At 58.6% G+C, this 57,671-nt stretch carries 48 protein-coding genes and 1 tRNA gene (1 of these 49 only partly in view); 17 read left to right on the top strand and 32 right to left on the bottom strand.

The features are described 5' to 3' along the window. Together B0G71_RS00510 and B0G71_RS00505 are read left to right on the top strand one after the other, a co-directional pair. Nucleotides 1–513, top strand: the 3' portion of a protein-coding gene (locus B0G71_RS00510) for an RNA pyrophosphohydrolase (RefSeq protein WP_116118326.1). 228 nt of this gene lie to the left of the window's left edge; the window shows 513 of its 741 coding nt (coding positions 229–741); its start codon lies off the left edge, out of view; the stop codon is at nucleotides 511–513. Between the two features lie 77 nt (nucleotides 514–590). Beyond that, nucleotides 591–1,148: a CNP1-like family protein gene (locus B0G71_RS00505; protein ID WP_106285182.1), complete on the top strand. Its 558-nt coding sequence runs from the start codon at nucleotides 591–593 to the stop codon at nucleotides 1,146–1,148. Nucleotides 1,149–1,256: 108 nt separating this feature from the next. Here the strand turns inward: B0G71_RS00505 and proB are convergent, their stop codons facing one another. The 4 genes from proB to rplU form a co-directional block, all read right to left on the bottom strand. Then, nucleotides 1,257–2,375: a glutamate 5-kinase gene (gene proB, locus B0G71_RS00500; RefSeq protein ID WP_106285181.1), complete on the bottom strand. Its 1,119-nt coding sequence runs from the start codon at nucleotides 2,373–2,375 to the stop codon at nucleotides 1,257–1,259. Between the two features lie 70 nt (nucleotides 2,376–2,445). Continuing rightward, nucleotides 2,446–3,567, bottom strand: coding sequence for an Obg family GTPase CgtA (cgtA, locus tag B0G71_RS00495; protein WP_116139045.1), 1,122 nt, complete (start codon nucleotides 3,565–3,567; stop codon nucleotides 2,446–2,448). 233 nt (nucleotides 3,568–3,800) lie between these two features. Then, a complete protein-coding gene (rpmA, locus tag B0G71_RS00490; RefSeq protein ID WP_007180330.1) occupies nucleotides 3,801–4,064 on the bottom strand; it encodes a 50S ribosomal protein L27 in 264 nt (87 codons plus the stop codon). A 25-nt stretch (nucleotides 4,065–4,089) separates the two neighbouring features. Continuing rightward, entirely contained in the window at nucleotides 4,090–4,401 is a 312-nt protein-coding gene (rplU, locus tag B0G71_RS00485) for a 50S ribosomal protein L21 (RefSeq protein ID WP_006051835.1), read from the bottom strand. A 239-nt stretch (nucleotides 4,402–4,640) separates the two neighbouring features. Between rplU and B0G71_RS00475 the strand changes: the two genes are divergently transcribed. The 3 genes from B0G71_RS00475 to B0G71_RS41785 all read left to right on the top strand — a co-directional run bounded on the left by B0G71_RS00475 (nucleotide 4,641) and on the right by B0G71_RS41785 (nucleotide 7,511). Continuing rightward, nucleotides 4,641–5,633, top strand: coding sequence for a polyprenyl synthetase family protein (locus B0G71_RS00475; RefSeq protein WP_106285179.1), 993 nt, complete (start codon nucleotides 4,641–4,643; stop codon nucleotides 5,631–5,633). A 48-nt stretch (nucleotides 5,634–5,681) separates the two neighbouring features. Beyond that, nucleotides 5,682–5,758, top strand: a tRNA-Pro gene (locus B0G71_RS00470). Between the two features lie 166 nt (nucleotides 5,759–5,924). After that, nucleotides 5,925–7,511, top strand: a complete 1,587-nt coding sequence (locus tag B0G71_RS41785; protein ID WP_258875468.1) for a site-specific integrase — start codon at nucleotides 5,925–5,927, stop codon at nucleotides 7,509–7,511. A 464-nt stretch (nucleotides 7,512–7,975) separates the two neighbouring features. Here B0G71_RS41785 and B0G71_RS00460 read toward each other — a convergent pair whose 3' ends face one another. Together B0G71_RS00460 and B0G71_RS00455 are read right to left on the bottom strand one after the other, a co-directional pair. Further along, a complete protein-coding gene (locus B0G71_RS00460; protein ID WP_116139043.1) occupies nucleotides 7,976–9,142 on the bottom strand; it encodes a DGQHR domain-containing protein in 1,167 nt (388 codons plus the stop codon). A 5-nt stretch (nucleotides 9,143–9,147) separates the two neighbouring features. Next, entirely contained in the window at nucleotides 9,148–10,002 is an 855-nt protein-coding gene (locus B0G71_RS00455) for an HNH endonuclease (RefSeq protein WP_181916697.1), read from the bottom strand. Nucleotides 10,003–10,573: 571 nt separating this feature from the next. Here B0G71_RS00455 and B0G71_RS00450 point away from each other — a divergent pair. The 6 genes from B0G71_RS00450 (at nucleotide 10,574) to B0G71_RS00425 (ending at nucleotide 16,012) form a co-directional block, all read left to right on the top strand. Then, on the top strand, nucleotides 10,574–11,311 hold the full coding sequence (locus tag B0G71_RS00450; RefSeq protein ID WP_147308639.1) for a hypothetical protein: 738 nt from the start codon (nucleotides 10,574–10,576) through the stop codon (nucleotides 11,309–11,311). Further along, nucleotides 11,311–12,435 (top strand): DGQHR domain-containing protein DpdB, encoded by a 1,125-nt coding sequence (dbpB, locus tag B0G71_RS00445; protein WP_116139037.1) that lies wholly within the window; start codon nucleotides 11,311–11,313, stop codon nucleotides 12,433–12,435. Before B0G71_RS00450 ends, dbpB (B0G71_RS00445) begins: the two co-directional genes overlap by 1 nt. Then, nucleotides 12,432–13,727, top strand: coding sequence for a tRNA-guanine transglycosylase DpdA (gene dpdA / locus B0G71_RS00440; protein WP_116139035.1), 1,296 nt, complete (start codon nucleotides 12,432–12,434; stop codon nucleotides 13,725–13,727). The genes dbpB (B0G71_RS00445) and dpdA overlap by 4 nt, the downstream gene beginning before the upstream one ends. Next, the gene (gene dbpB, locus B0G71_RS00435; RefSeq protein WP_116139033.1) at nucleotides 13,724–14,800 is read left to right on the top strand and encodes a DGQHR domain-containing protein DpdB; all 1,077 of its coding nucleotides are present in this window, start codon (nucleotides 13,724–13,726) and stop codon (nucleotides 14,798–14,800) included. The genes dpdA and dbpB (B0G71_RS00435) overlap by 4 nt, the downstream gene beginning before the upstream one ends. A gap of 15 nt (nucleotides 14,801–14,815) precedes the next feature. Beyond that, the gene (gene queC / locus B0G71_RS00430) at nucleotides 14,816–15,517 is read left to right on the top strand and encodes a 7-cyano-7-deazaguanine synthase QueC (protein ID WP_116139031.1); all 702 of its coding nucleotides are present in this window, start codon (nucleotides 14,816–14,818) and stop codon (nucleotides 15,515–15,517) included. A gap of 126 nt (nucleotides 15,518–15,643) precedes the next feature. Further along, the gene (locus B0G71_RS00425) at nucleotides 15,644–16,012 is read left to right on the top strand and encodes a 6-carboxytetrahydropterin synthase (RefSeq protein WP_116139029.1); all 369 of its coding nucleotides are present in this window, start codon (nucleotides 15,644–15,646) and stop codon (nucleotides 16,010–16,012) included. A gap of 52 nt (nucleotides 16,013–16,064) precedes the next feature. Here B0G71_RS00425 and dpdD read toward each other — a convergent pair whose 3' ends face one another. The 15 genes from dpdD to B0G71_RS00350 form a co-directional block, all read right to left on the bottom strand. Next, a complete protein-coding gene (gene dpdD / locus B0G71_RS00420; protein WP_147308638.1) occupies nucleotides 16,065–18,350 on the bottom strand; it encodes a protein DpdD in 2,286 nt (761 codons plus the stop codon). An 8-nt stretch (nucleotides 18,351–18,358) separates the two neighbouring features. Beyond that, nucleotides 18,359–18,886 carry a phospholipase D-like domain-containing protein DpdK gene (gene dpdK, locus B0G71_RS00415; RefSeq protein ID WP_116139025.1) on the bottom strand — a complete coding sequence of 176 codons (528 nt, stop codon included), beginning with the start codon at nucleotides 18,884–18,886 and terminating at the stop codon, nucleotides 18,359–18,361. Continuing rightward, the gene (gene dpdJ / locus B0G71_RS00410) at nucleotides 18,886–23,400 is read right to left on the bottom strand and encodes a protein DpdJ (RefSeq protein WP_116139023.1); all 4,515 of its coding nucleotides are present in this window, start codon (nucleotides 23,398–23,400) and stop codon (nucleotides 18,886–18,888) included. Before dpdJ ends, dpdK begins: the two co-directional genes overlap by 1 nt. Nucleotides 23,401–23,403: 3 nt before the next feature. Further along, on the bottom strand, nucleotides 23,404–24,126 hold the full coding sequence (locus tag B0G71_RS00405; protein ID WP_116139021.1) for a hypothetical protein: 723 nt from the start codon (nucleotides 24,124–24,126) through the stop codon (nucleotides 23,404–23,406). Beyond that, nucleotides 24,123–27,275 carry a protein DpdH gene (gene dpdH / locus B0G71_RS00400; protein WP_147308637.1) on the bottom strand — a complete coding sequence of 1,051 codons (3,153 nt, stop codon included), beginning with the start codon at nucleotides 27,273–27,275 and terminating at the stop codon, nucleotides 24,123–24,125. The genes B0G71_RS00405 and dpdH overlap by 4 nt, the downstream gene beginning before the upstream one ends. Then, the gene (gene dpdG, locus B0G71_RS00395; RefSeq protein WP_116139017.1) at nucleotides 27,272–28,159 is read right to left on the bottom strand and encodes a protein DpdG; all 888 of its coding nucleotides are present in this window, start codon (nucleotides 28,157–28,159) and stop codon (nucleotides 27,272–27,274) included. Before dpdG ends, dpdH begins: the two co-directional genes overlap by 4 nt. A 93-nt stretch (nucleotides 28,160–28,252) precedes the next feature. Further along, a complete protein-coding gene (gene dpdF / locus B0G71_RS00390; protein WP_116139015.1) occupies nucleotides 28,253–30,826 on the bottom strand; it encodes a protein DpdF in 2,574 nt (857 codons plus the stop codon). Further along, nucleotides 30,823–34,140, bottom strand: coding sequence for a protein DpdE (gene dpdE / locus B0G71_RS00385; protein WP_116139013.1), 3,318 nt, complete (start codon nucleotides 34,138–34,140; stop codon nucleotides 30,823–30,825). Before dpdE ends, dpdF begins: the two co-directional genes overlap by 4 nt. 373 nt (nucleotides 34,141–34,513) lie before the next feature. After that, nucleotides 34,514–35,143, bottom strand: coding sequence for a hypothetical protein (locus B0G71_RS00380; RefSeq protein ID WP_116139011.1), 630 nt, complete (start codon nucleotides 35,141–35,143; stop codon nucleotides 34,514–34,516). A 54-nt stretch (nucleotides 35,144–35,197) separates the two neighbouring features. Beyond that, on the bottom strand, nucleotides 35,198–35,845 hold the full coding sequence (locus B0G71_RS00375; protein ID WP_116139009.1) for a hypothetical protein: 648 nt from the start codon (nucleotides 35,843–35,845) through the stop codon (nucleotides 35,198–35,200). Between the two features lie 190 nt (nucleotides 35,846–36,035). Further along, the gene (locus B0G71_RS00370; RefSeq protein WP_116139007.1) at nucleotides 36,036–36,728 is read right to left on the bottom strand and encodes a hypothetical protein; all 693 of its coding nucleotides are present in this window, start codon (nucleotides 36,726–36,728) and stop codon (nucleotides 36,036–36,038) included. A 25-nt stretch (nucleotides 36,729–36,753) separates the two neighbouring features. Next, nucleotides 36,754–37,311, bottom strand: coding sequence for a hypothetical protein (locus B0G71_RS00365; protein ID WP_116139005.1), 558 nt, complete (start codon nucleotides 37,309–37,311; stop codon nucleotides 36,754–36,756). A 20-nt stretch (nucleotides 37,312–37,331) separates the two neighbouring features. Then, complete coding sequence (locus B0G71_RS00360; protein ID WP_116139003.1) at nucleotides 37,332–37,745, bottom strand: hypothetical protein; 414 nt, start codon at nucleotides 37,743–37,745, stop codon at nucleotides 37,332–37,334. 465 nt (nucleotides 37,746–38,210) lie between these two features. Beyond that, on the bottom strand, nucleotides 38,211–39,116 hold the full coding sequence (locus B0G71_RS00355; RefSeq protein WP_116139001.1) for a hypothetical protein: 906 nt from the start codon (nucleotides 39,114–39,116) through the stop codon (nucleotides 38,211–38,213). A gap of 134 nt (nucleotides 39,117–39,250) precedes the next feature. Continuing rightward, complete coding sequence (locus B0G71_RS00350) at nucleotides 39,251–40,429, bottom strand: hypothetical protein (RefSeq protein ID WP_258875467.1); 1,179 nt, start codon at nucleotides 40,427–40,429, stop codon at nucleotides 39,251–39,253. A 205-nt stretch (nucleotides 40,430–40,634) separates the two neighbouring features. Between B0G71_RS00350 and B0G71_RS00345 the strand changes: the two genes are divergently transcribed. Then, the gene (locus B0G71_RS00345) at nucleotides 40,635–40,829 is read left to right on the top strand and encodes a hypothetical protein (protein WP_116139000.1); all 195 of its coding nucleotides are present in this window, start codon (nucleotides 40,635–40,637) and stop codon (nucleotides 40,827–40,829) included. Between the two features lie 28 nt (nucleotides 40,830–40,857). Here B0G71_RS00345 and B0G71_RS00340 read toward each other — a convergent pair whose 3' ends face one another. The 5 genes from B0G71_RS00340 to B0G71_RS00315 all read right to left on the bottom strand — a co-directional run bounded on the left by B0G71_RS00340 (nucleotide 40,858) and on the right by B0G71_RS00315 (nucleotide 44,606). Next, nucleotides 40,858–41,151 carry a hypothetical protein gene (locus B0G71_RS00340; protein ID WP_116138998.1) on the bottom strand — a complete coding sequence of 98 codons (294 nt, stop codon included), beginning with the start codon at nucleotides 41,149–41,151 and terminating at the stop codon, nucleotides 40,858–40,860. A gap of 586 nt (nucleotides 41,152–41,737) precedes the next feature. After that, nucleotides 41,738–41,944, bottom strand: a complete 207-nt coding sequence (locus tag B0G71_RS00330) for a BPSL0761 family protein (protein ID WP_116138995.1) — start codon at nucleotides 41,942–41,944, stop codon at nucleotides 41,738–41,740. After that, entirely contained in the window at nucleotides 41,928–42,392 is a 465-nt protein-coding gene (locus B0G71_RS00325) for a hypothetical protein (RefSeq protein ID WP_116138994.1), read from the bottom strand. The genes B0G71_RS00330 and B0G71_RS00325 overlap by 17 nt, the downstream gene beginning before the upstream one ends. Before the next feature lie 857 nt (nucleotides 42,393–43,249). Further along, nucleotides 43,250–43,459: a nucleotide-binding protein gene (locus B0G71_RS41780; RefSeq protein ID WP_258875466.1), complete on the bottom strand. Its 210-nt coding sequence runs from the start codon at nucleotides 43,457–43,459 to the stop codon at nucleotides 43,250–43,252. Between the two features lie 508 nt (nucleotides 43,460–43,967). Beyond that, nucleotides 43,968–44,606, bottom strand: a complete 639-nt coding sequence (locus B0G71_RS00315) for a hypothetical protein (RefSeq protein WP_116138993.1) — start codon at nucleotides 44,604–44,606, stop codon at nucleotides 43,968–43,970. 547 nt (nucleotides 44,607–45,153) lie between these two features. Between B0G71_RS00315 and B0G71_RS00310 the strand changes: the two genes are divergently transcribed. Together B0G71_RS00310 and B0G71_RS00305 are read left to right on the top strand one after the other, a co-directional pair. After that, nucleotides 45,154–47,931, top strand: coding sequence for a tetratricopeptide repeat protein (locus tag B0G71_RS00310; protein ID WP_116138992.1), 2,778 nt, complete (start codon nucleotides 45,154–45,156; stop codon nucleotides 47,929–47,931). Nucleotides 47,932–47,934: 3 nt separating this feature from the next. Then, nucleotides 47,935–48,324: a hypothetical protein gene (locus B0G71_RS00305; protein WP_116138991.1), complete on the top strand. Its 390-nt coding sequence runs from the start codon at nucleotides 47,935–47,937 to the stop codon at nucleotides 48,322–48,324. A gap of 1,164 nt (nucleotides 48,325–49,488) precedes the next feature. On the opposite strand, the gene B0G71_RS00300 is transcribed toward B0G71_RS00305, so the two are convergent. Further along, entirely contained in the window at nucleotides 49,489–51,162 is a 1,674-nt protein-coding gene (locus B0G71_RS00300) for a recombinase family protein (RefSeq protein ID WP_116138989.1), read from the bottom strand. Between the two features lie 214 nt (nucleotides 51,163–51,376). Here B0G71_RS00300 and B0G71_RS00295 point away from each other — a divergent pair, with 214 nt between their 5' ends. After that, complete coding sequence (locus B0G71_RS00295; RefSeq protein ID WP_116138987.1) at nucleotides 51,377–52,003, top strand: hypothetical protein; 627 nt, start codon at nucleotides 51,377–51,379, stop codon at nucleotides 52,001–52,003. A gap of 133 nt (nucleotides 52,004–52,136) precedes the next feature. Further along, the gene (locus tag B0G71_RS00290) at nucleotides 52,137–52,601 is read left to right on the top strand and encodes a hypothetical protein (RefSeq protein ID WP_147308636.1); all 465 of its coding nucleotides are present in this window, start codon (nucleotides 52,137–52,139) and stop codon (nucleotides 52,599–52,601) included. Between the two features lie 559 nt (nucleotides 52,602–53,160). On the opposite strand, the gene B0G71_RS00285 is transcribed toward B0G71_RS00290, so the two are convergent. The 3 genes from B0G71_RS00285 to istA are packed head-to-tail and all read right to left on the bottom strand — an operon-like array spanning nucleotide 53,161 to nucleotide 55,632. Further along, nucleotides 53,161–53,379, bottom strand: a complete 219-nt coding sequence (locus B0G71_RS00285; protein WP_116138983.1) for a hypothetical protein — start codon at nucleotides 53,377–53,379, stop codon at nucleotides 53,161–53,163. Next, the gene (gene istB / locus B0G71_RS00280; RefSeq protein WP_116138981.1) at nucleotides 53,376–54,143 is read right to left on the bottom strand and encodes an IS21-like element helper ATPase IstB; all 768 of its coding nucleotides are present in this window, start codon (nucleotides 54,141–54,143) and stop codon (nucleotides 53,376–53,378) included. Before istB ends, B0G71_RS00285 begins: the two co-directional genes overlap by 4 nt. Then, the gene (gene istA, locus B0G71_RS00275) at nucleotides 54,130–55,632 is read right to left on the bottom strand and encodes an IS21 family transposase (RefSeq protein WP_116138979.1); all 1,503 of its coding nucleotides are present in this window, start codon (nucleotides 55,630–55,632) and stop codon (nucleotides 54,130–54,132) included. Before istA ends, istB begins: the two co-directional genes overlap by 14 nt. A gap of 212 nt (nucleotides 55,633–55,844) precedes the next feature. Here istA and B0G71_RS00270 point away from each other — a divergent pair, with 212 nt between their 5' ends. After that, nucleotides 55,845–56,192, top strand: a complete 348-nt coding sequence (locus B0G71_RS00270; protein ID WP_116138977.1) for a hypothetical protein — start codon at nucleotides 55,845–55,847, stop codon at nucleotides 56,190–56,192. A gap of 231 nt (nucleotides 56,193–56,423) precedes the next feature. Here B0G71_RS00270 and trfA read toward each other — a convergent pair whose 3' ends face one another. Beyond that, nucleotides 56,424–57,224, bottom strand: a complete 801-nt coding sequence (trfA, locus tag B0G71_RS00265; RefSeq protein WP_116138975.1) for a plasmid replication initiator TrfA — start codon at nucleotides 57,222–57,224, stop codon at nucleotides 56,424–56,426. Next, complete coding sequence (locus B0G71_RS00260; RefSeq protein WP_116138973.1) at nucleotides 57,221–57,469, bottom strand: hypothetical protein; 249 nt, start codon at nucleotides 57,467–57,469, stop codon at nucleotides 57,221–57,223. Before B0G71_RS00260 ends, trfA begins: the two co-directional genes overlap by 4 nt. Nucleotides 57,470–57,671: the final 202 nt, after the last annotated feature.

Here is a 57,671-nt window from a genome sequence, read left to right as displayed (position 1 = left end):
TACGAGGTGCCTGACAAGTTCATCAAGCGCGAAGTACGCGGTCATTACCGCGGCCAGAAACAAATCTGGTTTTTGCTCCGGATGGTTGGACGCGACTGCGACATCTGCTTGCGCGCCACCGACCACCCTGAGTTCGATGCGTGGCGCTGGAACGAGTATTGGGTGCCGCTCGACTGTGTGATCGAGTTCAAGCGGGATGTATATCAGTTGGCGCTGACGGAGCTATCCCGTTTCATGCGCCGGGCTGCGCCGCGTGCGGAAAAACCTGGCGGGCACCATGGGCCACGCTATCCCCGGATAGCGTCATCAATGGAAAGTCCGCCGGATTCCACGGTAATGACGGTGACTTCTGTGACCACCGTCAGCATCGAAACATCGGTTCACGTTACGATCGCGTCCGATTGCGGTCCGGGGTCCGGGTCAACGGCAGAAGTAGACGCCGCGCCGGAACACGAAGACGAATCGGCAGGCGAAACGGCCGGCTCGCTGTTCCGCCCGGGCGTGCGCAATTAACAACTCTGTGCGGCTGTCCACGCCGCCTCTCTCTGGCGCGGCTCGACGAGCCGCGCCAGTGTTTCGGGGAAACCATATTGAAAGCACTTGCTCTCGTCGTGGCGTGCGTCGCCACCGGCGCCCTGCTGGCTGGTTGTTCGAGCGCCGGCAAACCAACCAATAAAGACGACAGCGCGTTTGTCTATCTGCTGGACCGCCAGGGCAACTGGGTTGAGAACAAGGTGGACGCTCTGCCGCCGCTGCCGCAGGATTCGAATCTGCTGCCTTTCGAAGTCTCCGGCAATACGCCGCTGCAGTTCGCGGTCGACCGGAATTCGCTGACCGTGGGTACGGACGGCGTGGTTCGCTTGACCGTCGTCGTGGCAAGCCCGAGCGGCGCTCGTAACGTAATCTACGAAGGGATTCGCTGCGACACGTACGAATGGCGCCAGTATGCGGGCCTGAATTCTGATCACGACGGGTGGGACACGACGGTCGCCAACAGCTTCACGCGTATCGAGAATGGCGCGCTGAACGCCTATCAGGCGGCGTTGTATCAGGACTATCTATGCGCGAACAAGATGCCCATGGGGAATGCGGCCTCGATTCTGGAGAACATCCGCTATAAGCGCACGGCGAGTTCGTCAATTCACTGAGCTTTGGATCCATGCAGCTTATGGGCGTGAAAAAAGCCGTTCCAGCTTTCGCTGGAACGGCTTTTTGTTTGCCGTATCCGTGTCCCCGCGCTTGCGACTATCGGTGACCTAGACGAGCACCAGATTATCCCGGTGGATAAGCTCCGGCTCGAGCATATAGCCAAGCACCGATTCAATCTCGCCACTCGGGCGCCGCTGAATCAGCTTGGTTTCCGCGCTGCTGTAGTTCGTCAGGCCGCGCGCCACTTCGCGCCCAGTTGCGCTCAGACAGGCGATCACTTCACCGCGCGCAAAGGCACCCTGAACGCCGACGATGCCGATAGGCAGCAGGCTCTTGCCGCCGTCAGTAAGTTTTTCGACCGCGCCGTCGTCGATCACTACATGGCCGCGCACCTGGAGATGATCCGCCATCCATTGCTTGCGCGCCGCCATGCGTGCCGTGCGCGCGATCAGCTGCGTGCCGATCGCCTCACCCGAGGCCAACCGCGACAGCACATCCGCTTCACGCCCGCTTGCGATCACCGTATTGGCGCCGCTGTGTGCCGCGCGCTTAGCGGCGAGAATCTTGGTCAGCATCCCGCCACGACCGAGACTCGAACCCGCGCCGCCCGCCATGGCTTCGAGGTCCGGCGCCCCAGCATCGGCCTGCTGGACCAGCGTGGCAGTCGGATCCTTGCGCGGGTCGGCGGTGAAAAGTCCTTGCTGATCGGTGAGGATAACGAGTGCGTCGCCTTCGATCAGGTTTGCGACGAGCGCCCCGAGCGTGTCGTTGTCGCCGAATTTGATTTCGTCAGTGACGACCGTGTCGTTCTCGTTGATGATCGGCACGACGCCCAGGCGCAGAAGCGTGAGCAACGTGGAGCGCGCATTCAGATAGCGTTCGCGATCGGCCAGATCGGCGTGCGTTAGCAGAATCTGCGCGGTCTGGATGGAATGCTCGGCAAAGCGGCTTTCGTACACCTGCGCGAGACCCATCTGGCCGACCGCCGCGGCCGCTTGCAGTTCGTCGATCTCGCGTGGCCGTTTGGTCCAGCCGAGCCGTTGCATTCCTTCGGCAATGGCACCCGAGCTGACGAGCACCACTTCCTTGCCTTGCGCGCGCAGGGCGGCAATCTGCGCGGCCCAGCGGCCGATAGCAGCATGATCGAGGCCGCGCCCGTCATTCGTGACGAGGCTCGAACCGACTTTTACTACCAATCGCCGTGAATCTGCGATGACGGAACGCATTGTGCGCGGTCTCCCAAGATGTCGCGTGATGCATACCGGCAACCCGCCCGGGCGCCGGCGCTCGAGCTTTTTATGCCTGCGGGTCGGTGCCGGCGTCGTCCGCGGCGGCCGGCGCTTCCGGCTTCTCGCGGAAGCGCACGTCAGCAGCGAGATCTTCGGCTTCCGCTGCGCGCTGTGCGTCCGAGTGCGCGGCGATGTGGTCGAACACCGCGTAGCAAAGGTTTTCGCAGCCCTGGCCTGTCAGCGCAGAGATTTCGAACACCGGGCCATCCCAACCGAAGCCTTCGATGAACGCTGAAACACGGGCTTGGCGCTCGTCTTCGGGCACCATGTCAAGCTTGTTCAGCACCAGCCAGCGCGGCTTTTCATACAGCAGCTCGTCGTACTTGCGCAGCTCGTTGACGATCGCCTTGGCTTCCGCGACCGGATCGACCGCGTCGTCGAATGGCGCGAGGTCGACGATATGCAGCAACAAACCCGTGCGCTGCAAGTGACGCAGGAACTGGTGGCCGAGGCCCGCGCCTTCCGCCGCGCCTTCGATCAAGCCAGGAATGTCGGCGATCACGAAGCTGCGGCTCGGCCCGACACGCACCACGCCGAGATTCGGCGCGAGTGTCGTGAACGGGTAATCGGCGATCTTCGGCTTGGCGTTCGACACCGACGCGATGAAGGTCGACTTGCCGGCGTTCGGCATGCCGAGCAGACCGACGTCTGCCAGCACCTTCAGTTCGAGGCGCACCATGCGGCGCTCGCCCGGCTTGCCGTCCGTTTTCTGACGCGGTGCGCGGTTCGTGCTGGATTTGAAATGCAGGTTTCCGAGACCGCCCGCGCCACCCTGAGCGATCTGCACGCTCTGATTGTGCTCGGTCAGATCGGCGATCAGCTCACCGGTCTCCATGTCGGTGATCGTGGTGCCGACCGGCATGCGCAGCGTGATGTCGTCGCCGCCTTTGCCGTAGCAGTCCGCGCCGCGGCCATTTTCGCCGTTGCGCGCCAGGTGTTTCTTCGCGTAGCGGTAGTCGATCAGCGTGTTGATGTTGCGGTCCGCGACCGCGATCACGCTGCCGCCCCGGCCGCCGTCGCCGCCATCCGGGCCGCCGAACGGAACGAACTTCTCGCGGCGCATCGACGCGCTGCCATCCCCTCCGTCGCCGGCGATGACTTCAATCCTCGCTTCGTCAATGAACTTCATGCGTAACTCCGTCCCGTGGTGTGCTGCCAGATGGTGCTGCTAGATTTATTGCTACTGGATGCTGCTATTTTGCCGCCCCCGCCGCGAGTCGATCAATCGACCGAACCGCATAGGACCTAGCGGCACGAAGGGCGTTCCTGCCCATTCATCCGGCGAAAACCTGCCGGAATAAAAAAAGCCCCGCTAACTTCGCGGGGCCTTTTTCCGGTCCTGAAGCCCGTGCCTGAGTAAGCTCAGACTGCTGCCGGGACGACGTTGACCATGTGCTTCTTCGCTGCGCCCTTCGTCGAGAAATTGACGTGGCCGTCCGTCAGCGCGAACAAGGTGTGATCCTTGCCGATGCCAACGTTTTCGCCCGGGTGCATGCGCGTGCCACGTTGACGAACGATGATGCCGCCAGCGTTGATAGCCTGACCGCCGTAAACCTTCACGCCGAGGCGCTTCGATTCGGAGTCACGGCCGTTGCGGGATGATCCGCCTGCCTTTTTGTGTGCCATTTGATTTGCTCCTTAACCGGTGCGCTTACGCGTTGATCGCGTCGATGCGCAGTTCGGTATAGTTCTGGCGGTGGCCGCCATGCTTCTGGTAGTGCTTCCGGCGACGCATCTTGAAGATGGTCACTTTCTTGTGACGACCTTGCGACACGACGGTAGCCTTGACGGAAGCCCCACTGACCAGCGGCGCACCGAACTTAATCGATTCGCCTTCGCCCACTGCGAGAACCTGGTCGAGCGTGATTTCAGCGTCAATGTCTGCCGGTATCTGTTCTACTTTAAGTTTTTCGCCGACGGCAACTTTATACTGCTTGCCACCGGTTTTTATGACCGCGTACATTGAGAACCTCACTCTGTGTTCATTTTTCCCACGCACCGCGCGCGGAAACCCGTGATTATACATAGAGTTAGCTGCTCGGTCAAAACTCATTGAGAGGCGCCGCGCGCAGCGCCCGGCGCCTTGCAGCACAGGCCCGGCGCGCGGTTCTGCCGCCGCCCGGAACGCGCCGCGCCGCAGCCTGCGACCCGGAACTGTCGCGATTCGCCTTATAATTCGCGGCACTACCCAATTCAGCCATCATGTCGTCGACTGCCACCCCCTCCTCCAACGCCGCCAGCCTGCTCGCTCCGATCGCCGAAGACATGCAGCAGGTCAATCGCGTCATACGGCACCGTCTTGCATCCGACGTGATGCTGATCAACCAGATTTCCGAGTACATCATCAGCGCGGGCGGCAAGCGGCTGCGGCCGGCCTTGCTGCTGCTGGTAGCCGGCGCGTTGGGCGAAACCACAGGGCATCGGCACGAGCTGGCGGCAGTCGTCGAATTCATCCATACGGCCACGCTGCTGCACGACGACGTGGTCGACGAATCCGACCTGCGGCGCGGCCGCCAGACTGCCAACGCGCTGTTCGGCAACGCCGCGAGCGTGCTGGTGGGCGATTTCCTGTACTCGCGCTCGTTCCAGATGATGGTCGGCGTGGGCAAGATGCGCGTGATGGAGATTCTGTCGGAGGCGACCAACATCATCTCCGAAGGCGAGGTGCTGCAGCTCCTGAACATGCACGACGCCGACGTGGACGAAGCCCGCTACATGCAGGTGATCCGCTACAAGACCGCCAAGCTGTTCGAAGCAGCCGCCCAATTGGGCGCGGTACTGGCTGGATCGGACGCGAAAACGGAAGCCGCCGCTGCCGAATTCGGCCGGCGCATCGGCACCGCGTTCCAGATCATGGACGACTGGCTCGACTACACGGGCACAGCTGAGTCGATGGGCAAGAACGCCGGCGACGACCTTCGCGAAGGCAAACCCACTCTGCCGCTGATCTATCTGATCGAACGCGGCACTCCGGAGCAGTCGGCGCTCGCGCGGGAAGTGATCGAGCAAGGTGGCACGGAACGTTTCGACACTATTTTCGAGGCGATCACGCGCTCCGGCGCACTGGATCACACGCTCGAATGCGCGAAAAAGGAAGCTCAGGCCGCCGCTGCAGCAATTTCTTCGTTTCCGGATTCCATTTTTAAAGAGAGCCTGCTAGAATTATGTTCTTACTCGACGGCAAGACAGTCTTGAACGAGACTGAAACGCTGGCTTAGTCTGAATCGAGTCTGCAGTACACATCGGGGTGTAGCTTAGCCTGGTAGAGCGCTACGTTCGGGACGTAGAGGCCGGAGGTTCGAATCCTCTCACCCCGACCAGATTTTTCCTTGTTAAATCAAGGCAGAAGCCGTCCATCGACCTGGACGGCTTTTTTGTTTTACGGCCGTTCTGCGCCAAATCTGCGCCACCCGCGTACTTAGCGCCTCGCGGGCCATGGCTAAAACTGGTGCCCATACGTGGTTTCCCCTTGATTTCGGAGACCGCATGGCCAGCATCGACAACCGCTCCCGCTTCATCGTTCGCGTCCAGAACCGCGAGGACCTCGAACGCACCTTCCCTTACAGCCAGACGAAAAAGGTCGAACAGTACGTCGGTGACCTCAGACGCCAGGGGTTCAAGCCGCGCATCGAGCGGGCGGACGACACCTACTTCGTCCGCATCCGGCAGAAAGGCTACCCGGAACTGCAACGCACAGTCGGTTCGCTCGAAGAAGCCGAAACCCTCGTCAACCGGATTGCGTCCCAGCGCAAGGACGGCCTGGTCATCGACTATTCGACGGCCCACCAGACCACCTTCGCCGACTGCATCATCCGCTACATGCGTGAAGAATGCGTGCGACACAAAGGTTTCGAGATGGAGACCTACAAGCTAAACGGCATGCTCGAGGATGCGGGCTGCGCCCGCGTGGACCTGCGCCCCATCATTGACGCGAACCTCGCCGCCTACCCGCACCTCGGCAACGTCACACCTCGCACGCCGACAGGCATCAAGGTCCGCAAGGGTTACGGCGCGCTGGCGTGGATTAACCTGCCGTTCGCGCGGGTCAAGACGACCGACATCGAAAGCTTCATCCGCGACCGCCTCGAAGAGGTCAAGCCGGCGACGGTCGACCGTGAAATCGACCTTCTCTCGGCCATCTGCCGCGTGGCTATCAAGACATGGGACCTGCATGTCGCCAAGAACCCGATGGACGGCGTGCGCCGCCCCCGCTATTTCAACGAGCGCGATCGGCGCCTGAAGACGGACGAGGCGGCGCGCTTCCTGGATGCCACCCGCGAGGAAGACCGCCTGCGCTCGATTGAGCGACGCGTCGAGCAACTGATGACCGGCGCGCGGGACGCCGCCGCGCAGTTGCCCACCGTCTACCAGAAGAAGGCCCACCTCAAGGCCGCACTGGCGGCCTGCCGGGCCCAGGCCGAAACGGACTACACCCATGTCCCGGAACTGGAGACCTTCGTGCAGTTCCAGCTGATGACCGCCGCGCGGCGCGGCGAGACCCTGAATCTCACCTGGTCCAATGTCGACCTCGACGCGCAGACCGCCTTCCTGCCGGAAACGAAGAATGGCCGCCCGCGCACCCTGTCGCTGCGCACCGACCTCATCGAGTTGCTGAACGAGTTGCCGCGTGCCAGCGACTATGTGTTTGACGTGACCGTCGATGACCTGGAAAACGCGTGGGCGCGCGTCTGCGCGAGGGCCGGCATTGAGGCGCTGCACATCCACGACCTGCGCCACGAAGCGATTTCGCGCGTGGCGGAAACCGGCCAGTTCACCCTCATTGACCTGCAGGCTTTCAGCGGCCATCGCGATGTGCGCATGCTGCTGCGCTACGCGCACCTGTGCGCCAGCCGGCTCGCCGCGAAGCTCGACGAGGCGTTCCAGAACGCCCCGGAGCACAAGGGACGCCGGCGGATTGTCGCGGGGAAGATTTCCCTGGGGGAACTCGCCATGGCGCGCCCCGTTGAGGGGGAGCGGGGCAAGGGCGCACTCAAGACGAACACCCGGAACGATGACCACTCGCCGGTCCGCGCCACCAATGTGATCCCGCTGCGGCTCCGTACCGGCACTTGAGAGCCTGACCGCCCTAGTCCCGGCGAGGGGCCTGCCCGACCTGCGCCAGAGTGCGACGTTATATCGCCGCCTCCTCCCTGCCCCTGCGACTAGGAAACGCACGGGGCCGGACAGGCCGGATGCTGGAGGCACTGGATCGGCGAGTCGCCCGCATCAAGAGGGACGCCGCCTTTCATGGCACTGTCACGCAGAGCCAGTCAGGGCTGGAGCAAGCCCCGGACAGACGCTTCAGGAGCGGTACCATTCGCGATGCTGCCCCTGGTGGGGAAGCTACGTCGCATCCGCCCGGCGCGGGATGCCCGCGTCACGCGGCAACATTCGCACTCTCATGGAGCACCTCCATGATCTCGCTGACGGACGCCGTCCCGCTGGAGAAGGCAAGTTCAATGGGCAGTGCCGGGTCGCCATCGCATCCGTCCAGCGGTGAATCCGCAGGCGAACGCATGGCCCTCGGGCCACGTCGATTATTCACCTGACGCGTCTTTCTTGCCCAAGGTTAGGCTGACGTTTTTGTTCCACGGGAGATTGTTCGCCTTGTTATATTGGATACGTTCAAGCGAGTCGACCACCCACTCTCTCCCAGACTTCGTGTCCAAGCTTGCCGCATCCCACTCGGCAGTCCAGAACGCCATTTCTTGTTGCTTGAGTATGTCAGTGACAACGTCCCCTGCTTGATTTAGATCAGTGAGATCGATCTTTGCGTATGGGGAAAGCGACCACGATACAAGCGTGTCGACCAGGTACTGCGACATGCAAACAACACCCACTTTCTTCAATAAACGCGATGCCGGGTCATCCCAAAGTGCAGGCCACGATGCCTTGACGCGCTTCCACATCTCAATGAAGAACCGGGCTATGAAGTCAGAGCTAACCCCTTCCTCGCCCCCAACCTGATCAAGTCGCTTCGACCCGATGTGCATGAGCGCCATTTCGAAGGCGTTTAATGGAATTGATCTCTTGGCATCAACTTCGTTCCTTGGCCATTTAAGCATTCCCTTGAACGGACTATCGTCCTGTGTGTCAATCTGTTCCAGATAAGCGGGCGCACCGCTTGAGCGCATCCGGGCGGATCTGGTAAGACGGGAGTCAAGATTGGCATCCGAATATTCAAGCTTCAGCGCCTTGATATGGTCAGGGCTTACTTTGCTGACCTTGTTATTGATAACAATAAACTGGAATGCGATTTCATCGTCGCCAGCACCAACAATCGCCACTACATTAACGGGAATGGTCGAGTCGTATTTAGCGATCCCGTAGGTCCGATGTTGACCATCGATAATCAATCCAGGAACCGGTTGTCCATCCGGCACGTCAATCGTAATTGCAACGGATACGGGCTGAGTTGATATGTCCTTCTCTTCTATTCCCCCGAGATCTAGACTCGCTCGTGGTATCGCAATGATGATCGATGTCGGTATCGTATTCCGGTCATCCGCCTTAAAGAAGTCGCCGATAGCGTCTACTCTGGCATCTTTCCTTTCGCGCTGGACACCAGCCTTGTTTTCCGGTGTCAGCCTATCGACCGTTGCCCACAACTGGACCTCGCCGACCCGAGCGGGAAACACGCAAAAAAGCTGGTCCGCCGTGTCTCGCTGACGATAGATTATCGCGGAATATTTGTAGGTCGCCATTACTGTTACCAAAGAGATGAGAGATGGGTGCGATCGTGAGCCATCAGATTGAAAAACAATCGCGACTCGCCAGGATAGATTGACGAAAGATCTCCTGCCGGCCCCAATAGAAGAAAAGCCTGCTTGAGCGTGATGTACTGCTCTTCCGCCAGTTTCGTCGCTGCCCTTCGCCGTAGCGCCAGGCTAAGTAGCAAGTCGGCATCTTCTGACTGCGTTGCTGCCGCGTAATCCTGCACGACGCCGAAGATACTCCACGACAGCCGGTCCGTTTTCGCGCCGTTACAGTTCTCACAAACCGGTAGCAGGTTAGATTCAGCGCTAACGCCACCGAGTGAGCGGGGCCAGATGTGGTCCAGCGGAATATTACGTCTGACGCCACCCGACTGGAAAAGCAGATCCGCGCCGCAACAATAACAACGTATTCTGCCATCCGGCGCCATGGATGCCGCCTCGTTTAGCACCCTCGCCCGTGCCGTCTGCTCAATCACATGGCGTGAGATTCGGATTGAACGAAGTGCAAGATCGGGAATGATTCGGAGGCCTCCCCTGTCGGAAAAACTAATGCCGAGGAATTCGACGAGATATTCTCGCATTCGCTGCAGAAACAACTCCTCGCCCTCGTGCGAGTGGAGCAGATTTCCCTCGAGACCGTCCTCCGACTCTATGCGCTTTCCTGCCTTGATGATTTTGTACACAGCCAGGCTGAGCGTTACATCCGCGAAAAAGTGCGCTAGCGCGCCCGAAGGCTCAACCCAGGTTGTCAGTGCAAACAGTTCGCTGGTCGGACATCCATCCGGAGTTCGCGCATAGAGCTCCCGTAGCGCCAGCCATAACTCCTCGCCCGGAGATGTCGTCCTCATTCGAGGTGTCGAACTGCGAATGCTGAACGGCGCAGGTAACATGTTCCAGCCCCATTAATTAAAATATTGCTCTAGCCGCCGCGCAATTGGAGAGGCCAAAGCTGCCAACTTAGGGACTTCAACGGCGCGGCGGATCGCCAAGGCGACGTGGGACATTCGACTGCTACACAATGGGCCCGTCGAGCATCAGCAAGGCCGCAAGCGGACCGGCGGTCTATGTGATGCGGTCCGAAATTACATCCAAGCGCAGCAATTTCATGGCGCAGTTTCTGGGCAACCGCAACAAAGTTTCCGAGCATAACTGCAGCGGCCCACGACCACTAGTCTCGCAGTTTCCATCCCGATCCGTCTATTATACAATGTAGTTATGCTCGCCCAATCCCCTATCGTCCTGACCAGTTGTACCGGTCGAAAACGCGCCGGCAGTCAGGCGATTTCGCTGGCTGCAGTCAGTTCTGGGCGCACGCTTGCCGGAGTCGCCCGGAGGTGGTTCGAAGCGGTGCGATCGACTGCCCCCAACCACAGAGCCGATGAGTTGTACGTCGGCCGGTCGTTCTCGGAGGCGAGGCGGGTGTCGAACGCCCTCGGTGCAGGGCTAAGGATTGTTTCCGCCGGACTCGGCATCGTATCAGCCGACGAACGCATCCCTAATTACGATCTCACGGTCGCAAGTGGACGCAATTCGCTCGCACCCGTTTTGGCCAGTTTTGACGCGAATGCGAGCGATTGGTGGAGTGCGCTTACGCTGCAATTTGGTCCGCGCCGAACATTGCAGTCGGTGTTTTGCGACACAGATGACTGCCTTGTGATGCTGGCCCTCCCGGGCAGCTATCTGAACCTGATCGGAAAAGAACTGGCGGCGTTGACCCCTCAGCAGATAACACGATTGCGAATATTCACGTCTTTGCATGGAAGGACAATTCTGCCACCTGCAGTCCAGCACGTCGTGATGCCATATGACGAACGGCTCGAAACCTCTCGTCTGCCCGGAACGCGAACCGACTTTCCACAGCGTGCGATGAGGCACTTCGTTGAAGATCTGTCGGGACATGAACTTGACATTGGCATTGCGGCCGAACTCGTCGCTCAATCTATGCATCGCTTGAGCAAACGTACAGTGCCCCCTCGGACCAGGATGAACGACGACGAAATCGCCGCGCTCCTACGCGACAATTGGGGCCGATTTCAGGGTGCATCGACCCAACTGTTGCGCTACCTCCGCGATGAGGCCTTGGTCGCTTGCGAGCAACGCCGGTTCCAAGGTATCTGGTCTCAGGTGAAGAATGACCTCCCCGGTGAGCGTCAGTAATGGCAACAACTAAACATGAAATCGTTGTCCGGGCTCTGAAGACGACACAGGGCGATGGTCTGGATGTGTTCGCATTTTTCATCAAGGGCACAGACGTCGTCCGTGTCGCCGATATTTCACGTATCGAGCGAGATGAGGCAGATGCGCTGCGAGGATTTCAGCGGCCAGAGATTCGTAGCCACGTAAAAGGTATCGTCGACTACCTCAATCAAGGAAACGTACTCTTTCCTAACGCCATCATCCTGGCGATGTCGCCCGAGGTTCATTTCTCAGCTGCTCGCGGCACAAAGCCTACTGGCGATGACGGAGTAGCCCAGGCAGGCACACTTTCCATTCCCGTTTATGACGAAGGTCACCGCGTCGCGTGGATTGTTGACGGGCAGCAGCGCTCCCTGGCCTTGGCGCAAGTTGAAAAGTTGGAAATTTCGGTTCCCGTGGTCGGCTTTGTGTCTGACAACCTTGAGGTGCAACGGGAGCAGTTCATCCTGGTGAACAAAGCAAAGCCTCTCCCTACGCGACTGATTAACGAGTTGCTCCCAGAAACTTGTGGAGTCCTGCTACCACGAGAGTTGAGCGCACGCAAAGTACCGTCCGAAATCTGCAATCTGCTAAATCGCGACAATGACTCGCCTTTTTGCAAGCTCATCAAACGCGCGTCTGATAAAGGCGGTAGTAGCGCGGTAATCACCGACACCGCGATCATTACAATGATTCGAAACAGCATGAACAATCCTCTAGGGGCTCTCTCCCCGTACAAGTCAACTGGCCGTGAAGGCGCAGATGTAGAAAGCATGTACCGCATTTTGTTAACCTTTTGGACTGCAGTGAAGGACGTCTTCCCAGAGGCCTGGGGAGCAGATCCACGAAACAGCCGGCTGATGCATTCAGCGGGAATCGAGGCGATGGGCGTTCTGATGGACCGGATCTACGCGAGAATCGCCGGCCACGGAGAGGACTACAAGACCGTTCGAAAAGAAGTCGAGAAGGTAGCGCCTGCCTGTCGTTGGACAGAGGGTGTCTGGGACACGCTCGGAGTGCCATGGAATGAGATCCAGAACACACCGAGAGATATAAAGAAATTGCAGGACGCGTTAGTTAAAGCCTACACCAGCGTACGGCCATGAAATTCCTCTATTCAGACACTCAGGACTATGTGGATCCTGAATACGATTTCCTGGCAGACCGCCATGCCCCCGGGCGTCGCCGGTATTGGGATGACGCTTACGCGCATGAGTTGCTGCGACCGGCACCGTACGACGGATTGTTGGTGTCGATGAGCGCCGTCCGGCAGGCAGACGGCGTCGCAAAATCAAAGGTTCGCTATTCCACGGCCGAAGAGCAGCGGATGTTGCGCGACGGCGTGCGCAAATTCCTTCGATACGGCGGTCCTGACCACAAAGATGCCATGCTGCTGGGTGACTGCGGAGCTTTCGCCTACGTCGAGCACGAGAAGCCAGCCTATTCTCCGCAGGAGGTAGTTGACTTTTATGCCGATGCAGAATTTACGCATGGTGTCTCACCAGACCATATCATCTTCGACTGCGACACAACGAATCCGCCTGCGGACGCTATGTCCGACGCGGTGCGTCAACGTTTCGAAATCACGTTGTCGAATGCAGAGGAATTCCTGAAGATCACCCGCCAGGAAGGCGAGCCGTTCGAGCCTGTAGGCGCGGTTCAAGGCTGGTCGCCAGCGAGCATCGCGGAAGCGGCGGTCACGCTTGAACGCATGGGGTATCGATATCTTGCAATCGGGGGGCTCGTTCCCCTGAAAGTCGATGTGATCCATCAGGTCCTGCGAGCCCTTCGTAAGGCTATAAAACCTGAAACGAACATCCATCTGCTTGGATTTGCAAAGGCGGAAGCCATACACGAGTTCACTGGTTACAACATCACGAGTTTCGATTCGACGTCGCCTTTGATCCGCGCTTTCAAGGATGCTAAATCGAATTACTACATGCCTTCGAACTCGACAGGTCTTGCCTACTATGCAGCGGTCCGCATTCCGCAGGCGATCGAAAATCCCAGGCTAATGCAAGGAATCAAGCGTGGCATTTTCAGCGCCGAGGATCTCCAGCGGCGGGAACAGAAGGCCTTGTCGGCTTTGCGTGCTCTTGACGCCAAAGGCGGAAAGGTCAAGTCCGCACTCGACGCGGTTATGGATTATCAGCGCTTCCTCACGCTGGGTGATGGCAGTCCCCCCGAGAAGCATGAGCGAGACTTGATGCGCACTCGCACGCTGGTGGAGCGCACCCTCGAAGACGCGCCGTGGAAACACTGTCGTTGCGAGATCTGCAAATCAGTTGGCGTCGAAGTGATCATCTTCAGATCAAGTAACAGAAACAAGCGACGCGGATTTCACAACCTGCGCGTATATCACCAACATTTACAGAAGACCTTGGGGAATCTGTCGTGAAAACCTACAAGTTCAAGGCCATTCGTGCGTCGCAAGCCCCGGAGCACGACGTCTTTTCATTCGCGGCGACCCCGGAACAGATCCTCGCGTTTTCAGAGATCGAACGCGTCGGGCGAGAGGAAGATGGTCAGTTGCGCGGCTTTCAGCGGCATCAGATCGCGTCGCACATCAAGGAAATTCGTGACTATCTGGGTCGCACCGACGCGCTGCTTCCCAACGCGGTCATCGTTGCCTTTATTGGCGGGGTCAAGTTGCGTGAACTCTCCGACGGAATTGTCGAGGTCGAAATCAAGACAAAGGACGGAAAGCCAGGCTTCGTTGTAGATGGCCAGCAGCGACTTTCCGCACTTTCGGGCCTACAAAAGCCAGGATTTCAGGTGTTCGTCTCCGCACTTATCTGCAAAGACTATAACGAATTGCGTCAGCAATTCGTGCTTATCAACAACACGCGGCCGTTACCTAAAACGCTCATATACGAACTTCTGCCTTCCGTTGAAGGCTTGCCCGCGCGTTTCACCGCCCGAAAGTTCGCAGCCCGTATCGTCGACCGTCTGAACTTTTCCCGACATTCAGCTTTACGCGGAGAAATCCGCCAACACACCAATCCCAAGGGCGTCATTAGCGATACCGCCATGCAGAAGCTTGTCATGAACTCCACTTCTGACGGCGCCATTCGGGAATTCATAAAGGACGGAGACTACGAGGACCGCGCCTTTGATTTCATCAATGAGTTCTTTGAAGCCGTGACAGCGGTCTTCGGAAGTGAATGGGTGGGCATGAGCCCCAAGACATCCCGGCTTCGCCATGGCGCAGGCTTGGTCGCACTGGGCTTTGTCATGGAATTGTTGTACTCGAGCGAGGGTGCGGAGACACGCGATCAATTCGCAGCGGGCCTCAACCTCTTAAAGCCGTATACGGCGTGGACGAGTGGCAATTGGCGTCTTGCAGTCGGCGACGAGCGGCCATGGAACGGAATACAGAATACCCCGAGTGACATCGACCTGCTCACCAATTTCCTAGTTAGAACACTGAAGAAGGAACTGCGCCGCCCACGGCGGGTAGCCAACGCCTAATATCCGGAGGCAATGATGAAGACACGTGCACTTGTTCTATTCTCGGGCGGCCAAGACTCGACTACCTGTCTTGCCTGGGCGCTCAACCGGTACACATACGTTGAAACGGTGGGGTTTGACTACGGACAGCGACACGCAGTCGAACTCGACTGTCGCCTCGCCGTGCTTGACCGCCTGAGACAAGATTTTCCGTCGTGGGGCGAAAAGCTGGGTCGCGATCACTTGCTAGATCTGTCCGTCCTCGGTTCCATTAGCGACACTGCGCTTACGCAAGGCAAGGCAATTGCGATGGAGAAAAGCGGGTTGCCTAATACGTTCGTTCCGGGACGGAATCTGCTGTTTTTCACTCTGGCAGCCGCTATCGCATATCGCCGTGACCTTCATTCGTTGGTTGGAGGTATGTGCGAGACGGATTATTCCGGCTATCCCGACTGCCGCGACAATACGCTCAAATCGCTTCAGGTCACGCTTGCGTTGGGAATGGACTCGCCGTTAATTATTGAAACTCCGTTGATGTGGATCGATAAGGCTGACACATGGCAAATGGCAGCAGATCTGGGCGGCGACGCACTGGTTGATCTGATTCGTAAAGAGACGCACACGTGCTATCTCGGCGACCGCACGCACAGTCATGATTGGGGCTACGGATGCGGTCAGTGCCCGGCCTGTGAGCTTCGAGCCAACGGACATCGTGCCTTCGCAACGAGAACCGCATAGCGATGCCCAAGGTCACGGCGATGCTCCGCGACCAACTGCAGGTCGTCCGCGCGACAACTGCATCACGGCGCGAAGCAGCTTGCCCGCAGCATCCACGCGATAAAATTAGAACGTTTTAACCATCCCATGATCTTCGAGCTAAGCCAACGCTTCTTCTTTGATGCCGCTCACACCCTGCATCGCGAGATCGATCAGGAGGGAAGTCGCCGCATCCACGGCCACACATATCATGCTCACGTCTTCGTACGCGGGAATCCCAACCCGGAGACTGGCATGATTGTCGATCTGGGGCTGTTGAATCAGGCCATCGAGCGAGTTCGCAACCAACTGGATCACCGTTTCCTGGATGACATCCCGGAACTCGGGCCGGCCACCCTTGAGAGCCTGTGCGCTTTCATTCTCCGAAAGATCAGGGATTCCTTTCCAGAAGTCACCCGAGTACGCGTTGAACGCACGGCAGGCGGCGACGCATGTGACCTCTATGTCCAAGGGTAGCCCCCCGGCGCGCGAGAATAAGGCAAAAGGCGACGGGACACCTTCGGTACCGCTAGACCGCCACTTCGCTCAAGACCTTCAAGATGCTCGCAGATCCCTTCCCTTCGGGTAACAGCAGGTTTGGCCTGCTGCCACGCGCATCCTTGATCGCAAAATAGGCCTGATGCTTACTGCTACGCCACGCGAACACGAAAACATCGCTGTTTGCTGCCAACTGTTTCAGGCGAGTAGTCGCAACATAATCGGAGTTCAACTCAAGACGGCACAGGGGGACCAGCGACTTCAGGATCTGTATGGCTCGCTGCCCGGCTGATTCAGTCAGCGTATAAATGGCTACCGACTTGTTCGCCAGGTGCGCGAAATCGCCCTCACCACGCTCGCCTTCCTCACCTTGTTCAGCCAGTAACTCACGGACTGCGGGAAGCTGGTCGAAATCCTGTGCCAGAAGTTCCAGTCCGCGCCACTGATCCACCCTCAGACGGTGACGGTACTGGCTAGCGATCTGTTGCAGAGCGAAAAACAGCCTTAGCGGCGCTTCCTTGTCAGGACGTGGGAACAGAGCAAACAACTCTACAATGTCGAACACCCAATTCATGTAGCGTGGAGAGCCAACCCGCGCAAGTAACTCCTGCATATCATCGACTAGGCCACGGTAGTCGGCAGCCGGGATACCCGACTCGAGCAGCGTTGCTGTTATTCGTTGTACCGAATCGAGTTCTTCCAACCCGTCATTGCCTTCCAGCAGAATGAGCGTAAGCAGCGTCTGGTAAAGGCGCTGGACTTCAGGCACACCGGTGCCCTCACGAAAGAAGTCCAGAATGGCCGGTATCGACCTGACGTAGGTGCGTAAGACCGTTTCTTCGTAGTCTTCGACTTCCGCCATGAAGGCTGCGACAGCCTCGGGGTTAGAACTGTAGTCGGAAAGCCGCCACTCTTCCGCTTTCTGCGTCGCCAGACGCGATGCATCGAGGCTTGGCAGTCCGGCCTTCACGGCGCGTGCCCAACCACTCCAGTCAGCGATTGCTCCCTCGTCCACGAGAGACTGTGCAGAGTCCAATGATTTGTGAAACCGCGCGATCTTCTTCGTATAACGCGGTCCTAAAGCGTCCTGCATCGCGGCGGGATAACGGCCCAACGCATCAAGCGCTTCGCGTGCTGCTTCCACGGTCGCTATTTCGGCGGCGCACTCCAGGATGCGTTGCAGCACATCCTGACTGACCGGCGCGCGCTTGAAAAAAGTCATCGCGCGTTCGTATTCAGCATCCTCAAACGCGGTGTTAGCTTCATACAGACTGTCGGAAGTCTTGACGCCCGCTTGCAGATTGGGAAACCACTGCGGCAACGAGGACTCGTCAGAATGCTCGAGCTCGGCCCGCAACGTTGTGAGCAACTCCTGATCGGGTCTTTCCCGTGAAAGTTCATTCAGCGCAAACGCCTTCAATACTGCCGGGCGCGTGATGCTCTTCCTCGCCCTGAACAGCCACGCGAATCGCGGCCGGACGTACTCATTAAACGTCGCCGTCGCAGCGGCGAGATCGGCGTCATTCTCGTGTCGCGCCAGAAAGTGGACATACAACGCTTCGACCGCCTCGCCCAGGGTCTGCCGGGGAAGATTGAGATCACGAAGAGCTAGCAGCTTTGTCTCCCCCGCAACCATCGGCGACCAGCGTCCAAGTCCTGCGAGCAGATGAATTTCGAGAAACCGCTCGTTCTGCGCATTAAGGCGACCGGTGCCTTTCAATTCCTCAAGTAGTCGATAGGCCTGCCGCTCGTCTCCCGCAGCGATCGCTCTCTCAAAACGTAGCTTGATTGAACCAAACGTTTGAGGCGCAAGACGATAACGCTCCGGTCGGCTCTCTAGCGAAGTTCGATAGATACCCAGCATCGACCAGACCGGTTCGTTCTCACGACCGCCGCGTCCTTCAAACCTGTAGACCCACTTGAACCGGTCGACAGCAATCTGCGTCAGCGCATCATGCGGGATGGCAACCCGGCCCACCGGCGTGAAATCGGTATAGGCGAGGCCAACATGCGCGGTCAACTCCTCGCACATTTCGTTCGCGAGCAGATGACTGTCAGCGCAAGCGAGCCATGCGGTTGTCCCGTCATGGTCGAAAGACAGGGGCAAAACCAGAGGACGGGTGGCCGGGGCCTTCGCCCAGAATTTCAGCCATGCGCAAGTCTCCGACCCGGCGAGGCGAACGCCTTCAACATTCTGGTCATGCACCGCGTTACCGGACCCGTCGAGTTGTGCAATGTAAGCTCCGAGCCAGCTACTTTCGCCGGGCATCACCGCTCCCAAGTCCATCGAAGGCATAAAGTTTTGGAGATCTGCCACGTTCTGTCCTAGCCGGTTCTATATTTGTCAAAATTAAGTCGTGCTTCCGCAATCTGCTGCAGGTCGACATCAAACGAGATCACCTCGTCGTTCAATTCGAACCCTCCGTAGGTGAAATTCATGGAGCCTGAGAGCAACGCCCGGTCGGTCAACAGCCCTTTTGTATGCAAGGCGTCTGCGCCGTCGTTAATCCACAGCTTTGAATTGACACCTGAATTCCTGGCTTTCTCGCGCATCGTCGACAGAAAGCGCTTGTTATGATCGAGACTTCGGGTCGCGATACTGACCGGTTGCCCGCGTCGCATAAGCGACAGCAGCATTTCCGATATGGTTATCTCGCGGCTTCCCCAGTCAGGCTCGACGAGATTGAAAGCGCCCGATCGGTTGTCAAGTATCGGAACGTCGCTGATCCATGGGCTGACAAGCCAAGTAGCACTCCCGGGATTGAGAAGTTCACCGAGAAAGACAAACTGAAAGAGTTCGCGCACTTCATGCTGGCTGGCTGTCGCGGACTTGAATATCCGTCGCGATTGCATCAATTCACCTCCACTTCAGGAAGCCGGATATCGGCCTCGATGGCCGACATGCTTTGCCGCATCGCGACCAGCGCCGGATAGACATGAAGGCCTCCGGCGTCGACCGGGTTTAGCATCAGAGCGTGAAACGCTGCCTGTAGCTCTTCCTCCTTTCCCTTCGCACAGGTCAAAGTAGCAAATCCGCGCTCGGCGAGAACTAACTCGCAGTGCTGCTGCCATTCGGGTTGTGCGACATTTATGCGAACGTCCCACTCGGGAATAGAGTCGGCTACGAGCAAACGTTCAGTTCTCGGCAGGCGGCTAAACGGGTTATAAATCGACAGGCGCTGCTGTCTTACCAGACTTCCACGAGGCCACAGTAGTCCGTAGATCATTCCCGTCTTCCAGCCACCGGACATGCCCACCTCTCCGAGCATGTCCTGAAGTTCGTCCGGAAGATCATTCCTCGCGGCAAATGCTGCCATGAGTTGCGCGTCGATCTCGATCCCCAGGCGCTGTTCGGATATCTGCCAGTCAGTCAGCAGGTCGTGCAGAAAGGTGTCAGAGACCCGCGAACTCCCGGGCCTCAGGATGCGGGCGTTAAGCGACGCTAGAAAGGCGTGGCTCGGCAGGAATTGATGCCTGACGAGCATGGTTCTCAAACTGTCAAAGGCGGCACGGCTATTCTCCAGTCCGACTGCGTCGCGACACTCCGCCGCTGCCTTCGTTAATTCAGCGTCAGCCGATTCGACCGCGAGCAGATTGACCACACGACCAAGTTGCTGGTCCACCAATTCAAACTCGCCGGCCTGCAGCGCAGATTCAATGAGAGCATAGAACCTCCCCGGATCCTCTCCGTAACGCACCAGCAGATTTTCGATGAGTCCGGCTCCTCCTACCATCGTTTCAGTCACCCAGATAACAGCACCCTGAGTTTCCGTAACAGTTGACTCTGACACCACGTCGACCAAAAGAGAGTCCGTGTCAATTTCCGGACATAGAGACTGAATGGCATCCTGTACCGCTGCGCCCAAGGTCGTCAGGTAGCGCAATTTCAGCCACTGCTGCCATGAACTGTCGATCGGTCGCCAGAGGACCGCCGAAAGGGCTTTCAACTCTTCCAGCACGCTTACGTCGCTCAGGAACGCAATCAGATCATGCCTGAGTCGCTCTGGTCCCTGGGCATCGCCGTACGATGCCTCTTCCTCATCAATCTGCGTCGATTGGAATACGGTCTCCAGTACCGCGATGAGCCCCATTTCCGCCCGCCCTTCGTCCAGCATGACACTCGCTTGCTCAAGTGAGCAGTTCACCGCCAACGCGTTGCACACCAGTGCGCCGAGATAGACGCGTGCCAGCCAATCCCTCGAAAATGGACTCTCGACATTCGCCAGCATTTCGCCGGACCACGCCTGATCGAAGTAGCGCGCGGTCCGCAAGGCGCGCCATTTTTCTGACGAATCCGCGTTCGTGTCACAGTAGAGTCCGTCAGGAACGTTGATGTCCAGTTTCAGGCCGTCGACACTCAGCGTGAAACCGATCGCGATATCTGCATCGTCGAGCGCAAACGAAAAGGTACGCTCCTCGGTTCGACCATCGGTGAACCGTAAACTGGCCCGCGAGCGGCGCGCAAATCTCCGAACTTCAATCGGGGACTGCTCACGATGGGTATGGAACACGGCCGACCTGACGATTCCTGCAAGTCGCGACGAGCGCGGCACAGGAAACATAGACGGAAGCCCCCCTGGAACAAGCTGCGTCTGCCATTCCAGAAACGCATTAGACGTGGTGCCAAGGTCTCGCGGCGGTGCCGAGACATTCAGACGCATTGCCCGAAATACCGGTGTACTCTTCGTCTCCCCACCATCGAGATACTGAAAATTACCAAGCAGATATCCTTCCATACATGACAGGATATCGAAGCGTTGATTCAGTTCAGGTGACAGATGTTCGGGCCCGCACCAATGGTGCTCAGTACCGTACCTGTGGCCAAATCTTTTCGAAACCCGTCCTGGCGCAAATTCGCGCATCGCCTGCAGGACAGGCATTGTTTCAGGGTCTTCCTGACTACCAAACAGGTGAATCGCCACTTCGGGCAAGTTAAGATCGGCGAACAAAGACTCAGGGATAAATTCCGGCAGTGGACCTGCCCCTGCCGACGGGTCTTCCTTTGGTCTACCCATGCGTGCCCACTGCGACTGGAGGCGTCGCAGCGCGGTGGGCAGCACCGCCGTTATCAACGGACGCGGGAAATCCCACAGCAGCGCCTCGACGGAATCGCGATCCAGCTTCATCGCGCGAGAAAGATGTCGAGCTAACGCTTCTTGCGCACCCTCATTCTCGAGGATTTCCGTGATCAGATGGGCAATCCGTGTCTGAAGGTCAATGTCCGCCTGACGTTCTCCGGGTCTACCCAGCAGTGTCCACACGTGATAGTGCAAACGGGACTGTTCCAACTGGACGCCAAGATAGTCAATAAGCGTGAAGACCGCCTGCATCTTCTGTACGTATCGATTGGCGAGCGGAAGTACCCGTCTTGGCAACTCCGGATCAAACAGTTGCTCGTAAGCCTGGTATGCCAGCCGGTCGCGACCGTAGTCGGAAAGCACAACCACCGTCCATGGCCGCGTGCTACGCAGCCGCCCTGCGCGGCCTCGTCGTTGCAAAAAGGCCGCGACTTCCCGAGGAGCCTTATGCTGGATGACAACGCCGACAGCCGGATCGTTATATCCAACCTCAAGCGACGCTGTCGCGACGACGATATCAGCGTCGCGGTCGACACCGGCGTCCTGCGAACTCGTACGATCAACCTGCAATGAGACGGACAGGTCATGGCCAATCGACTCGCTTATCCTCCAGTCCTGCCCGTTCTCGAATTGGGACGTTGATAAACTGGAACGCCGAAGATGGGCAAGTGGTCCGTTCGGATGTCGGCGCCGATCAAGCTCGCGACGGGAGTTCTGCGTTCTGCCCTCCGCATCCAGCATACTGAAGAACAACCGGTTATTGACATCAAGGTCATCTGTGAAAGCAAAGACCCTGCTGCCGTACGCACCTTCGCTTACCGACTGGCCCCGCCGGTCCTGGGTCCTCGCCATGAGCATTGCAGTCTGAATGGTCGCCGAAAGTAGCGCGGTTCTCGAGACAGGATCGCCACGCAACGCGAGCGTATATTCAGCGCCCTCCTTCTTCATGTCACCAGGAGACGGCGAAACCTCGGACACCTGCTCCGGCTTCAGACCAGTCAGTTGACAGAAGAACTCGGGCGCTTCGCGCAACGTTGCCGACAGGCCGACGAAATGAATTCCCGAGCGAAGTGCGCCACGCCATCGACGCATGAGATATGCGACGTGTGCACCGTGGAACCCGGCGTAGGTGTGGACTTCGTCCATTAACATCAGGTCGGGCGCCCGATGCGCCTTCGGACCGAGTCCGAACAGATGGCGAATACGCGAGTCCGACATACGACGGTTCAGCATCTCCGTCGTTGTAAAGAGAATATCCGGGGGCTGTTCAGCAAGGCGCCTGCGGGTAAGAATCAATTCATCCTCGGCCACGCAGTGGCCACAGGTATCGCAGCACAACCTCTCGATGTCGCGCGAGCGATCCGCTTCACGCCAGAGCATCGAACCGGTACACCCCGGACGTGGGCACGAAAAGTATGGACAGATAGCATCAGCACCGACCATACGCCATCGTTTCGGAAGGTACCGCGCCGATGTCGGTGTATCGCCAAAGAGCGCCCCCAGGACCAGCTTCCGGCCTGTCGAAGCAAGGGTCGTGTCGAGACGTCGCGCTTGGGAATAGACCTCACTGAACTGGTCCTTGAGCAGTTCGTTTCTCGGATACAGGGCTATCGCCTTCACCCATCGCTTCGAGGAACGGTCCTGGAGAATTTGCGCAATATGGGACAAAGCAGGCAGGTAGAACGCCATGGTTTTCCCGCTTCCGGTTCCCGCGCAGACGATGGTCCCCGCAGCACTCCCGGAACGCAGAGACCTGAGGATTCGGGAAGTTGCGTCTACCTGGAACTGCGCGAGCCTGATCGGACCCGCATCCGCCTGCAGCAAAGCGCGAATTATAGACACCGTGAAAGACGGGACATCGCCGATCTCCGGCAGAAGCTCCTCCGGCGTAAGCCTGCGGTCCGGATATTCCCGCCTCCTCCATCGAAACCGATAGTCGGCAACAAGCGCGGGAGCATTAACCCATCCGCCGTCGGTGCCATGCTTCGGAAACCACTGCCTAAGTTTGCGGGCGAGTCTAATCGTTTCTGCCATGCGTGACCGGTACCGGGGCTCGCTGTCATCGACGCATACAATAAGTGCCCGCCGAACCAGATCTTCGATCACCCCATCCGCGTCGAAATACGCGTCCATCTCACTCCGAATGGCGTCGGAGAGAAGTGGATCCACCAGTTCAACCAACTCATCGTGGGTTATGGCTGCGTCGACGATGCCCCATGACAGAAGAGGCAATTCGCGTTGCTCGAGGGCGTCCAGGCAGGCGATCAGGAGAGTCGTAACGTTATCCATAAATTAATTGACGCGTGCCCTGACCGAATACAAGCCATCCTCTTGCCGACATTTCAGCCAATCCAAGACCTCTTCCGTGAGCAGAGACAACGGTGCGCCCGTGGCGCTGTTAGCCCCATCCAGAAAAAGTCTCACGGCCTCGGGAACATCGAAATCAATTTTTCCGTATGCAGCAGACAACGAAAGGGAAAGCGTTTCGACCTCGCTGATGGCAGCGACATCACTTGGCAGGCTCTGACCGATCTGCTGCAGTCGGGTATAAATCACCTCATACTCCCGAATCCGTTGCCTGTTTTCGGTTGTATCGGCCGTACGACTTTTTATCGTCCCCGGCGGGTCGCTGGTGATCTTTTCCACGACGTACGCTTTCCATCCCGATTTCCCAGAAGCTTCCAGCGTTTTGTTTAGCGTCCGCATCTTGTCCAGCAAAGTGGACCACTCCTTGCCGGACTTCAAAGTTTGGGGACCCGGCTTTTTCTCCATTTTCCTGCGTACATCAGTCGCCAGTTTGACGACCTCTCCGACCAAACTCTCGGGCAACTCGACCTGAACATTTCCGGAACGAAGTCGGAGAACGCTCTGCCTGCTAAGATTCAACGGTTCGGTCAGCGCGCGAAGAGTCCGCTTTTGCTCGTGGAGTTCTCGGACCTCCTCTCCGTTATCGCTAACCGTCTCCAGGTATCCCAATCCCTCTTTGAGGGTTCTCGCCTGTTCGAGCAAGGTCATGAGTGGACTCCTTGAGGTGCGGTCTCTGCGTCGACCGCATGCAGCACCGCCATGTCCGTTGCAATCACATCCAGTTCCTGTAGCAATTCTTCGATAACTGGCTTCTTGTCCAGTCCCGTGAGGGCCTTGCGCCTTGTCTCGACAAGGTTGCTCATGCTGGAGACAAATCGGGATATGGTCGACATCACCGTTGCCGTGTCCTGCAACTCCTTGGGGTTCACACGTCCGAGTACCGCGATACGAGCTGCTTCCGTCTGGGCCCTTTGCGCGTCGACGTACAGGCTCCGTATCTCCGCCAGGGGACACGCATTGAACTGTTTCAGGATTTCTTTGATGCTGCTCTGATCGACATTCTCTGGCCAGACACTAATTCTCATCGCGTCTGAGTAAACGGCTCGGAGTTCCGCGTACAACTCCACCTTGTTCGTTTCCTCGCCAAGCAATTCCGTCATCTCCGCGCCCCATCTGCAAAGCTCAGCGTAAAACTGGCCGGAAAGCGGCCTCAGACTGGAACCAAGTTGCTTGATGTGCGAAACAAGCTCCTTGTCCAGTCCCTTTTCCCGATCGAGATCCTTCGCGAGCACTCCGATCGCGTATACGTCCAGTTCACGCATCAACCTCCAGATTCGAGTCACGTCGAGCGCCAGCGGGGTCTTACCGGTGTCACCCTGAAAATACATCGCCCGACGGAAAAACTGCTCCATCAGCCCCTTGCGATAGGTAAAGCAATCCCTGCGAAGCAATGCCCAGCCAGTCCCCGACAACGTGATTGGCGCCTCGACTGCCGGTGTCAGTATCTGTGCGAGCAGCGCTTCGACGTTTTCTGTCCCGGTAGAGTCTTTCTTCACGCTAGTCAGACCAAGGGCATGCGACTGCATCGTCAGAGCCGGCAATACGGTTGTCAGAGCGGAGTCTGCAATTGCCCTCGATTGGGACAGATACTCGGAAGCAAGTCTCTGCCCCAACTGGAAGGCATATACGGAATCCTCGTCCGCTTCGGGGTAGCTCCACTGGTTGCCCTCTAGGTCCCACCGGACGATAGCGAGCAGGCTCTTGAAGAGAAACCCGTTGGGGTCCTCGCTCGTATCAGCGATTTTGACGACGATCGGATGTTCCTGATTTCCTCGCGCGCTCGGAATCTGGAAGGCTTTTGGCGACAGATTTTTGACGTCAGACCCAGACAGCGAACTCAGGGTCCAGTTTGACATGGCGTCCACCAGTTTCACGCAGGCATTCCTGATGGTCCGCGCGCTTTGCATGTCGAGTTCGACGCCCTCCCGCCATGCATGAAGCCGTTTCTTCCACTCCACAACCTTGGGGTCTTCTTGCGGGGCATCGATGTCTCTATCTTCGTCTCCATCCGTTACATCTTTCTCCCCCTCTTCCTGCTCCGAACCGCCTGGTTCACGCAACACAGCTTCGAGCGGCGGCAGTTTGAATGCGGTGAGCACGGATGGATTGAGCACGTGCAGCCCTTCATCGTCCTCCGGATTCCCCCCCCAGTTCGCGAGAAGGCTCCTGTACTGCGCGCGCTGCTGGCTATTTAGTAGACGTTGTTTCGAGACAAACTCCGCTATGGCAGCACTTGGCGTCGCTACGGCAATCATCTCCGGAAAGGAGCCATCGTCGAAAGAAGCCCGGTGATCAAGAAGCAGCGGCCTCAATATGTAGTTGATGACCGCGCGCGGGTTAAATGAAAGCCGCCCCCCGACTCTCAGATAACGATCGCAGAACGCCGCTACGGCTTCCCTGTTAAAAGGAAACAGTGCGTATTTTCTCGAGCTATAGCCAAACCCGGAAATGATCGACGTCTGATCATCTTCGGCGCTGAATGCCGTCAGCCAGCCGCCCGAATCGACACTTTCATTGTCGACGGTACTGAACATACGCCGGAGTTGATCAATTCCGTGACGGCTGGCGTTCAGGTAGTTGCCGACCAGATCGACAGCGCGCGATACAACGGCTCCGTCGCGTTCATCCGTAGGTCGAATGGCCCACTCATACTTCGCCCGCGTGCGAATGGTTTCCCATTTGTCAAGATAACCGTCCGTGACCGCGATCGCCGTGCGCATGAAGCACAACTCCTGCTTGCCATCCCGTATGGCCTCCTGGATGCAGATGTTGAAAAGCACCTCCTGAATGCCCGTAAGTGCAGCAAAGTCCTCCACCAGAAGGATCAGTTCCTTTCCGTCCTTGAAAAGCTGCTTGCGGATGTCCAGGATGACGTCCTGAAGGGAGTACCCGCCCTTTGCGCTGAGATTAAAACTGTTGCCCACAGCCGTATCGACAGCTTCATTCAGTATTTTCACGGCGCGGGCCCGCCCTTCTGCGTTGGCGCCGTCGATGGTGGTCAAATAGTATCCTTTGACCTTTGCAGACGCCTGGCTGACGAGGCCGATCGGCATATCAAGATCGCTTGGTTCGAACTGTGGCACACGGTCATCCACCGAACTATCTGCGGTCTTCGCCCCGGTCGCGCGCCGCACGAGTCGGATTAGGGGAGCGAGGTCCGACGCTTCCCCCTCCTGCCCGAGCAAACGATCCGTAAAAACCGCGTCTCCTAGGAGGCCAGGAAGGTTCTTAAGGTGATGCAGGTCGGTTAGCTGTTTCTGACTATCAGCGCTATCCGGCGAATACTGCAACCGAAGTTGCCGGAACCGCTCTTCAAGTACGTTCTGCAGTTCAGCGCGCAAACGGTTGGCGGCCGCACGTGGCTGAAAATCCGGAATCGCCTGGTTAAAGGCCTTATATATTTCCGGAGACTGTTCCGGATCCAGCGCATCCACAATCTGCTTGACTACGGTTCGCAGGCTGGCACTCTTCGGCACGCGAATGATGTGAGCGTGCTGCGCCTCAGGACTACGCCTGAGTTGCGCGTGAAGCCATCGAATCAGATGTGACTTACCGTATCCGGAGGGCCCGCTCAGCGGCAGAATGAGCGTACCCGTAGGCAGGTCATCAGTCAGGAAGTAGCTGAGCAGATCCTGTTCGGTAGCGGCGTCTTCCGTCCGCTCCAAGGTTGCCTTTTTCGTTAGATCCATCGCTTGATGAACGGCAAGCAGCAGGCACTCCTCTGCGGATTCCGCCTCAGGTTTGATGCAGTCGTTAATCGCTGCGCTCGAGGGCCACCAGTTTGCAAGTGTCATCATGCTTCTCCGTGATACGTGATGTGCGTGAATCGATCCCACGGCCTGCCCGCAAATCCCGTAAAACTGTACCCCTGCTTCGCATCCGCCCGGATCTCGAAACCAACCACCCCGCCAATTTCGAGACGCTTCAAGGCGCGAGACAGTGACGTCGACAGCGCATCCCCTGCACGCGACGCGAGTTCGGAGTTTTTTATTTCCGACTCCACCAACTGGCGGTAGCTACCAAAGTCGAGCACCGGAAGTATCGTTGCGAGCGCCTCGATAAAATCGACAGCGGGCAACGTACTCCGGTCCTTAAATATTCCCGACAACGAATCGCGAACCGCAACCGTGGGGTCAACGGTCAGCGGACTGTCGCCGGAGGCGAAGCCCATAAACACCGACCAATGCTTGAAGCCATTCCAGCGCGTGTCGTTCTGCAGCACCCTTCTCGCCTCATTCCCGACCTGCACGCTTTCCAGAACCTGGATCTGCTCAGCGGAAGAAGGAAGTGTGTAGATATCCTGCGCGAGAATCCAGGCAGCTGCCCGCGTAAAATCCGCGCTCAGATTAGACTCTGCATCCCAGAAGTTTCTGTTGTTTATTTCGCTGAGTGCAACCTCGCGCACAACTGACGGCATCCGTCGGACCGCCTCATCGTGCTCCAGGTTAGACAGCCAGTTGTACTCCGACGCAACACGCAACTTGCCGTCGTTCTCAACAAATAGGCCAAGTTGGGTCCATCTCGCCACGGCGTAGCGGAAACGTTTCGGGTCGACTGCGAGTTCCGGTGCGCATATGCTAAACAACCTGTCTTTTGTCATTGGGCCAAGCGCAACCAGTGCCTTAAGCGCGATGAAGACCTGTCCCGGCATCCCATCGCTTTCCATATTCAATATTGCCATTTCCGACTCTTCTCTGTCCGTGAGCAGTTAGTCGAACGCCTCGGTGCGTTCGATAAAGGCTGCGCAAATCTTCCACACAGCACGTTGTCCGCCCTAAGTCGTCAATTTTTTGACGAATTGATCGAGACCCATGCGGTTTGGCCAGACATCAACCATCCGTCTGCCTGGCACAAACGGGTCGTTGAGACTCTCTGAGACGAACAGCAGATGCAACGGTTTGTGAACAGCGAGAATCTCAAGAGGCATCTCTTCCGCCGGAGACGTCAGAATCGAAACAGCCGGAAAGCGCTGATTGACAAGGTACGTGTCTCCTGCGTCTATGTCATTCTCGATGACAAACCTATATCGTGATCGTCGTGCGAGTTCGCTATACCCCTTGACTCCTCTCCAGAACTCCCGGTTTGTCAAGTTAACCTCGGCGACGTCAAAAACTGAAATGACTGCCGACATTGCCTTGACCACCTGGGCTGCGACAGACTGTGTCAACAGGTCAGGCATCACTACAAGAAACTTCTCTGGTGAGCGTCCACTAAAATACTTGCTCCACTTTGCTGTATCGAATCTACGCGTCATGGCGAGAGATACAGTTGGCGTGGATGTCGGCAATCTTCTCTGGCCACTTCTTCTACACACCGGACAACCGGCGCACCCTCCTCCGACGGGGATGCGCCACCGATCACTGTCAACCTCATACAGTTGGGTCAGCGCGTCTGACACCTCGACTTCGCCTTTCAGTACTGAAAGCAGGAGCTTGAAATTCCGCTCCGTACTCTGCTCACCGCGACGTCTCGCCGCCTGAATCTCGTTCGTCCAGACACCCTTTTCTCGATGGTGCGGATTGAGAATGCGAATTGTCGCCCTGTTGAAATATTGAATCGCGGCCTCTTCTTGGCGGGCTTCGTAGGTGTCATCCGTCTCTCCAGGCAATTGCACGGGCCGTTCGGGAAAATCGGAATCCAGTTCGATGACCCCGGCCCGGGCCATCAATATCAAAGTTCTAACGTTCCAAGCCTTGTTATAGTCGCTCTGTTGCATGCCATGACTCGGAACGACCGAAATGTCGATGGACCACCGATCCTCGCCACGCGCTTCGTAAGATCTGAGCATAGCCTCCCAGCGGGCCTGACCCAGCTCGTCGCCAATGACTCGAGTTCGCCCAAGGCTTCGTCCCGTGTCAATATCTGCACCGTCGTAGATCGAAAGTGATACGCACGGGCGGCCGTCACGTCCGCCCCGGCCGACTTCCTGATAAAAGCGGTCGAGCGTTTCCGGGACGCAGGCGTGGATCACACAACGTACGTCAGTCTTGTCGATTCCTACGCCGAAAGCAGATGTCGCGACGATGGCATCCAGTCTGTTAGTGCTCCACTCATCAATGATCGACTTTCTGTTTGCGGCAGTGGTCTCACCGTGAAAATGCGCAACGCGCGTCAAGCCGAGCGAATACCGCAGCGAGCGCGCTATTCCCACCGCGTCGGACCGTTCGCTCACATAGACAATAAACGGTCGCGGCGCATGCCGGGCTGCCTCAAGAAGTTTCGCCAGCTTTTCGTCCCGTGATTGAGCCCGATGAAACCAGTATTCAGGCTCCTGTCGAAGTTGCGCGGCAGAAATAACTTGAACCTGTGAGACGGGCCCAAAAAGAGTAGCCAGCGTCTCCAGCGTTTCCCCTGCAAGCGTCGCGCTCAGCAACAGCGTGTTGAAGGGTTCACATGTGTCCGGTATGACCCGAAGCAGTCCGTTCCGCAAGCCTGCAAGCATCTGGAATGACGGGCGGAATTCATCACCCCACTGGGCGACAAGATGCGCCTCATCGATGACTAGGCGACGAACAAAACCAGAACGGGCGGCATCGTAGAGTGCAAAGGCGAGGCCACCACACACAGACTCGGGAGCCGCGAAGAGAATTCGCTGTCGCCCTCGGCGGATTCGTTCCTTGAACTGTTGCTTTTGCTCAGGCGAAAGGTCGGCATGCCACGCGAAAAGTTCACCCCTGCCCGGATGAACTGCCAAGCGCTCCTGCATTTGTCGTTCCTGGTCGATTGCCAATGCCACCGTTGGCACGACCACAACCGTCATGTTTCCCTCGCGACCATCGAGAAGAACATCAATCTGTGCGACCAGGCTCTTTCCGCTTCCAGTCGGGAGATTGACAATCAGGGTACTTCCCGGCGGAGCAAAAAAAGACGCTCGCACAGCCTCGCGTTGTCCGCGCGACCTGTAATGTCGCAATCCCGTCGCGAGGCCCACACATGGGTCCGTGTCGCATTCTTGGGTGACCGCCGGGCTATCCGTCGAAAACGCCCTGTCGAAAATGCCCGTCGAAGAGGCTTCGAGCCATTCAGGTTGCCAGCGCTCGGCGGAAAGGACAAATCCGTCCGGCGTTTGCATCACGAATACGCCCCATTCGGTCCACTCGCCGAACGACGGCCACGCCGGATGGTTTGGCACCAGGATCTGGCTCAGGCTGCTGGATTGCGACTGTTGCAGCAGGATCTGGCGAATCAGCGGCATCATGTCACTCTTGGCAAGACCACCGCTCGACGATTGCGACAGGATCTGGCTGATCCGCTCGTAGGTGCCCTGCACCTTAAACTCGGAAAACGGAAATTCCGTCGGCCACTGCAACAGCGCCGCCTGCAATTCAGAAAAGCCGAACTCTCTCATGCCGCTTCTCGGGCAAGGTCATCGAGCGACCTGTTCGAAACAAAAACGGCTTGTATGGCATCTACCCGGATCGCAGGCCTGGCAACGCCTGCGTACAATGCGTTGTCCAGCTGCGCCTCGAACTGCGCGGCTTCGCGGGCCACCTCCAATTCCTTGGCCTCCATGAAAGCCAGCCGTGCCTGCCTCTGGACGTCGTGAAGTCGATGTCGTGCTTGGCTCGCATTGGCTGCATCTTGAACCTTGTTCCGGAAATCATCATGCTCGCGCAACCCATTCTCGGCGCGACGCCGTGAGTGCAGGACATGCACGGACCAGTCCGCAATTGCCGGAATTGCTTGGTTTCGGACCACATCCCATCGCTCAGCGCTCAGATTAAAGTCCCGGCCCTCCCCGGCCCTCGGCATCTTCAGATACGGAGCATTCAAACGCTCAAGGACCGCCTCGTCTGTGACTTCGTTGTACTCGGCATTGAGCCACACTGTTACCACCATCGGTTCGAACGCCGCGTCAGCACGCCGCCGCAACGCGAAATAACTGCTCTCACCGTACCCCCTGTCCTTGGATAGAGTGAAAGCTTCTGCTACGTCAGTTTCGATGACAAAGTCGATCCGCACGAAGACATCCGCGACATCGATGCTGTTCCATTCGGGCACAAATCTCCACATGGCCGATGACCGGCCACGTTCATCGAGCAGTGAAAACTGTTCCAGGCCCCGCCAGAACGCGGATCCGTACCTCAGAACATGCGCGTGACGGGCGAGTGCGCTAGGCCGTCTGAACGCATAGGCGAACGTACGCGGGGTCTGCTGTCTCGCACCGGGCTGTTCTGTATCGATCGCCTCGATAAACCCCGGATATTCAAGAAACCGCGTCAACGGCAGCAGCGTACCAAACGCCTTCTCGTCTCCGTTGTACTGGTAGCGGACGACCTGGTCCAGGTCAGACGATCCGGACTTGATCTGCTGAAATTGCAGGGTTCTGACTGCCCATTCGTCCATGTCCTCGCGGATACCCTTCCAGTCAGCGTCTGACTCTTCCACAAGATCAAAATCTTCAGAGTCCCCCTGCTCGATGGCATCGAGGGCGTCCATTTTATCGAGGCGATCGATTTCATGCTGTACCGCCTTGCCATCGACCAGGGTCTTTTCGAGGTCGCGAAGTGCCTCAGGACCATCTTGTAACAGCCGGGCTCTCACACCCGCCATTTGCTCATCAATCAGATATTGCAAACTGGCTACCGAACGATCGAACACTTCAAATCCATTGGTCACGCAACTGAACCATGCCCTGTCCCACTCGCTTTCTCCGCAAAATCCGACGTACGAAAGCACAGGGCTTCCTGAACCAAAGCGGTCCACTCGCCCTATCCGTTGCTCGATGTTATTTGGCGACAGCGGCAGATCGGCATGGAGAACGATCTTGTTGCCTCCCTGCAAGTTTAATCCGGCTTCTGCGGCCCGGTCACAGACGAGAACAAAACATCCGGGATCAGTGACGAATCGTTTCCACTTGGTTTCATCTGCATCATCAAAATCATCCCAGTCTATCGCCGTACCATCTCGTGTACGTACCCGATGACGTGCAACCTGAGTTCTCAGGTGTTTGCCCAACTCGCCGTACAGTTGGTCTGCATAGGCAACGGATGAAGTGAAAACGACCACTTTCTGTCCACGCTGGCCGGCGAGGTCCAAAACCAGCCGGGAGATTTCTGCCGTCCCGACGTGCTGAACTGCGGGTCCGATCGCCGCAAGCAGTTTTTGCAGGGATTCATCTTCGCCGGGAAAGAAGGCGGCCGTGCATGGCGACTCACTGTGAGAGCACCCGTTGATCTCAAGCAGGCGGGCAGATACAAGATCGCGTAGGTTGGCTGTGTCAGAGAAGAACGCGTCAATAAAGCGCAAGAAGATGGACTGGAACGATAAAGCAACTTCTTCGCCGCGCAAGTTGGCATCCGTTATCGCGTTAATCCGCCAGTCTTCGAGTCTTCGCTCGATCTCGACACGTGCAACCGAAGCATATCTTACGAGTTTCACCCCGCTTCGATTCGGCGTAAGAAAGGAAAGTGACGCACGCCGATTCCGTAGCACTCGCCTGCTCAGCCGATATGTCTCGCTAACGTGTGCCCGGAGAACGCGAAGCGCCTCGCCGAGCTCGGAATCGTCTTCGTCGGGCAGCGTGTCGACGATTGCCTGAAGATGATCACAAAGGTCCGCCAGCAGACTGTCCAGCGGAAAAAGCACTCGTAGTTGCTTGATCGACGTCCCCAACAGAAACACGTTATCCGGAACGAGCGTCGCGACGAGTTCGGCGAGTCGCACCCGGTGCCGAACCTTGTCGCGGAAGGTCTCCTCGTCTTCAAGTTTGTACAGGCTGGCATCGAGAAGATGAAGCATGGCAAGGAAGGTACGCTCGTTGCCAAGAGCCGGAGTCGCCGAGAGCAAAAGCAGTCGTCTCACGCGCGCAGCGGCGGACGCGATATTGCGGAACAAAGAACTCTTGCTTGCGTCGTCTGATCCGTAGCCGGTCGTCACCTGATGCGCCTCGTCGATGATCAGCATGCCTGCCTTGGGCAAAACGGCGACCATAGCCTCGGGATTGTCGAATGCAATAACAAAAATTGAATCGTCAAGAAAGTCGGATAGGTGAAAGGTCCTGCTTAACTCATCGCGCCACTGCTGAACGAGAGGCGGGGGGACTAGGATGGCGGCAAAATGATTTGTCGGGTAGTCGAGGACGTATTGCCTGAGAATAACCCCGGCTTCGATGGTCTTGCCGAGCCCCACCTCGTCCGCAAGCAGGTAGCGTTGGCATGGGTCCGACAAGACGCGGCGAACAACTTCGTATTGGTGTTGCAGCAATTCGATCCGCGACGAAGCATATGCTGACAAACCCTGAAACCCGCCGCGTAGGCTCAGCGTCCGGCGCATGAACGGCCCCCGTCCTGATGCATAACCCGGCGTCTCCGTGATGAAGTTCGCCAGATAACTGCTTGGGTCGCGGATCGGACGGTCCCACCGCACAAAAACCTCCTCGACATTTCGTATCTGCGATAAGCCGTTGGGGAGTTTCAATTGCAGCGTTTGCCCGTCCGCCACTACCACTCGTGCGATTCGCCAGCACCTCCGCGCATGGTCAAACAGATAGACCCGCGTCTGCTTGTGCAGTCGCGCCCGAGATACAGTTGCGGAGGGAACGGTCCTAACGATCCTCTCTGAGTATGGATCGTCGAAGTACTCAATTACGGAATCATGGCTGCCCTGTTGTAGCAACTTTGCGATTCCGTCCCCCGGGAACAGCGTGCACCTGACGAACATATCGGTCTTCTTGTAACAAGAGATTCGTCGCGCGGCCCTATGCGGTCACAAAGACCCGCATCTCTCACTGGAACACACGACGTACACAGCAGTTATTAGTCCCACATCAATTAGCAACGGGACGTTGCATCATTGAATTTTTTGTAAATTAATCAAAGGAATCTTACCAAATCGGCGCAGAGAGGCAAGCTATGCGCCGGCGGGATGCACGGTAGGACGTCAATGCAACGGAGCGGATCGTCCGATCTGTTACAAACCCCACGGGCGGGATGCGATGGTCGCGACTGAACCCGAAGGACGGGACTGTCTTCCGCCCCGCCCTGCCGGTCGCCTGCACGGCGCCCAACGACCGCCCCTCCGGGTTGATTTCCCGCTACGTCCGCTTGCCGACGTAAGCGGTGGGCTGCGCCGCCGCAAATTCGGCAACCCTGGGCGTGGCGACGATGCAGGCAGAATGTTGAGTCAGATTCCGGTATTTCGCCGTGAGCCGTCGCGCCATCCGCCGCTCAAGGTGCTGCCGGTGCAGCGCGTGCCACGAGGCATGGAGAAAACAGGCGGTCAGTGCGTGGCCGCACAAGTCGCGCAATTCCGGAAACATCCGGCCAGGGCGCACCTTGTCCGGGAGTTGCACTCCCAGTGCCACGGTATGTTCCTCACCATCGTGACTCACCAGCACTTGGCAGCCTCGCTGTTCATCCCACGCGTCCATTGCCCGCCACGTTACGGGGTCCGTGGCATCAAGGAGCCAGTGAACAACGGTCGTCCGCTGCAGCACGGCGGTCGCGACAATGACAGGCGCAGGTCGCCGCTCAAGCGCCATGCATTCAATGCCTGAGAAATAAAGTTGCACCGGGTCCGAGTCCATCGGCAACGGCACATCGTCTGACAGACAGGCATGGAGTGCTGGACCAGATACCAGACTGGCCCATGGACCGCTATCGAACGCGTTAAGCAACTGGCTCAGCGGAATATGCTTGCCAGAGTTAGGGTTCCATATCTGCATGATTGGTTTTCTCGACTATACGATTTGGCGCCCCGTGGGGCGCGGGGTTGTCGTTCAGACGGAACGTTTTCTCGCTCGACCGCGACGGGGACGCTCCGCCGGGGGCCCAAGTGTCGTTACTGGTGCGAGCTCGATTGCCCTCGCCATCCGCAGCACAAGTGTCACGGCGCGCTCGCCGACACATTCCATCAGGTGCACCCACTGGATTTCACCTCGTCGCAGACAGTCGTCGTTGAGCCACTGCCAGGCGGCCGTCTGGCCTTTGGGGCGGCCTTCATTGGGGATATCGAGCAGGCGTTCGGCATAGCGCTCAAGGAACTGCAGCATGAAGACGCCACTTTCCATCTGCCAAGCAAACGCCGCGTAGCCACCTTGCGAAGCACATTCCCGGGCTGCCCGGAGCTCCGGTGCATAGCAGTGAATGGCCTCCATTACCGTGTTCGCCTCAAGGGCGCGCCAGAATCCACGGCGCGGTTCATAAAACTCCCTCAGCACCCGGAATACCACCGCCTCGTCCAACTCATCAGGAGCTGCCGCATCTGAGTGAAAGCCGCTCATCAGGCGCAGGAACGCAGCCTGCTGTGAGGGTTCGACCGGCGGCAGGTCGAACAGCGGCCCCCGGTCGCTGCGACGCGATATGGCGCTCGTACTTGCTCCTGCGCGCACAGGTCCGTTCTGGGGATGTTGCCTTTCCAGCTTCATTTCAATCCTTCTGTTGTGAGCGCGTGCGGGAACATACCGATCCGGGCTCTGGCGCGGATCCGTCGTCCGCACCGCCTGGTCCGGCAGCGGAAACCACTCCGCGCCGATGGCGTAGTCCCCGCACACAGTTAAATAGGACTACGAATTAGATAGACGTCCAATCTACCGATGATTCGGCCGTACCGCCCCGTCAATGAATGCTGGTCGGGCCGGAATTTCCAGTCGTAACGGGCAGACTCGCCTTGGGGCGGCCGGACAACGGCTCGGGTATGAGGTATTGACCCAAGCGTTCCGTCAGCAGGACGTTCACTTCGACATGGGAAAGCGCAACACCCTCGATGTCAGTCGTCGCCTGCTCTTCGAGTCGCCCACTTGCTGCCAGCTTTGCCGCAAATGCCAGAAAGCTCGCTGAACGGTCGTTGCCACATGCGTGCCGCAGGTCATCGATACCGCTCTTGCTTTTCCCGGGTATCCAGTCAATGGGATGAGCGGAATACATCGACAGGTCGTTCTCAAACATCGCGACGGGTGCATACCGGTTGCGCCGCCAGGAATCGATGGCGGACCACACCTGCGCGTCACTCGCGTCGGCCAGCCAGTAAGTTTGTACCGACCCAATCTGGCTCCGGATGCTTATAACGGGCGTCCCTGGTGCGCCGATGCGGCCGAATCCAAAGCACGCCTGTCCTCCGGCAACGGCTCGAAGACGCGTCAGGTTGCAGTGGGCGGCCAGCACCGGGCTACGCGGGCGACCAGAGCGTGGCGTCCCGAAGCAGTCGACGTACGATTCTGCCGGCAGCAGCATGCCAAACCCGCAGTGTGGTAACGACGCACCCTCGATGGTCGGGGAAAGGTAATTCAATTCATTGGCTTTCGTGTTCATATCCATCTCCTTGTATGGGGGTAAATCAGACAGGTTGCGCACCGTTCGTCGCTCCCGACGCGGGATCGCTGACCGATCGGTTTGCCGCGACGGTCGAACCGGCCCCAGTACCGGCATCATCGAACCGGTGCATGAATCCGAGAATCGCGCGTGTCGCCTCGCAGTCGGAATCGAGGTATTCCGCGTATTCGTCCTCGCTCCTAGTGGCGAAATCCGCCATCAACCAGTCGTAGACCTGCTCCTGCTCCGAAGGACGCCCGTCCGCCGGCAACGCAAGGAGCCGCATGGCGCAGCGCTCATCGAACTGCCGCACGTACAGATGGTTTTCGACGACCTCCCTGAAGGTCCCCCAGTGCTTCAATATCGCGCCCGGGCTGAGCAGCGGAACGTGGAACTTGAACGCGCGGATGATGGTGTCCGACTCCAACTCCTGCCAGAAGTTGAGGCGAGGTTCGTAGATGTCCTCGAGCATGCTGCCTACACGGGCTACGGCCTCGTCCGAATTGGCGGGCGGGTTGTGCATCAGGTAGCCAACCATCCGGTCGAAATATGGCTGCTGGCGTGCGTGGATAGATTTCGTCATAACGGTCTCCTATGAAGGTATCAGTGGGTAAGGCAATCCTGTGCCTGTCCTGCGCACATGTTCGAGGTCGGTAGACCGAACATCCCGCCAAAATCTTCGTTGGTGAGCGTCAGCGGTTCTGCTGTGCGGCTCACGGAGGAGAGTTCCTGGGTCAGCGTGTTCACGATTTCAGTCAGCGTTGCCTCACCGAGCGAGAGAAAGTCGGTCTCAAGCGGGAACCCTTCTGAATCAACCCGACCGGGACCCGTCGGGTGCGCGTCGCAGAACAGATATCCGCCGGCCGCCCGTATCAGCATTCCGAGGTATGCACGCGGGGCTTGAGCAGCTTCCACGTAAACGTCGACGCGGAACCCGAGTACCTGCGCGTCTTCGGGTTGCGTTTCAGGGAGGTAGGTAGCGGTTAGGGAAAATTTGCTGGCAATCGTTTCACTCATCACTTGCTCCATTTTTTTAGGGTCGAGCGGGGCCACCGAGGCCACTGGCTCGTTGTCGTTTATGAAAGGCCGAGATTGAATTACCGAAGCGATGCGAACATGCGCCCGGCATCCGAGTCACGTAAAGGTCCAGGCCGATCGCAGTTGAAGTAAAGGGCTCGCATGAGCCAGGTGGATGGGTTCATCCGCCTGGCAGCGCCTTCGGTGGTCTGTGTATGGCGGCGAATCAGAGTCGCCGTTGGCTGTTGCAAGTGCATTTGTCTGGCTCCCAAGTCAACGAAACAGGGTTTCGCGTCGGGTTGCCCGGGGTCAGGTATTGAATCGCCTGACCCTGCGGATAAATCCGAACGCTTGGGCACAGCCTAAAATGCGGAGTTCAGACCGTAAACGCGGCCGCGTTCTTTTCTAATATTTATCGAGGTCTCTGGACGGGACCTCCGCATTTGAGCGCATTAGAACCGCATTTCACTCCCGGCTTCTGGTCTCCCTCCCCCACCTTTCGCGCCACGGTTCCAATGTTTTTCCCTGAAAAGCACTGTCAAGAGCGAGCCACGTGCATCCCTGCTCCTTGAGTGCCTTTCCAACCTTGACAGGGTCCCAAACTGCGGATGGCCCTCCCGGTTTTCCACGAAGTAGACGAGCCGGCTCTAACCACTTCGGCGGGTCCTTTAGCATCGAGATCCACTGATCCTGATCCCATGTGACGTCGGTACCTTTATGCTTCTGCCCCTTCACGCTCCGAAACACCTGACGGATCTCTGGTGACCGCAGCCCGGCCAGGTTCTTGGTGTCGCGGACGGATAGCTCCGAGTCACCTTCCTTAGTGCCTGCAGAATAAAGGCCCAACAGTTGTCGGACATCCGCATCCCTTAAAAACCTTTCGGGACACTCTTCATATGCCAATTTGTCGGCAGTCACATCAATCGGGAAGCCAACTGAATCACACATCGTGAGATCCCCATCAAAGACCGCATTGAGAACGCGATCGGTGATTTCTACGTTCATCACGAGTGCCGCAGCATCTTTTGAGTTACAGAGCCCCCCGCCGAGGCGCTGTGCATAGTGCTTGATGGCCACACCATGGGCATTGGCCGCAAAGTGCGGCCCAATCTTTAAGAAGAGGATTGAATAATGGATAAGGTGCTGGCTTATCGGGACATATTCCCCTTCACCGTCCCATGGAAGAGCCCTCGAGAAAAGGAAGGGCAAGCCCGCTTGGATAGCCCATTCATCTAACGACGAGAGTATGAAATATCCACCGACGGCAGCCTTCTCAAAAAGCGCTCTGTTACGGTATTCGTGCCGCTCCGCTGCACTCAGCTTCCGGTCGCCCAGTCTGTCCACTGGAATATCGCCGCTCGTTTGATCCATTTCGCCTCCGTCCGAAACTTGCATAACGGCGATCGCTACCAGATCTTTAGGCCCATTCCCATGTTGACCCCAACGATGTGTTTCGGTTTCGCGTCGGGCCGCCGTGATCGCTTGATTTCCGGAAAGGTCAGCGGTCACGTGCCCTGATCAAGCAAATCGCGGGGGAGACAGATTGGCACCTCTCCGTCCCTGACGACGCTCAATGCAGAGCTCGTCGGCTGAGGCGAAACTTGAAGTTCGCCAATCTGCCGCCGTAAAGTTGAGGCTTTCGCTTGGGAACATCCAAGATGACGCCTGATGCCAGCAACAGTTGGCCGCACTCGCCCCGTTGCTATGTCACGGCCGAGCTGCACGATCTCGTCGTCTGGCATCACGTGATCTGCATGAATTGGAGAAGCTTGCGGCATAGTCATTACGTCAGCAGTCACGTGACTATTCATAAGCGAAGCGTGACTCGCATTGAATTCAATAGGGACCGCTGCCGTGACTGGCGGTGTGACTCCCGGTGTGACTGGCGGCTCAACGGTTGGATGCGAACTACCGGGTCGAAGCGCGACGTACCAGCACAGGCACGCAACCCCTTCCAGCACGACCGCGAACGCAAGCGCCAGCATGAGGTTTATCTTGTCGGGATTCGTTCCTATCCAAACGGACAGTCGCGCCGTGACCGGGTCGTTCCGCGCAGAGTCACGCAAAGTAGTCACACGGTCTGCCTGTGCAGCCAGTCGGTCTTCGGACCGCTCCCATCGCCTGGCTTCATCGGCTTCGACATTGAGCGCATCGATCTTCGCGGACAATGTGACTCGGTTCGCCCGGAGGTACGCGCAGTTCCGCGCACAACGCTGTTCGCTAGCGGCTCCCAGCGCCGCCTTGAACGTCGCCTGCTCAGTTGCTATCGCTGTAAGACTACGACCTGACGCAGCATCCTGTGCGACGGGCGGAGTAACCACGGCTATCGCGTCAGCCCGCCGCTCGCCCGCATGCTGCTGCGACAGCAGAAAGAACGTTGCATGGCCGAACGAAACGGCAATCATGCACGCGACCCACAATACACCAGCAACCCAGCGAACGATAGCCGAGGCCCCCCGGCATAGCGCCGGAATCAAATGCGCGCACAGGACGAGCACAACGCTGAGGGCACACCAGACAATCCGCTCCGACAGCCAACCACCCCGCTGCCAGCCAGCAAGCATCGACATGAAAATTGCTGTTCCCGTTGCCGAGATGGCAAGCATGAATAGTCCCGGCAAGCGAATATCGCGAAGCCGTTCACTCATCGGGTCTTTCACTGCGGTACCGATAATTTCTTGCATACGCCCCTCGTTCATCAAATACCAAATGTAGCTACCGAATTTGGTAGGCACGGCTGGTATCGTGGTCACACCCTCGTCGTGAACCGCAATGAGCCACCAAGGACCCATGTCAAATGTTTAAAAAGACTGAGTTTTAGAATTCGTTGGAATTGACGACCTAGCTGGTAAGAGAGTCACGAGGAACAAGCCGCGAGTCGCGACGGGCATGTGGGTCAAAGCTGGCGCCATTGGCAGCTACCGCCAGCTTGGGTTTGAAACGCGCGACGAAGGAATCGCGGCATGCTGCAGAACAACGCGCCGCTGGGGCGAAAGTTCAGCAAGTTGGTCGAAAGACGCATCAGCCAGCCGTTTACTGTTCAAAGAGGACTTCGGCGAGAAAGCGGAACCGCCGGAAGTGTGAGTACGCCATGCCGACATCAGGCTAGTGACTAAACCTCCAACTGCAGGTGAAAATTTCCGAGCTCCTCTCCAATCAAGACGACTTTGACCCGCTCGACCTTCACGTTCGAATACAGAGGCTCTCGCTCTTCCGGGACGCCCGGATAGAAGACTTCATATGGACGCCCGCCATACAAGCCGGATTCATGGTTCCACAAGTCATCGCGTACTATCACGTCGCCGAGAACCGCGCCGTCGGCGGCATCCGCGTAAGGCATAAATACCAGAACAAGGGCTTCAGGATCGGCATTCGCCAGACGCTCGAGCAATTCGTAGACTTTCACGAAAAGTTACCCCACAAACGATGCCGACTGATTCATTGTCTGGCCGGCCAATGCAGACGTGTGAATACGTCAAGGACGCCGTCGAGCTGTTCGATCCAGACCGGCTCAAGATCAATGCGAGGCTGGTTCCTCACAAACAAGCCTCCATGGGCGTACCGTCGCTCTCGCGTCATATCAAGACGGGCAATCGGGCTGCTGGTCTTTCCGTCGAGAGACTCTAGGCTTTCGACGGACACCGTCATGTGGCGACTCACGGGTGCAAAGGGCCGCAGCGGATATTGACTCTCCTGGCGGGCATGCAGGGCAGTCACGACGGCAAGAAGCTGGCGCCAGGCATCGCGCCCCCCTGTCGGTCCGCTCGGCTCCAGAGCCAACTCGCCGCGAACCTCGGCTACGAGAGGCAGCTCTTCACCGTGCGCGAGATATTCCCCCACATATGCTGCCACTCGCCATGTAAAGCGGCAGATTCTTCTTCGCTTCTGCCGCATAGCGTCCCCCATGTCTTGGCTTCACCGCCTCGACAGTTGCAAGCAGGGTCGCTTTGTGTCCCGTCGACCATTGGCATGCCTCCCGTGCAGACGCGGAGTCACCATTTCTCGTCGGGATTGCCCCAGACGGCGGGCAAGACCTGCGCCGACCAGGCGAAATGCATCTTGTCGGGGAAATGCCGTAACAGGCTTAATGCGCGATCTCGCAGTTCATCCATGTCCGGGACGTCACTCCCTGATGCAAGCATCTGAAGCAATTCCCGCGTGCGCAACACGGACCGCGTCCGCTCATGCGGCATGGTCATCGGCGTCCTCCGTAAAATCGGTGGCCCAATCGCTTCGACGTTCGAAGCCGGCCATTTCGGATACAGTCGGTGCCCTCCGCTCGGCAGCGGTCGACTCAACCTCATCGCGCTGTCCGGCCGGCAACGGTTGTCGCCAATCAGAAACAAGTTCGGCGGTCACGTCGCTCCACTTCTCAATGCGCCACTGTCTCACCGCCCACTGCCAGACGTATTCGGCATCCCTGTCGAATCCTGCACGCCCGACCAGGACGTAGCGACGGCCAGTGGCAGTGACACCAGTGCGCGTTATCGGGTCGAACGAAATGATTGCCGTGCTGACACGGCCATCGCGCTCGGCAAGGTTGAATCCGACAAAATACCGTGCGCCAGTATTCGATTCGCGAATAGACCAAGCCTCAAGCAAAACGACCGGGTCGTCGTCGACCGACGAGCTTGCGTGGATAGTCATAGCATTCCCCGTTCAAAGCGTTTTTATCAGTCCCGGGGAGTACGCGTCGGTGCCTCAATGAGTCATGCGTCAATACCCCCACTTACTGATGCCGATATGCTGCAGCATACCCAGATGCTGAGCCGTTCGCGATGCTCGCTTCTTCATGTTCGGGTCCCCTTTCGATAGAATCTGTGTACAGCCCTGCAGGCAGTCGATTTCTTGAAAAAATCTTTCGATTGCGTCAGAGAATTTTTACTCATCGCCGTTTTCGGCAGCTATATTGGGGATAGCTCAGTCGCTTATACGTCCAGATAATTTTTCTTAGCGAGACAACAATGGCTTCGAATGCTGCCCATACAAGACGCTGGCCAGAAGGCCACACAACGTCCATGCAACCGACTCGGCTCACGGCCGCAGAAAAATAAGCGCGACGACCGCGTTCAAGGTGCAACGGCCGTTCTTTTCCAAGTTCCTCCGACAGATCATCGCCCATTTCGATCATTCGAGATCGGACAAATTCGTCGGCTGCGAATGGCCACTATCGAGAATGGCGAATGCTCCTTCGACCCGCAACTGCCGTTCGGACCTCGCACACCGCCACGACCGCTTCCGGAGTACAACGGACGCTCGCCTCGCCGGTCTGGTCGGTGAGTTATCGGCCATTGCAGACACTCAGTTACCGACCCTCAGCGGGCGGCTGCACAGCGGTCACCGGCCGTTCGCCCGACTGGTTCTCGAAGCGGTGACTCTCAGATCAGCGAACGCGTGTTCGTAAATGCCCCCTCGTACTCTAGCCGCAAAGCAGACTTCGGCAAACGAAATGGATAGGCTCCGTGAACGGCGTCGGTCATCAACCCGGCCACAATCATCTGCAACTAGATACCGTTCATATCGATTGAGTATCCAGCCAGCCGCAACTCCTTCACACAAACTACCCCGCTAATATCGTTTGGCGTTTCAACATCACCTTTCACGAGGGCACACACCCGGTCCCGTGTGAGTTTTCCGATCAGATAACCATGCTCGAAAACACGTTCTGGCGGGCGCGCGGTTTCTGCTCGTGTTCCCCAAATACTGGGTGCCATTGCTTGTGGCTCGTCCAGATGATCTGAGATCTCGTGTGGCGCTGAATCAACCGAGGCGGGTTCGCCATATCTTGGCGCGCTATGATGGCTCGCTTTGTGTCAGCGCGGGGGCTAATAACCACTGACTTGCGCATTCTGCGAAGTCTCTCCCACAGCCAAAACCAAAAGCAATGCAAAGCGAATGCTCGTTTTCATTGGACACCTCGCGCGGGAGATGGAACCAAGCTTGCGTTTTTAAGCATAGGCGCTGGCGGAGGCATCTATCCGCCATTTACCGGTTCTTCTAAGGTTAGTCCGTTATCTCCGAAGGAATGTCTTCTTCTGCCATGCGTGTCCTCGCCATGCGGGGCCGCGCTCTACTCGCCGCCTCAAGGCGGACTCCCCGCGCCGCAAGGGTCGCGGCTATCCGGTAACGATCCCTCAAGTGTTGCCTGGCTGCCGCCGGAAGTTGCTAACGCGATAGCGCGATGCCGTTTTTTCAGACCGCGCCGAAGGCGCGTCATTTGTTCTAGTGCGCGGGTCTGGTCTCGACGGCTGTGACATAAGCATTCGCTTGAGCCGAGTGCCCGGTGTCGGCGCGGACTATATGGAAGGTTTGGCAAAAGTGCTGCGTGTTGTAATCGGTATTTGTTATCCCGATCGAGCCATTCGCGGGCTGTCCGTCAGGAACCAAACTGCCGGACCCGTTCACAATCGTCCAACCGGCCTCCGCGATAGCGCACGCCGTGGCGTCGTTGCCGTCCGCTCTGGGGTCACCTGCATGTGAACCCACAGTGACCCCTCTGATCGTCTTTGTTTCGGGTGGGGCAGGGTGTTCGATGATGTAATTCATAATCTTTATGACAAAGGGGTGCATGCAGTCCCTGGTCTGCTGGTCAGCAATCACGCGTATCCTTTCGTCCAGGATCGCGACGGCGCCGGACCCGTTGCGGATATCGGTGCTGACTTCGCCTTGGCCGCCCGGTTTCGTTGGATCGCGGAAGGTGAGGTTTCCCTTGGCACTTGCTTTAAAGTCGAACTGTGTGCCGACAAGGCACCCCTCCTTCGCCAGCTTCGTCAAGGCGTCGACCGAAGCTTGGTCCGCATGTGCAGTGCTTGCGCAAAAGGCGGCCGCCGCAACTGCCAGCCTTGAAATCCAGCGTCTCATTTGCGGCTCCGCGAGGTTGCTTGATAAAACCGGCTATCTCCGGATGGCCAGCCGGATCGATGACCCTGAACCAGCGCCGAACCTGCGGTCTCAATCAGACAGGCAATCCGGCTACGCGCGAGGGCCATTGCGGCTCTCACCCTGATGATAAGAATAGAAGTCCGCGCCTCGATTTCCAAGACGGGCTTGCAGGACCACAATCGGGTCGGCGTGTCCCCGCGATGCGGGGCCGCGCTCTACTCGCCGTTGCCTAGCGACGGATGGCCGCGCCGCACAGCGTCGCGGCCATCCGGTAACGATCCCTCACGCCGTGTTGCCCGGCTGCCGCCAGGGAGTTGCTAAGGGCTGCGCCCTGAGACGGGTACCACCATCGACAACGCACAAACCGGCCGCTTGCATAACACCAACTATCTTGTTTGGTCGCCGACAACTATTCTGTCCTAACGCTTTGCGGTGCGGATAGCGTTCAACATTCAACTCGAAGATCCACCGAGTGACGGATGAGCCCGATGAATTGCCGTGTGGCCGATAACGTAGGGAGTGCCTGATGCAGCAGGAAGCGAGCATTGCGGGCGCTGGCAACACGGTCGTGCAGATCGTGGGCGACGGCAATACCGTCACGACAGGGCACCCACCACACCTGACGCTCACGCGGTATGTGGCCCGGCGGCAGATCAGGCAGGATCTGGACAGACTCTCTCCGTACGCACGCTCCACACCGCTGCTGGGTCGCGAGACGGAACTGGCGAGTTTGCACACGTTCTTGCGTGAGCCGCGCGACTTGTTGGCCCGCGTGCTCGTCGGCGACGGCGGATGCGGCAAGACGCGGCTCGCGCTCGAGTTGTGCGAGCAGGCAAGCACCACCGGCTGGAACGCAGGATTTGTTACGCGCACCGAGTTGCAGCGGTTCTTTCGCGAGCAAAACCTCAGCGACTGGGGTTGGCAGAAGCCCACCCTGATCGTGGTGGACTACGCCGCCGAACATGCGGAGTTGCTTAGCCAGTGGCTCAATGAACTCACTGATCGCGCGGCGGCGGCGCCGCATGTGCTGCGACTGCTGCTGCTCGAGCGCAACGCCAGCACTGACACCGGCTGGTGGACCACCGTATTCGCCTCGGGGGGCTGGGGGGTGCTGAACAAGCGCGCCTTGCTCGATCCGCCTGAGCCGGTACCGATCCCGCCGCTGGGGCGCGCCGAGGACCGTTTGGCATTACTTGGGACGGTGCTGGCACAAGCGAACCCCGGCCAGCCGATCGACCTACCGGTGCACGACGCCGCCTTCCGCGACAAGCTCATGCAACTCGTGTGGGGTGGCGATCCGCTCTTTCTGATGATGGCCGCGCTCGCGATGGTCCAGGTGGGCCATGCGCGAGCACTGGCGCTCGGTCGCATCGATCTTGCCGATGCCCTTGCCCAGCACGAGGCCGATCGGCTGCGGCAACTGGCCCGGGTTCGCTCGCTCGACCCCGCCCTGGTGCAACATCTAGCGGCCTGCGTCACGCTCGCGCAGGGCATGAGCCGTGAGGACTTCGAGCGCTTTGCGTCCAGCGAGAAGGCTACCATCCACCGCCCAAGCGGCGGCGACGCGGCGGTGCTGGCGGATGTGTTGCAAGAAGCGCTGCCGCGCGCCAACGGCATTGCACCGGTGCTGCCCGACCTGATCGGTGAAGCGCTGATCATGCGCACGATGCGGCAAAACCCTGGCGCAGCGGCCGTGCTGCGCTGCCATGCCGCCTTCGGCCGGGCAGTCGCCGAATCGGTTATCCGCTGCGCGCAAGACTTCGCGCCGCAGTCGCCTGCCCCGCTGCGATGGCTCGAAGGCATCATGCACGCGCTCGATGATGAAGAGGATGAACTCGCGGCGCTGGATGACAGCCTTCCGATGGAAAGCGTGGTGCTCAGTGACTTGAACCTGAAGGTGGCCGAGCGCCTGCAGGCATTGTGTGTAGCCCGTGAAGATGCCCCGATGCCCCGCCGCGCAGCCGTGCTGAACCGGCTAGCGACCGCGCGGGGCATGGCGGGCCAGCCTGAGGCCGCGCTGGGTACGGCAGAGGAGGCTGTCGATCTCTACCGCGAACTCGTCGCCCAGCAGCCCGAGGTGTTCCGGCCTGACCTAGCCAGGTCGCTCAGCAACCTGGCCGTCAGACTCAACGCGTTGGGCCAGCGCGAGCCCGCGTTGCAGGCCGCGCAAGAAGCCACCGATCTCAACCGCGAACTCGCCGACCAGTGGCCCGACGTGTTCCGACCCGACCTGGCCGGGTCGCTCAACAATCTGGCCAACTCGCTGAGCGAGTTGGGCCAGCGCGAGCCCGCCTTGCAGGCCGCGCAGGAAGCCGTCGATATCCGCCGCGAACTCGCCGACCAGCGGCCTGACGTGTTTCGGCCCGACCTGGCCAGGTCGCTCCAAACCCTCGCCAGCAGACTCAGCGAGCTGGGTCAGCGCGAGCCCGCCTTGCAGGCCGCGCAGGAAGCGGTCGATATCCGCCGCGAATTCGCCGCCCAGCGGCCCGACGTGTTTCGCCCCGACCTGGCTGCGTCGCTCGGCACCCTCGCCAACAGGTTCAGCGAGCTGGGCCAGCGCGAGCCCGCCTTGCAGGCCGCGCAAGAGGCCACCGATCTGTACCGCGAACTCGCCGACCGGTGGCCCGAGGTGTTCCGCCCCGAGTTGGCCATGACCCTCAACAATCTGGCCAACTCGCTCAGCGAGTTGGGCCAGCGCGAGCCCGCCTTGCAGGCCGCGCAAGAAGTCACCGATCTGTACCGCGAACTCGCCGACCAGCGGCCCGAGGTATTCCGGCCCGGCCTGGCCATGTCGCTCAACAATCTGGCCAACTCGCTTAACGAGTTGGGCCAGCGCAAGCTCGCGTTGCAGGTCGCGCAAGAGGCCACCGATCTCTACCGCGAATTCGCCACCCAGCGGCCCGACGTGTTCCGTCCTGACCTGGCCATGTCACTCAGCAACCTGGCCAACAGGCTCAGCGAACTGGGTCACCGCGAGCCCGCCTGGCAGGCCGCGCTGGAAGCCGCCGATCTCTACAGCAAACTTGCCGACCAGCGGCCCGACGTGTTCCGGCCCGACCTGGCCAGGTCGCTGATCGTGTTGGCACTTCGTACCCGCGATGTCAGCGGCGCTGCCGAGGCCCTGCCGCTTGCGCAGGAGGCTGTCACGACACTCGCGCTCGAGTTTCTGCGCCGCCCGGACGCGCATGCGCAGTTGATGGGTGCGATGCTTCGCGACTACCTGCAACTTTGTGACTCTGCTAGGGCAACGCCCGACCTCGAGCTACTGGGGCCGTTACTGCCTTACTTCACCAACAAGGAGTGAACCATGCTAGAGATCACCGCGCTGACCGCCCTCGCCTCATCGACCGTGACAGCACTCACACCACTGCTGCAAAAGGCCGTCGAAAAGGGCGCCGAGGAGCTTGGAAAATCCTCTGCGAACACGCTTTTCGACAAGCTCAAGCAACGGCTCAGCCACGTGGGCGCCAAGGAAGCGCTGGACGACCTAGCCAAGCAGCCTGATGACGCGGCGGCACAAGGAGCGTTGAACATGCAACTGCGCAAGGCGCTTGCGGAGGACCCAGAGTTGGCAGCGTTTCTGAAGCAGTGGGTGTCCGAATCGCAGTCCGCGACGGGCACCAGCCAGGACGCTGACGTTGCGGGCAACGATAACAAAGTGACCCAGATCGTCGGGTCTCGCAACAGCGTGGGCTGAACGTGTCAGACCATCGGGGGCTGGGGCGCAGGAAGCGAGCATTGCAGGCGCTGGCAACACGATCGTGCAGATCGTGGGCGACGGCAATACCGTCACGGCAGGGCATCCCTATCTGACGCTCACGCGGTATGTCCAATAACCGCCCGGCTTGTCGCCGTGAACGCCGGCCTCGTGCCGGCGTTCTGCATTTCGGTCTTGTGATTTTTCTAATGCTAGTATCGCCGTACCATTCGGGAGTGGACGCGCACAATTATGGCTGAGAATTGGAATTTGCCTTCGATTCTTGATGTGACCGTGAAATCAATAACAATAATCACTGCGGGAAGATTTATCGCTTCGTTTGTTTATGATTGGGGATTTTTCCGAATCGCATTTATCGTTCTCCGCTGTACCCGCCTCACTTAGCGATCACGCAAATAACGCGTTAAATTGGGTTCCGATTGTGGTATTGGTCTTTATTTTTCTCCCTTTGTAGGTCGCGGCCTCGAACTAGTACGACAAGAAACCTTGGCAGAACGGTTAGTGAGCCGGATTCTCGGCAAGCCAACCAGGTTTCGCCTTGATATCTACTTCCTTCCTTTGTTGATGGTTATTTTCACGATAGATTTATACGTCATTTACGGAATTTCTCTTGCCGTGATGGCATATCTATTATGGTCTGTCGGTTCGGCCTTGTCTTTTTGGTATGTGCGTCGACCCGCCACTACTCAGGCGATGCGCAGAACAGTTCTTTCGAGCGTACTCTTAATCGGGATATGCGCGGTCATATTCGAGCATGGTCATCTTGACGCTTTCCATTTGCTTTATTGAAAGCCGAACGCTCTCATTGCTTATAGTCCCGCGTCGGAAAAATTAATACCCACGACTGTCTTTCGTTATCTGGACAAAGGGGTGATCCTGACCGAAGAAGACTCAGACTCAGACTCTGCTTCCATAGTTTATAAGCAGTGGTCCACGATCGACCATATAGAACTTCGCGGCAGATTTTCGCGTTAAGAATCTCAGTCTAGGGCAGCCTTTCTGGTCGTGACGCCATCGTGAATCGTAGGTTTTTCAACGATTCACGAGGCAATGCTCGCGTGGCATCAGGGCCATCCATCGGCAGGACGTCGTCGACAGAAGTAGACGTGCCGAAAAGAAGCGGGGCGTGAAAGCCCCGCGCAATCAATCGTTTTCCTTTTTCCTACTACCCTCCACCAACACCCGCCAGGGTGTTGGCCGCGTCGGACCGGTCTCGACCCGAACGACATACTCGACTTCGTCCTCAATTACCGGCATCGTCCCGGACAGGGTCGCCAAAACCGCACCTTCGCAGGTCGTCACGGTCCAAACCGACACAAACTTTTGAGGACGGTCAATGAGCACGATTTTCGGGAATACCCGGGAAAGAATCGCCCTCACCCGTTCAACCGCTGCGTCTGCTCCAAACAGTGCTGGAATGATGTCGAGCGGCTCGACGGCCAACTGGCGCTCCAGATTCTCGACGTCGAGCGAGGCTGCGTACGCCTCGAGCCTTCGCAGTTCATCAGCCAGCCGCTTCTTCTCATCCCGCTGTTCGCGATAGATCTGCTCAAGGACGTCATCTCCATCCGCCTCCAACCGACGCATGCGCTGGGCCAGACTTTCAAGCTGCCTGTCAGCGCGTGCCACCTCAAGTTTCAACTCAATAATCCGAGCATCCTGGCCTCCGTCGAGTCGCGCCTTCAGACGGTTGCGGAATTCCCTGATGCGCTCATCGTCAAACATGCATCGCAGAAGATGTGTCAGCGCATGTTCGAGCGCCTTCACCGAAACATAGTCTACCCGCTCCGGAGCGTTTTCAACGGCAACTCGACGTCTCTGCGCACACGCCGCGCAATAAAGTTGAGGCGCAGAACCTCCCCCTGCAATACTCATCCTTCCCAGACAGACGCCGCAGGTCACGAGCCCGGCGAATGGCCGCCGCCCGCCTCCACGGAATGGCTGAGACGATGAACTGTCGTTACAGGCGTACCAGACATGGTCATCCACGAGTCGCAACTCCGGACGGGCATACTCAATCTCGGTAATGTCCTGCTTTTCCTTTTTCGCCTTTGCCTTCGTAAAGCTGCTGCCTCTATATACGAAAACACCGCGATAAATAGTGTTGGCAAGAATCTGCTTTACCGTCGCCGGCCGCCAGTACCCGGCGCCCCCGTCTTTCGAAGGACGGGGACAGGCGACGTTTTCGCGATTCAGGTGTTCCGCGACGGCATTGAGCGAGCTACCCTTGTACCGCATGGCGAACATCTGCTTCACCCGGTCTGCCGCCGGCTGGTCAATTTCCCAGACTGTTCCTCCTTCGTTTTCGCGCTCGCCCTGCCTGACTGCCCGATATCCGTATGCCGCTTTCGCAATCATGAATCCGCGTATCAATTGCCCCTGCATGCCCCGTTTGACGCGATGGCTGGTCTCCCGCACAAAATGTGCGGCGATCAGTCCGGAAATGCCGAACTGCAGTTGCCACCCAGGTATCGAACTATCCGTGCCGTCACAACTGACGACACGTACCCGAGTCTTCTCGATGCGCTGCTCGAGATGCGCAAACTCGAGCGTCGAGCGTGCGAGCCGTGAAATCTCATCGACCACGATGGCCTCGAACTGGCCTGCCTCCCACGCGCTGATGAATCGCGCGTAAGCAACGCGCTTCGCCAGGCCTTTCTGCTGCCCGGTCACCGCCGCATCGACGAATACATGTTCGTCACTAACGGTAAATCCTAACTGCGCCGCTGTTTGCCGCGCCCTTCTGACCTGGTCGTCGATTGACGTCGACCGGCTTTCATCGTCCGAATATCGTGCATAGATTCCTGCTCGCCGCATACGTCTCCCTTTTGTTGGTAGGTTGCTGCGGCGAGTTCGACCAACAGGTCGAGTAGTTCCGAAACTGGTCCTGGTATTGCCATATAAGTGTCCTCGCTATGCCTCAGCAAAACGTATAGCGAACGCGTGAGCGGGACTGATCCGAACAGTTGCTATACGTAAAGAGCGACCCGCTCACGGCCGAACCCGGCCGAAACGTTCGAGGACAAAAACAATGGAAATGACACACGAAGAAGGGCGTACCGGGCGCAGTGCACGCCGGCAAAAACTGACGCTCGACACCGAGCAGCTGAAAAAGCCTGGTTCAAGACTGCTTGCGGCGTTGTTCCAGCAAGCGACCTATCGGGACCATTCACTGGCTGCACTGGCAAACGAGCTTGGATGTACACCGGGCTATCTCTCGCAGTTGAGAAACGACATACGATGCGCGAGCAACGTATCGCAGAAGTTTGTCGATGCCGCTGCCCGGTACCTTGGCGTTCTGCCCATCATCGTCAAAATCCTGGCAGAGCAGGTCCGGGCGGATGATTTCGTTGTGCCGTCCAGTTCAATTGACAGCCGACTTGACCAAGTGATGCAGTTCATCAGGGACGATGGGGCTTTCGGCGCCTCGGTGCCGGGCGATATCCTCTCGGCCAGTCGTGAGATGAAAATCTTCGTTATCGAGTGCTATCGCGAGGCAACAGGTCTTGACTTGACGCCAGGCATTTCGCTTACCCGCCGCCTGCGCGACACGATGGAAGCCGCGCTGGTTTTCGACAACGAAGTCAAGCCGCGCCAACGAGCCGCCCAGCAGCCCTCGGCAACGGGAATCGCTCCCACAGTGCTGGAGGTTCAATGAATTCGGCCCTGCTCAGGGAGCATGGGCTGCACCCGGGCTACATCATTCCCTCGGCTCACTGGTCCTCAATCGAGCGTATATGCGGGGAAGAACCGTCTGAAAGAAGCGCGCTCCTAGCGAGGTTCCTGAGGAAATGCAGCGCGCATTCGAGGCCACCCACGCATTAGAACAGTCGAGACTGAGTACGCTGCGTTCCGGTGGTGGAATGTTTCTTCTGGCTATCACCCTGCAGATTGAAACCTGCCAGACCAGAGTGGTGTCGAACCTGTCGGAACCGCACGTAAGGCAATACCTTCAGGAAGCGACCGCGAGTGGCGAATTGCCGGTGGGATTACATACGCGGGATGACAGCTGGGTACACTCGACCCTGCTCGCTATCGAACCCGACGCATGCAGCCGGCTACTGGAAACGTCTGCCGGAGCTGTCGCGTTCTCCACTGAGGATGCCTGGAACGAGAAGGCGTCGGCCTGCTCCAGGTTATTGCAGGACACGAAGTTTTTCGTGTTCGACGACAAGCCCGCGAGCTGCGTAAGCGTGGTTTTTGTCAAGGACACTTCGCAGTTTCTGAAGCCTGGCGATTTCGAGGCCACTCGGTAATTCACGGCGCGAGCGATGCTCGCGCCTTTTCTTTTTACAGAGCCTACAGATGGCCGATCCCGGAAAGGACTGACGGTTGCACATCCCGCGTCCGTCGTGCGAGATCGTACGCCGCGCACGTGGTCTTCGCGCAATTGCCCCACCCGGGGCAGACAGTCAGTCGTCTTCCCTGATAGCCACTTAAGGCGCAGCCTTGGCCAACGAAAGGGCGGAACTTCAAAAAAAACTTTTCCTCTGGGGAAGACTCCGCCTGGTTAATGGTTAAAAGGTTATAGGTTACGTATAACTTTTCGCGTCCGAAGGCCCGTCAGGCGGGCTTCCGTTCGTCCTACCGGTGGGATGATCGCGCGATTCCGGTGGGACAATTACGCGATTCCGGTGGGGCAATTGCGTGGTTCGGGTGGGGTGATTGCGCGGCGACAACTGACCGTTCCGTCTTCGATAGAGAACGACTCCATGTTAGCGGCGGTGTAAAAGCGCCATTAGATGGCGGCGCAAAGTTGAGTAGAAGCGTCAACAACAGAGGCGGTTATGGGCCGCTGTTGTTGGGTGATGGTCATCAGAATGGATCGTCGATGTCACGAGGGTGAGGATTGTCGGGAGGCGCGCGTTGTTCGTGCAGCAGGTCATTGAGCGGAATCTGATAGTGCGCGGCGATACGCTCGCGTAGATCGTCGATGAGTTCCACGACGGCGAGCGCCTGATCTGCGGACCAGTTGTCTGGGATCAGGAAGTCCAGCCCGTGAGTGATGCCCGAAGGCAGGTGAAGGCGCTTCATGATTTCTTCTTCTCCATACGTGCTGCGCTGCGTTTCTTTGCGCGCTGCTCCGCCCGTTCACGCGCCTCCTTCACCCGGTAGGACTCGCCTTCGATCGCGACGACTTCGGCGCGATGCACCAGCCGGTCAACCAGCGAGACGACGCAGGCGGCGTTCGGAAACACCTCCGACCATTCTGCGAACGGCCGGTTTGTGGTGACCACGGTGCTCGCTGCGCCATACCGGCGGCTGATCAGCTCGAACAGCAGGTCGGCGTGGCGATTCGAGTAGGACAGGTATCCGACCTCGTCAATTACGAGCACGTCAGGCGTGGCGTACCGGTGCAGCCGCCGGCGTAACGCTGAGTCACTGTCAAGCGCGGCGAGCTCGCCGAGCATCTGGCCAGCAGTTGTGAACAGCGCCGTGTGCCCGTTGACGAGCGCCTGGTAGGCGAGGTTCAGCGCCAGGGTCGACTTGCCCACGCCGTTCGGGCCGATCAGTACGACGTTGGCGGTGTCTCTGACGAACTCGAGCGACATCAGTTCTTCGACGGCGGCCCGGTCGCAGCGCGTGGGCCAGGTCCAGTCAAAGTCGCACAGCGGTTTGAAGCTGCCCAGATGGGCGTCCCGGATGCGTCGCTCAAGCGAACGGCGGGCACGCTCGTCTTCTTCCCACTGCAACAGCGGCGCAACCCAGCCGGCGTCAGTGAGTTCCGGCCAATGCGCCAGCAGCCCGTACAGGCGCAGGGCGTTCGCGCGTTCCTGCAGGTTCTCAGGCGAGCTCATCAGTACCTCCCGTTATCTGGTCGTAGATGTCGAGCCGGTGCGGGGTCACCAGCGTGTCCTTGCTACGCACGTGCTCGGGCAGGTTCACCGTCACTGGCGGCGGTACCTGACGCGACTCGCGCCGACGCTCCAGCGCCAGACGCACCGGATTCTGGTGAGGCGCGGCATCGCTGGCGAGCGTTTCCTCGATCGCTGCCTGCAGTTCGGCTGCACCATAACGGTCGAGCAGCCGCAGCAGGTGGGCGGTGATATTACCCAGATTGGCGCCGCGTTCAGCCGCGCGCAGCATGAGTGTGTGACTGGCCGGCGCTGCGCGGGCGAGATGGTCGAGGCCGCGATGGTGACGGGCTTCGCGTTTGCGTGCAACGAGGGCGTCGATGTGTGCGGGAATCTCGATTTGCGCGCCGCGATCGTAACTGCGCACATGAGTTGCAAGCAGATCGGCGCCGTCGAGAATGCGCACCTGCCGGGGATCAGCCCGGACCGTAAGTACGCGCCGCACGTGGGTATGCGGGATCGTGTAGTCGTTCAGATCGAAGCGCACATACGGCTGCTTGCCGACCTTCACGGCCAGTTGCAGTTCGCAGGGGTACGGATTCTCCGGCAACGCAAGCAGGCTGGGCTGCTCGCGGGCGAAGGCTTCGCGCACCGTGATCGTGGGTTCTTCCCGGCAGGGACGATCCGCCGCCATGCCCGCGCACCATTGCGCGGCCTGGATGTTCAGATCGTCGAGATCGGTGAACTTGCGCGCGGCAAAGAAATTCTCGCGTACATACCTGATAGCTCTTTCGACGCGTCCCTTCTCGTTTCCTCTGGCCACTGCCACGGGACGCGGCTCGAAGCGATGATGAGCGGCGAACGCGAGAAGCGTGGGGTTGAAGCGGATCGCATCACCCTGACGCTCGAGCACAGCGCTCCTGAGATTGTCGTAGAGGAGGATTCGTGGCAATCCGGACCACGCCGCGAACGCGCCGGCGTGGCCCGCCAGGAAGCTGTCCATGCGGGCATCGAGGAAGAAGCGCAGATAGATCTGCCGAGACCATGACAGCACCATGACGAAGGCCATGAGTGGCCGGCGCGCGCGCCCGATCTGCAGGTGATCGAAATGGGCCCAGTCAACCTGGCCCTGCTCTCCAGGCAAGGTGCGCAGCCGCAGATAAGCCTCTGGTGCAGGACGCGGACGGTGTACCGCGATCAGGTGCCGGAAATGATGAGGGTTGCCACGGTAGCCGCGCTCGGTGACCATCGCATACAGCCGGCTGGCCGTGAGCGACGGAAACCTCTTGAGCGTGTCATGGATAAACGGCAGGTAGGCATCGATCTGCGAAGGTCTGAGCATCCCGCCGATGCGGGGCAGACCGGCCTGCGCCAGCACGCGCTGGACCGTGCCACGGTGCACGTGCAACTGCCGTGCGATGGTGCCGCAGCGCCACTTCTCGACGTGGTAGTAGCGCAGGATCTGCGCCTCAAGTTCAACTCCAATGGTCATGGGTCACTTCCTGTGCAGTAGGTAGTAGTACGAACATCACGGAAGACCCGACGGCGTAGTGGCCCCAGGCGCACGAAGCCCGGGCAGACGCAGTGGCAGAAATGGCACTGCTCAGGCACAGCTGGGGCGGTGGCGGATACCGCCGCTGTTGCCGCCGACGTCGTCGAAGTCGGTGCCAGTAGAGCATCGGCGGCAGGCGCAGAGGAACCCTGATGCGTCACTTTATTCCGGCGGCTGCGATAGCGGCGCATCCGTTCGGCATGCGCGAAGCGGCCGTGACGACTGCGCTGATAGCGCTGGCCGGCCACGCGCATGCTGGCCTGACGTGCGACCTCCGAACAGTCGCCGTCGCAATAGATCTGGCCGCGGTCGCAACGGCGGCAAACGATGACCTGCGCCCGGCAGCGGGCGCACACAAACAGGCGGCCGGTGGCCGGCATCGGCAATCCCCGTCAATGCCGAAACGCTATCGACGGGACTGGTGGACCGTGCCATACTGGGCCGGCACCCGTGCCCATGCGCGTGTGGGGCTCGACATCGGAGTGAACTTGGCGGTTTGAGCCGGTGTCGGGCCTGTTTCTTCGGCGGTATTCCTTCTTCTACCGCATCTTGACCTGAGCGTCACCACTTCCTGAAATGAACCGCGTCGGGTGCGTCTGCACTCGCCCTACGGGCTCCTTCCGACGCACCGGGTAGCGCCTCTCGCTCTCCGCGCAAACCATTCCCAAACCGTTTAGCAGAGCATGACCATTCCGCATCTCTGATTGACGCCGCCGTTTAGTGTCGGATTCTCACAGCCGTTCACACTCCAGGAACTTCACGTCGACGAGTTGTTGCAGCGCAAGGGTGGCTTTGCGCCGGAACTCCTTGCGTGGCGTTACGTCGCCGCACAGGCTCTGCAACCTGTCTAGCGGGAATGCAATGGGTTCGCGATGCGACGCGTAAAAGCCCAGCAGCCAGGACGCGAGATATGAACGTCGGGTAAGCCGGTCCTCGTAGACTCGCAATATCCGCGTGTAGTGCTGGTCCCTGAAGAGCTCCGCAATCTCTCGGTCAAAATACACCCGGACATCCTTCGAGTCTGGTACGAACTCCAACTTGGCAATGAGAGAGACGGCGACCCCCACACGTGAAATTCGCGGCACGAACATCAGCAGACTTGTTGCCTTGAGTCGCGACAGCGTTTCGACGAGTTTTTCATACGCCGCGTTCGATGTGCCCCAACCGATTTCCTCACAGAATCGCCGTGGCCTGAAGGTGGCAGCGCCAGGCGTATCACCTTCCTTATGAAGGGCATGCATGAAAACCCGTCGGTCGTCCTGCCGGAGTTCTTCCCCTGAGTATTCGATATACCCGTTCCTCGCTGCCTGAACCGGTAGCCGGTGTCTGGAAAACGACCGGCGTGGCGACGCCGGATCGGCGACGCGAAATAGCGCGCAGCGCACAAGTTCGTTCGGAATGATGGGCGCGCTTTCCGCATGGTATGGCACAAGCGGGTACGGTAGCTGCCAGAGTTGCGGCACGGAAGCCGCCGGGCTTCCACTGTCGCGGTCACGTTCGGCGACCAGCGCATCAAGGAGAAGGTCGCTCATTGCCCCGCCCCATCGACGACAACATCATCGAGCGGCATCATCGCGAGTTCAAGACCGCGTTCAAGCGCTCGACCGAGAAAGTCGAATCCCTCGAATCCCGAGAATCTTCTGGCCTTCGATGGGTCCAGCGTCCAGGGCGAGCCGTCCGGTCCTGGCTCGGCCAGCAGGTAACGCATCGGCTGTGTCGCATCGGCCTCGACGATTGCGTAAATCTCTTTGCGTCCCGCGTTGCGGTAGCCCCTCATCGGCCACCTCCGCTCGCCATACTGGAGTCGCGCGCACGGACGGGCGCACGCGAGACGCACGTTGGTACATGTTCGCGTCTCACGCAGGAAAGTGGCACGCCGGCAAGCGGGATAACTATTTGCATCTATTGCTCCTGTGGGTTGGAATAACAGATACAGCTACGCGGTTTATCGGGCCTCAAAGTTTCCGTCAGGCCAGAGG

Source organism: Paraburkholderia sp. BL27I4N3 (assembly GCF_003386115.1).
Lineage (GTDB): Bacteria > Pseudomonadota > Gammaproteobacteria > Burkholderiales > Burkholderiaceae > Paraburkholderia.
Note: the sequence above shows the minus strand (reverse complement) of the source record. Positions and strands in the feature narration are given on the sequence as shown.

Bases quoted from the DNA above. Each gene is read 5' to 3' on its own strand.
- istB (WP_116138981.1), bottom strand. From the start codon at position 54,143: ATGAGCTCGCCTGAGAACCTGCAGGAACGCGCGAACGCCCTGCGCCTG.
- B0G71_RS00305 (WP_116138991.1), top strand. From the start codon at position 47,935: ATGCTAGAGATCACCGCGCTGACCGCCCTCGCCTCATCGACCGTGACA.
- istA (WP_116138979.1), bottom strand. From the start codon at position 55,632: ATGACCATTGGAGTTGAACTTGAGGCGCAGATCCTGCGCTACTACCAC.
- B0G71_RS00345 (WP_116139000.1), top strand. From the start codon at position 40,635: ATGTGGGTCAAAGCTGGCGCCATTGGCAGCTACCGCCAGCTTGGGTTT.
- B0G71_RS00315 (WP_116138993.1), bottom strand. From the start codon at position 44,606: ATGAGACGCTGGATTTCAAGGCTGGCAGTTGCGGCGGCCGCCTTTTGC.
- B0G71_RS00370 (WP_116139007.1), bottom strand. From the start codon at position 36,728: ATGAACACGAAAGCCAATGAATTGAATTACCTTTCCCCGACCATCGAG.
- B0G71_RS00285 (WP_116138983.1), bottom strand. From the start codon at position 53,379: ATGAAGCGCCTTCACCTGCCTTCGGGCATCACTCACGGGCTGGACTTC.
- B0G71_RS00325 (WP_116138994.1), bottom strand. From the start codon at position 42,392: ATGACTATCCACGCAAGCTCGTCGGTCGACGACGACCCGGTCGTTTTG.
- B0G71_RS00310 (WP_116138992.1), top strand. From the start codon at position 45,154: ATGCAGCAGGAAGCGAGCATTGCGGGCGCTGGCAACACGGTCGTGCAG.
- proB (WP_106285181.1), bottom strand. From the start codon at position 2,375: ATGCGTTCCGTCATCGCAGATTCACGGCGATTGGTAGTAAAAGTCGGT.
- B0G71_RS00380 (WP_116139011.1), bottom strand. From the start codon at position 35,143: ATGCAGATATGGAACCCTAACTCTGGCAAGCATATTCCGCTGAGCCAG.
- queC (WP_116139031.1), top strand. From the start codon at position 14,816: ATGAAGACACGTGCACTTGTTCTATTCTCGGGCGGCCAAGACTCGACT.
- trfA (WP_116138975.1), bottom strand. From the start codon at position 57,224: ATGAGCGACCTTCTCCTTGATGCGCTGGTCGCCGAACGTGACCGCGAC.
- B0G71_RS00355 (WP_116139001.1), bottom strand. From the start codon at position 39,116: ATGGATCAAACGAGCGGCGATATTCCAGTGGACAGACTGGGCGACCGG.
- B0G71_RS41785 (WP_258875468.1), top strand. From the start codon at position 5,925: ATGGCCAGCATCGACAACCGCTCCCGCTTCATCGTTCGCGTCCAGAAC.
- B0G71_RS00455 (WP_181916697.1), bottom strand. From the start codon at position 10,002: ATGAGGACGACATCTCCGGGCGAGGAGTTATGGCTGGCGCTACGGGAG.
- B0G71_RS00475 (WP_106285179.1), top strand. From the start codon at position 4,641: ATGTCGTCGACTGCCACCCCCTCCTCCAACGCCGCCAGCCTGCTCGCT.
- B0G71_RS00360 (WP_116139003.1), bottom strand. From the start codon at position 37,745: ATGAGTGAAACGATTGCCAGCAAATTTTCCCTAACCGCTACCTACCTC.
- cgtA (WP_116139045.1), bottom strand. From the start codon at position 3,567: ATGAAGTTCATTGACGAAGCGAGGATTGAAGTCATCGCCGGCGACGGA.
- B0G71_RS00330 (WP_116138995.1), bottom strand. From the start codon at position 41,944: ATGACCATGCCGCATGAGCGGACGCGGTCCGTGTTGCGCACGCGGGAA.
- dpdG (WP_116139017.1), bottom strand. From the start codon at position 28,159: ATGGCAATATTGAATATGGAAAGCGATGGGATGCCGGGACAGGTCTTC.
- dpdE (WP_116139013.1), bottom strand. From the start codon at position 34,140: ATGTTCGTCAGGTGCACGCTGTTCCCGGGGGACGGAATCGCAAAGTTG.
- B0G71_RS00260 (WP_116138973.1), bottom strand. From the start codon at position 57,469: ATGAGGGGCTACCGCAACGCGGGACGCAAAGAGATTTACGCAATCGTC.
- B0G71_RS00300 (WP_116138989.1), bottom strand. From the start codon at position 51,162: ATGCGGCGAGCAGGAATCTATGCACGATATTCGGACGATGAAAGCCGG.
- B0G71_RS41780 (WP_258875466.1), bottom strand. From the start codon at position 43,459: ATGGCACCCAGTATTTGGGGAACACGAGCAGAAACCGCGCGCCCGCCA.
- rpmA (WP_007180330.1), bottom strand. From the start codon at position 4,064: ATGGCACACAAAAAGGCAGGCGGATCATCCCGCAACGGCCGTGACTCC.
- B0G71_RS00295 (WP_116138987.1), top strand. From the start codon at position 51,377: ATGGAAATGACACACGAAGAAGGGCGTACCGGGCGCAGTGCACGCCGG.
- B0G71_RS00405 (WP_116139021.1), bottom strand. From the start codon at position 24,126: ATGACCTTGCTCGAACAGGCGAGAACCCTCAAAGAGGGATTGGGATAC.
- dpdF (WP_116139015.1), bottom strand. From the start codon at position 30,826: ATGAGAGAGTTCGGCTTTTCTGAATTGCAGGCGGCGCTGTTGCAGTGG.
- dpdJ (WP_116139023.1), bottom strand. From the start codon at position 23,400: ATGGATAACGTTACGACTCTCCTGATCGCCTGCCTGGACGCCCTCGAG.
- B0G71_RS00375 (WP_116139009.1), bottom strand. From the start codon at position 35,845: ATGAAGCTGGAAAGGCAACATCCCCAGAACGGACCTGTGCGCGCAGGA.
- B0G71_RS00365 (WP_116139005.1), bottom strand. From the start codon at position 37,311: ATGACGAAATCTATCCACGCACGCCAGCAGCCATATTTCGACCGGATG.
- B0G71_RS00460 (WP_116139043.1), bottom strand. From the start codon at position 9,142: ATGGCGACCTACAAATATTCCGCGATAATCTATCGTCAGCGAGACACG.
- B0G71_RS00270 (WP_116138977.1), top strand. From the start codon at position 55,845: ATGCGTCACTTTATTCCGGCGGCTGCGATAGCGGCGCATCCGTTCGGC.
- B0G71_RS00425 (WP_116139029.1), top strand. From the start codon at position 15,644: ATGATCTTCGAGCTAAGCCAACGCTTCTTCTTTGATGCCGCTCACACC.
- dbpB (WP_116139037.1), top strand. From the start codon at position 11,311: ATGGCAACAACTAAACATGAAATCGTTGTCCGGGCTCTGAAGACGACA.
- rplU (WP_006051835.1), bottom strand. From the start codon at position 4,401: ATGTACGCGGTCATAAAAACCGGTGGCAAGCAGTATAAAGTTGCCGTC.
- B0G71_RS00290 (WP_147308636.1), top strand. From the start codon at position 52,137: ATGCAGCGCGCATTCGAGGCCACCCACGCATTAGAACAGTCGAGACTG.
- dpdA (WP_116139035.1), top strand. From the start codon at position 12,432: ATGAAATTCCTCTATTCAGACACTCAGGACTATGTGGATCCTGAATAC.
- dpdH (WP_147308637.1), bottom strand. From the start codon at position 27,275: ATGATGACACTTGCAAACTGGTGGCCCTCGAGCGCAGCGATTAACGAC.
- dpdK (WP_116139025.1), bottom strand. From the start codon at position 18,886: ATGCAATCGCGACGGATATTCAAGTCCGCGACAGCCAGCCAGCATGAA.
- B0G71_RS00350 (WP_258875467.1), bottom strand. From the start codon at position 40,429: ATGCAAGAAATTATCGGTACCGCAGTGAAAGACCCGATGAGTGAACGG.